Origin of the sequence: Bacillus sp. ISL-18 (assembly GCF_018613415.1) — a bacterium.
Classification (GTDB): Bacteria; Bacillota; Bacilli; order Bacillales; family Cytobacillaceae; genus Neobacillus.
On the sequence record NZ_JAGGQG010000002.1, the window covers coordinates 978,790 to 1,036,460 of the forward strand.

At 38.9% G+C, this 57,671-nt stretch carries 42 protein-coding genes and 1 pseudogene (1 of these 43 running past the window's edge); 35 read left to right on the forward strand and 8 right to left on the reverse strand.

All coding sequences use genetic code 11. The features are described from left to right. Positions 1 to 58 precede the first annotated feature (58 nt). The 3 genes from gabR to modA all read left to right on the forward strand — a co-directional run bounded on the left by gabR (position 59) and on the right by modA (position 2,889). Positions 59 to 1,468 carry a MocR-like transcriptional regulator GabR gene (gene gabR, locus J7E81_RS04790; protein ID WP_215040967.1) on the forward strand — a complete coding sequence of 470 codons (1,410 nt, stop codon included), beginning with the start codon at positions 59 to 61 and terminating at the stop codon, positions 1,466 to 1,468. A 203-nt stretch (positions 1,469 to 1,671) separates the two neighbouring features. Beyond that, positions 1,672 to 1,854, forward strand: a complete 183-nt coding sequence (locus J7E81_RS04795) for a Fur-regulated basic protein FbpA (protein WP_215040968.1) — start codon at positions 1,672 to 1,674, stop codon at positions 1,852 to 1,854. 222 nt (positions 1,855 to 2,076) lie between these two features. Further along, positions 2,077 to 2,889, forward strand: a complete 813-nt coding sequence (gene modA / locus J7E81_RS04800) for a molybdate ABC transporter substrate-binding protein (RefSeq protein WP_251028424.1) — start codon at positions 2,077 to 2,079, stop codon at positions 2,887 to 2,889. A gap of 78 nt (positions 2,890 to 2,967) precedes the next feature. On the opposite strand, the gene J7E81_RS04805 is transcribed toward modA, so the two are convergent. Continuing rightward, positions 2,968 to 3,513 (reverse strand): TetR/AcrR family transcriptional regulator, encoded by a 546-nt coding sequence (locus J7E81_RS04805; protein ID WP_215040970.1) that lies wholly within the window; start codon positions 3,511 to 3,513, stop codon positions 2,968 to 2,970. Positions 3,514 to 3,755: 242 nt separating this feature from the next. On the opposite strand from J7E81_RS04805, the gene J7E81_RS04810 reads away from it, so the two are divergent. The 4 genes from J7E81_RS04810 to arsC all read left to right on the forward strand — a co-directional run bounded on the left by J7E81_RS04810 (position 3,756) and on the right by arsC (position 9,019). Then, a complete protein-coding gene (locus J7E81_RS04810) occupies positions 3,756 to 6,848 on the forward strand; it encodes an MMPL family transporter (protein WP_215040971.1) in 3,093 nt (1,030 codons plus the stop codon). A gap of 293 nt (positions 6,849 to 7,141) precedes the next feature. After that, positions 7,142 to 7,489 (forward strand): ArsR/SmtB family transcription factor, encoded by a 348-nt coding sequence (locus J7E81_RS04815; protein WP_215040972.1) that lies wholly within the window; start codon positions 7,142 to 7,144, stop codon positions 7,487 to 7,489. Between the two features lie 25 nt (positions 7,490 to 7,514). Next, positions 7,515 to 8,570 (forward strand): ACR3 family arsenite efflux transporter, encoded by a 1,056-nt coding sequence (arsB, locus tag J7E81_RS04820; RefSeq protein WP_215040973.1) that lies wholly within the window; start codon positions 7,515 to 7,517, stop codon positions 8,568 to 8,570. 26 nt (positions 8,571 to 8,596) lie between these two features. Further along, entirely contained in the window at positions 8,597 to 9,019 is a 423-nt protein-coding gene (arsC, locus tag J7E81_RS04825) for an arsenate reductase (thioredoxin) (protein WP_215040974.1), read from the forward strand. A gap of 513 nt (positions 9,020 to 9,532) precedes the next feature. Here the strand turns inward: arsC and J7E81_RS04830 are convergent. From J7E81_RS04830 to J7E81_RS04840, 3 genes are all read right to left on the reverse strand, one after another. Next, positions 9,533 to 10,015, reverse strand: coding sequence for an ArsI/CadI family heavy metal resistance metalloenzyme (locus J7E81_RS04830; RefSeq protein WP_215040975.1), 483 nt, complete (start codon positions 10,013 to 10,015; stop codon positions 9,533 to 9,535). A 73-nt stretch (positions 10,016 to 10,088) separates the two neighbouring features. Continuing rightward, positions 10,089 to 10,277 carry a hypothetical protein gene (locus J7E81_RS04835; RefSeq protein WP_215040976.1) on the reverse strand — a complete coding sequence of 63 codons (189 nt, stop codon included), beginning with the start codon at positions 10,275 to 10,277 and terminating at the stop codon, positions 10,089 to 10,091. 185 nt (positions 10,278 to 10,462) lie between these two features. Further along, a complete protein-coding gene (locus tag J7E81_RS04840; RefSeq protein ID WP_215040977.1) occupies positions 10,463 to 10,909 on the reverse strand; it encodes a MarR family winged helix-turn-helix transcriptional regulator in 447 nt (148 codons plus the stop codon). A 120-nt stretch (positions 10,910 to 11,029) separates the two neighbouring features. On the opposite strand from J7E81_RS04840, the gene J7E81_RS04845 reads away from it, so the two are divergent. Together J7E81_RS04845 and J7E81_RS04850 are read left to right on the forward strand one after the other, a co-directional pair. Next, entirely contained in the window at positions 11,030 to 11,539 is a 510-nt protein-coding gene (locus J7E81_RS04845) for an arsinothricin resistance N-acetyltransferase ArsN1 family A (RefSeq protein ID WP_215040978.1), read from the forward strand. 151 nt (positions 11,540 to 11,690) lie between these two features. Next, positions 11,691 to 12,167, forward strand: coding sequence for a DUF3237 domain-containing protein (locus J7E81_RS04850; protein WP_215040979.1), 477 nt, complete (start codon positions 11,691 to 11,693; stop codon positions 12,165 to 12,167). Between the two features lie 119 nt (positions 12,168 to 12,286). Here J7E81_RS04850 and J7E81_RS04855 read toward each other — a convergent pair whose 3' ends face one another. The 3 genes from J7E81_RS04855 to J7E81_RS04865 are packed head-to-tail and all read right to left on the reverse strand — an operon-like array spanning position 12,287 to position 15,608. Continuing rightward, a complete protein-coding gene (locus J7E81_RS04855) occupies positions 12,287 to 13,624 on the reverse strand; it encodes an MFS transporter (RefSeq protein ID WP_215040980.1) in 1,338 nt (445 codons plus the stop codon). 50 nt (positions 13,625 to 13,674) lie between these two features. After that, positions 13,675 to 14,670, reverse strand: a complete 996-nt coding sequence (locus J7E81_RS04860) for an amidohydrolase family protein (RefSeq protein WP_215040981.1) — start codon at positions 14,668 to 14,670, stop codon at positions 13,675 to 13,677. Positions 14,671 to 14,696: 26 nt separating this feature from the next. Beyond that, positions 14,697 to 15,608, reverse strand: a complete 912-nt coding sequence (locus J7E81_RS04865) for a VOC family protein (RefSeq protein ID WP_215040982.1) — start codon at positions 15,606 to 15,608, stop codon at positions 14,697 to 14,699. A 210-nt stretch (positions 15,609 to 15,818) separates the two neighbouring features. Here J7E81_RS04865 and J7E81_RS04870 point away from each other — a divergent pair, with 210 nt between their 5' ends. From J7E81_RS04870 to J7E81_RS04895, 7 genes and pseudogenes are all read left to right on the forward strand, one after another. Further along, positions 15,819 to 16,760, forward strand: a complete 942-nt coding sequence (locus J7E81_RS04870) for a LysR family transcriptional regulator (protein WP_215040983.1) — start codon at positions 15,819 to 15,821, stop codon at positions 16,758 to 16,760. Positions 16,761 to 17,660: 900 nt separating this feature from the next. Continuing rightward, positions 17,661 to 19,685: pseudogene (locus J7E81_RS04875) on the forward strand (pectate lyase family protein); the annotation flags it as partial. After that, positions 19,677 to 20,519 (forward strand): OmpL47-type beta-barrel domain-containing protein, encoded by an 843-nt coding sequence (locus tag J7E81_RS31270; RefSeq protein WP_374103989.1) that lies wholly within the window; start codon positions 19,677 to 19,679, stop codon positions 20,517 to 20,519. The pseudogene J7E81_RS04875 and the gene J7E81_RS31270, both read left to right, overlap by 9 nt. 281 nt (positions 20,520 to 20,800) lie before the next feature. Next, on the forward strand, positions 20,801 to 21,883 hold the full coding sequence (locus J7E81_RS30440; RefSeq protein ID WP_215040985.1) for an alpha/beta hydrolase: 1,083 nt from the start codon (positions 20,801 to 20,803) through the stop codon (positions 21,881 to 21,883). Positions 21,884 to 21,917: 34 nt separating this feature from the next. Beyond that, a complete protein-coding gene (locus tag J7E81_RS04885) occupies positions 21,918 to 23,072 on the forward strand; it encodes a pectinesterase family protein (RefSeq protein ID WP_215040986.1) in 1,155 nt (384 codons plus the stop codon). Between the two features lie 153 nt (positions 23,073 to 23,225). Further along, positions 23,226 to 28,223, forward strand: a complete 4,998-nt coding sequence (locus J7E81_RS04890; RefSeq protein WP_215040987.1) for a pectinesterase family protein — start codon at positions 23,226 to 23,228, stop codon at positions 28,221 to 28,223. A 149-nt stretch (positions 28,224 to 28,372) separates the two neighbouring features. Beyond that, positions 28,373 to 30,700, forward strand: a complete 2,328-nt coding sequence (locus J7E81_RS04895; RefSeq protein ID WP_215040988.1) for an OmpL47-type beta-barrel domain-containing protein — start codon at positions 28,373 to 28,375, stop codon at positions 30,698 to 30,700. Positions 30,701 to 31,151: 451 nt separating this feature from the next. Here J7E81_RS04895 and J7E81_RS04900 read toward each other — a convergent pair whose 3' ends face one another. Further along, positions 31,152 to 32,942 carry a glycosyl hydrolase family 28 protein gene (locus J7E81_RS04900; RefSeq protein ID WP_215040989.1) on the reverse strand — a complete coding sequence of 597 codons (1,791 nt, stop codon included), beginning with the start codon at positions 32,940 to 32,942 and terminating at the stop codon, positions 31,152 to 31,154. A 542-nt stretch (positions 32,943 to 33,484) separates the two neighbouring features. On the opposite strand from J7E81_RS04900, the gene J7E81_RS04905 reads away from it, so the two are divergent. From J7E81_RS04905 to J7E81_RS04995, 19 genes are all read left to right on the forward strand, one after another. Continuing rightward, positions 33,485 to 33,769, forward strand: coding sequence for a hypothetical protein (locus tag J7E81_RS04905; RefSeq protein WP_215040990.1), 285 nt, complete (start codon positions 33,485 to 33,487; stop codon positions 33,767 to 33,769). A gap of 201 nt (positions 33,770 to 33,970) precedes the next feature. Beyond that, positions 33,971 to 34,468 carry a TRAP transporter small permease gene (locus J7E81_RS04910; RefSeq protein ID WP_215040991.1) on the forward strand — a complete coding sequence of 166 codons (498 nt, stop codon included), beginning with the start codon at positions 33,971 to 33,973 and terminating at the stop codon, positions 34,466 to 34,468. A gap of 1 nt (position 34,469) precedes the next feature. Further along, complete coding sequence (locus J7E81_RS04915; RefSeq protein WP_215040992.1) at positions 34,470 to 35,765, forward strand: TRAP transporter large permease; 1,296 nt, start codon at positions 34,470 to 34,472, stop codon at positions 35,763 to 35,765. Between the two features lie 66 nt (positions 35,766 to 35,831). Further along, entirely contained in the window at positions 35,832 to 36,866 is a 1,035-nt protein-coding gene (locus J7E81_RS04920) for a TRAP transporter substrate-binding protein (protein ID WP_215040993.1), read from the forward strand. A gap of 156 nt (positions 36,867 to 37,022) precedes the next feature. Further along, positions 37,023 to 38,819: a sensor histidine kinase gene (locus tag J7E81_RS04925; RefSeq protein ID WP_215040994.1), complete on the forward strand. Its 1,797-nt coding sequence runs from the start codon at positions 37,023 to 37,025 to the stop codon at positions 38,817 to 38,819. A gap of 56 nt (positions 38,820 to 38,875) precedes the next feature. Further along, positions 38,876 to 39,622, forward strand: a complete 747-nt coding sequence (locus tag J7E81_RS04930) for a response regulator transcription factor (protein ID WP_215040995.1) — start codon at positions 38,876 to 38,878, stop codon at positions 39,620 to 39,622. Positions 39,623 to 39,721: 99 nt separating this feature from the next. Further along, positions 39,722 to 40,045 (forward strand): cupin domain-containing protein, encoded by a 324-nt coding sequence (locus tag J7E81_RS04935; RefSeq protein WP_251028425.1) that lies wholly within the window; start codon positions 39,722 to 39,724, stop codon positions 40,043 to 40,045. 216 nt (positions 40,046 to 40,261) lie between these two features. After that, complete coding sequence (locus J7E81_RS04940) at positions 40,262 to 43,204, forward strand: fibronectin type III domain-containing protein (protein ID WP_215040996.1); 2,943 nt, start codon at positions 40,262 to 40,264, stop codon at positions 43,202 to 43,204. Between the two features lie 283 nt (positions 43,205 to 43,487). After that, positions 43,488 to 44,999 carry a pectinesterase family protein gene (locus J7E81_RS04945; RefSeq protein ID WP_251028426.1) on the forward strand — a complete coding sequence of 504 codons (1,512 nt, stop codon included), beginning with the start codon at positions 43,488 to 43,490 and terminating at the stop codon, positions 44,997 to 44,999. 126 nt (positions 45,000 to 45,125) lie between these two features. Beyond that, positions 45,126 to 47,729, forward strand: coding sequence for a right-handed parallel beta-helix repeat-containing protein (locus tag J7E81_RS04950; protein WP_215040997.1), 2,604 nt, complete (start codon positions 45,126 to 45,128; stop codon positions 47,727 to 47,729). A gap of 177 nt (positions 47,730 to 47,906) precedes the next feature. Further along, positions 47,907 to 48,854 carry a carbohydrate ABC transporter permease gene (locus J7E81_RS04955; RefSeq protein ID WP_215040998.1) on the forward strand — a complete coding sequence of 316 codons (948 nt, stop codon included), beginning with the start codon at positions 47,907 to 47,909 and terminating at the stop codon, positions 48,852 to 48,854. A 1-nt stretch (position 48,855) separates the two neighbouring features. Next, positions 48,856 to 49,689 carry a carbohydrate ABC transporter permease gene (locus tag J7E81_RS04960; RefSeq protein ID WP_215040999.1) on the forward strand — a complete coding sequence of 278 codons (834 nt, stop codon included), beginning with the start codon at positions 48,856 to 48,858 and terminating at the stop codon, positions 49,687 to 49,689. A gap of 126 nt (positions 49,690 to 49,815) precedes the next feature. After that, the gene (locus J7E81_RS04965; RefSeq protein WP_215041000.1) at positions 49,816 to 51,159 is read left to right on the forward strand and encodes an ABC transporter substrate-binding protein; all 1,344 of its coding nucleotides are present in this window, start codon (positions 49,816 to 49,818) and stop codon (positions 51,157 to 51,159) included. A gap of 70 nt (positions 51,160 to 51,229) precedes the next feature. Beyond that, positions 51,230 to 52,399 (forward strand): oligogalacturonate lyase family protein, encoded by a 1,170-nt coding sequence (locus J7E81_RS04970; protein WP_215041001.1) that lies wholly within the window; start codon positions 51,230 to 51,232, stop codon positions 52,397 to 52,399. Continuing rightward, complete coding sequence (locus J7E81_RS04975) at positions 52,400 to 52,723, forward strand: cupin domain-containing protein (RefSeq protein WP_215041002.1); 324 nt, start codon at positions 52,400 to 52,402, stop codon at positions 52,721 to 52,723. 27 nt (positions 52,724 to 52,750) lie between these two features. Continuing rightward, positions 52,751 to 53,866 (forward strand): glycoside hydrolase family 88/105 protein, encoded by a 1,116-nt coding sequence (locus tag J7E81_RS04980; RefSeq protein WP_215041003.1) that lies wholly within the window; start codon positions 52,751 to 52,753, stop codon positions 53,864 to 53,866. 21 nt (positions 53,867 to 53,887) lie between these two features. After that, on the forward strand, positions 53,888 to 55,198 hold the full coding sequence (locus J7E81_RS04985; RefSeq protein WP_308162137.1) for a pectate lyase family protein: 1,311 nt from the start codon (positions 53,888 to 53,890) through the stop codon (positions 55,196 to 55,198). A gap of 177 nt (positions 55,199 to 55,375) precedes the next feature. After that, complete coding sequence (locus J7E81_RS04990) at positions 55,376 to 57,175, forward strand: sensor histidine kinase (protein WP_215041004.1); 1,800 nt, start codon at positions 55,376 to 55,378, stop codon at positions 57,173 to 57,175. Beyond that, on the forward strand, positions 57,168 to 57,671 hold the 5' end (the start) of the coding sequence (locus tag J7E81_RS04995; RefSeq protein ID WP_215041005.1) for a response regulator. 1,077 nt of this gene lie beyond the right edge of the window; 504 of the gene's 1,581 nt are visible here — the first part of the coding sequence; its start codon is at positions 57,168 to 57,170; its stop codon lies beyond the right edge, outside the window. The genes J7E81_RS04990 and J7E81_RS04995 overlap by 8 nt, the downstream gene beginning before the upstream one ends.

Below are 57,671 nucleotides of genomic sequence, written 5' to 3' on the forward strand. Positions count from 1 at the left end.
GGTATAATGAAAAGTACCATAATCGAAAAAAAATAGGTACCAGATGGGGAGTAATAATATGTTCATACTGATCGATAAACAGAGTGATTCGAGTTATATTTACCAACAAATATACGAAGGGATCAAAGAAAATATTTTAACAGGAAAGCTAAAATCAAATGAAAAGCTTCCTTCAAAAAGGTCATTAGCCGAACAATTAAATGTTAGTGTTAATTCCGTCAGCTTTGGCTATGAACAGCTGCTTGCTGAGGGGTATATTTATACGATTGAACGAAGCGGATACTTTGTTGAAAATATTACTGAGTTTATTGAACAAGAGAAACACTCGAAACAAAAGCTGCCAAGTGAACTAAAGGAGGAACCTGTCGACAGAGATGAGTGGCTTTCACTGTCCCATATGGCATCAGATACTTCTTTATTTCCTTTTAAAGAATGGCTGAAGTGTCAAGAAAAAGCAATTAAATCGTATAAAAGAGAGCTCTCGGAATTGTCTTATTCCCAGGGGCCATATGTTGTGAGAGAGACAATTTGCCGCATGATTGCTTTGACTCGGGGAGTCAATTGTGAGCCGGAGCAAATCATCATCGGCGCAGGAACACAGCTATTGGTAGGTCAATTGATGGAAATGAAAAGTATAGGAACAGTTGTTGCAATCGAAAACCCGGGGTATGCCCGCTTTTACCAGCTTTTGAAAAAGATGAATTTAATTGTTCACCCTGTTTCATTGGATGACCAAGGAATTAATATGACCGAGATTGAGTCAGTAAAGGCAAATGTGGTGTTTGTCACCCCGTCCCACCAATTCCCTACAGGTAAAATTATGCCAATCTCCCGACGAATTGAGCTATTAAACTGGGCAGCTCAACGCGAAAACAGATACATTGTTGAAGACGACTATGATAGCGAATTTAAATATGGAACAGACAATATTCCATCCTTGCAAAGTTTAGACCGGAACCAAAGAGTCATCTACATGGGGACTTTTTCAAAAACAGTACTGCCAGGCCTGCGGATTAGTTATATGGTTTTGCCACCTGAGTTTATAAGGGAATACAGGGAGCATTATTCCAACTCGATTCAATACAGTAACTCTCTTATGTTATTCACGTTGCAGTTTTTCATTGAAAGCGGTGAATATGCAAGACACGTTAAACGGATGAACCATCAGTATGATACACGCAGAAAATTGTTAATCACTGAGCTTCGACAGCGTTTTCAAGAGGAGATTGAGATTGAAGATGTTTCGGCAGGCCTTCATTTTCTTGCCCATTTTTATACGGAGAAAGGATATCAAGAAATAGATGATAGCGCCTTACGGTTAAAGCTTGAAATCTATTCGATGCGCAGGTTTATGTTAGAAAAGAGCGTTACTAACGAAAACGGAATTAGTTTAGTTTTAGGATTTGCTAATCTTAGAGAAGAAAATGTAGCTGGAGCTGTGGAGAGATTGTATAATGTTTTTCATTGAATGTTGCTCTTTGAAATGAGTAGGCTATGCCATGGATAATTACATTAAATGTTCATGATGACAGCACCAGCGATATTTTTTTAATTCCTACTTTACAGATAGGAATTATAAGTTTATAATACAATTAATCTAATAAATTAATCGGATTAAATAGTAAGTGTGGATTTAAAGGGGATTTTTGTAAAATCAAAGGAGTGTTTATGATGAGAAATAACGATGAAAAAAAGCGAAAAAAACTTATCAATAAACTAATATTTTTTAACGTTTATACCAAAGAAGATCAACAACTTTATAATCTGCCACTTTCGAAATTAGAATATGAGTATAGGAGATTTAAATTACAAAACCATCCACATGGTGAGTTTGGCTCCATAAAATGGGTTTAAAATAAATTTGCTTGCAATAAAAAGGCTGCTGAAAAATTTCAGCAGCCTTTCCTTGACAGAAGATAGATTAAAATTACTGGATAGCCGATCATAATTCGTTTATGTATGGAAAATTATATTAAGCCTGTATTTTAGTTTGACGGAGATGTTTATTCTATTCTTTTTAATTATAACTAATTATAATAAGTTATATCTGATTATAATTAGTTTGGCAGGGAGAGTTTGATGAAAAAATTTAATCTTTTATTTTTCACATTGATGCTATTTGTATTAGCCTTATCTGGATGTTCAACAAAAGAACAAACTAAAAAACCAGAAGAACAGAAACTAACAGCTTCTGAAAAGAAAGTGGAATTGACGGTTTCGGCTGCTGCAAGTTTACAGGAGGCCTTAACTGATATTAAAGCAGACTTTGAGAAGGAACATCCAAATGTAACACTAAACTTTAACTTTGGAGCATCAGGTGCACTGCAACAGCAAATTTCCCAAGGAGCGCCTGTCGACCTGTTCTTTTCTGCTGCTGAGGACAAATTTCAAAAATTAGTACAAGAAGGCCTTATTGAAAAGAAAAGCGGAATAAATTTAGTTGGGAACGATCTTGTCCTAGTAGTACCAAAAGATTCAAAGAAAGGAATGAAAACATTCGAAGACCTAACAAAAGCTGATAAGGTATCAATTGGTACCCCTGAGTCCGTTCCAGCTGGACAATATGGTAAGGAAACATTAGAAAAATTAAATGTTTGGAAATCAGTTGAAGGAAATGTAGTATATGGAAAAGATGTTCGCCAAGTGCTTACATATGTCGAGACGGACAATGTTGACGCAGGAATTGTCTACAAGACGGATGCTTTGACTTCTCAAAAAGTTAAAATTGTTGCAACTGCGATGGAAAACACACACGATCCGATTATTTATCCAGTAGGGGTAATTAAGAATAGTACCCATCCAAAAGAAGCCCAGCTATTCTACGACTATCTTCAAAACGATCAATCGATGAAGACGTTAGAAAAGTATGGATTTAAGGATCTAAAATAATTGGTTACCTATTAGATTGTTATAAGGCCGTTGAGACTGATCTCGGCGGTTTTTTGATTTCTTTAAATATTTTATTGATTAAATCATGTACATCGTTTCTAAGATGCGTATGACTTCTTCAGAAGGAAGTTTCATATCATCATTTATCCATTTTCGAACGATTTCAATCGTTCCTCCTGTTATATACGTAAAAAAATATTCTAATTGAGTCTCATTAGCATGGGGAAACCGCTTTTTTTGTTCTTCCATTGTTCTTACATAGGCAGATTTCAAAATGGTATTTAGCACATTCGAGCCATTTTCTTCATTAAAAATAATTTTACAAAGCTCTATATTTTCAAGTATCAATTTAAAAATATCACTCAGTATATTCTTGATGGATTCATCTCCTGAGATATTAATGGTACTCATCATTTTCTCTGCCATTTCTTCCTCGATCCTTCTCATTAAATCAACCGGATCATTGTAATACGAATAAAAAGTTCCTCGATTAATATCAGCTTCTTTGCAAATATCGGTAACGGTAATTTTATTCAAGTTTTTTTCTTGAAGCAGCTTTAAAAAAGCATTGATGATTACTTTTTTACTATACAATGTTCTTCGGTTTCCTTTTATACCAACCATGTAATGCTCCTCCTAATGATCAATCAAATTTCTTTTCGTGCTGTTTTATTTGAACAAAACAAAATGAATTTGTCTATTTAATAACATGGATATTTAAATTTGCTTATTGTTACTTGTCATTAGATTTAATATACTTTGCTTACGCCATTAAATCAACAAGGTGTTTGAATAATAACTAGTTGTCTTAGTGAGATGTAGGGGTAAATCAATTTCTTATAGACAATCATCAGGGAGGATACAAGGTGAGAAAGATCATTAAAGGCCGTTGGGCTATATTCATCATATGGTTAATTGCAACGATCGTGCTTACGGTGTTTCAGCCAGACATCAATGCCATTTTGCGACAAAAAGGGCAGCAAGGGGCCAATAGCGAAAGCCCTTCAGTCATCGCTGATCATATCTTAAAAAAGATCGATACAGCTAAAGGAACAAACGACCTTATCGTATTTTACGATAAAGATAAAATTTCAAACGATGAAATGAACAAGATCGGTGATGCGGTCAAGGTCATTAGCGACAGCAGCTCCGAACTAGGTATTACTAATATGATCGATCCTTTTAGTATGCCTGATGCCAAAAGCTCTTTAGTTTCTGAAGATGGCACAACTCTTATGGTCAGCTTTAAGCTTGATAAGAAATCAAAAGAAGTGGATGATATTAAAAAAGAACTGGATAGCAAACTCAGTAAAGTACCTGTGGAATACTACCTAAGCGGTGAGGACTTCATCAATAATGATTATTTGAAAGCATCTCAGGGTGGGGTCGAGAAAAGTGCTGCACTGACAGTTATTTTTATCTTAGTCGTATTAATCATCGCGTTTAGATCTGTTGTTACTCCTTTGATATCGTTATTGGCTGTAGCTTTTTCCTATCTATGTTCGATGGGAATTGCCGCTCAGTTAATTGATAAAGCCGGATTTCCGATTACAAGTCTTACGCAAATGCTCCTAATCCTGATTCTGTTTGGGATTGGTACGGATTACAACATTCTTCTTTTTAATCGCTTTAGGGAGGAGCTTTCCCATGGCCACTCTATTGATTATGCGATTGTCACCACCTATAAAACGGCAGGTAAAACGATTGCCTATAGTATACTCACGGTATTTATTGCTTTCCTTGCTCTCGTTTTTGCTGAATCACCAATTTACAAATCCGGTGTGGTCGTGGTAATCGGAGTAACAATACTATTATTGGAAATTTTGACATTAACACCTTTCATTATGAAAGTTTTAGGCCAAAAACTATTCTGGCCTTCCAAAAATGTATTGGGTCATAAGGAAAATAAGTTTTGGGGGAAGACTTCTTCCTATGCAACCAAGCATCCACTTTTACCCGTTCTTATTATTCTGTTGATCATTGGGCCGATGGTGTATTTTCATGAGGAAAAGCTTAACTTTGATACGATTGGAGAACTTGGAAATAAGTATCCTTCTTCTAAAGGCTTTAATTTAGTTGCGGATCATTTTGGTAAAGGTCAGGCCATGCCTGCAACGGTTGTTATTGAAAATAATAAAGCCCTTGATAATAATGAATCACTTGCGGTAGTGGATAACTTAACGGAAAGACTTAAGAGTATGAAAGGGGTTAAGCTGGTTTCTTCAGTCACACAACCTCAGGGTAAGCAAATTGATCATTTTTACGTCGACAGTCAAATGGGGTCCGTTACGGATGGAATTACAAAAACGCAGAATGGTGTCGATCAAATCAATGATGGATTAAAGCTGGCGCAAGAAAAGCTTGGCTCAGCAGACTTTTCTAAGGTTAATCAAATGGTTGATGGGACGGCCAAGCTTCAAGATGGAATGACTGCTTTAACCAATGGATTAAAGCAAATCCAAGCAGGTATTAATGGTGGAGCCAATCAATCACAAACGATCAGCAATGGCTTAGCCACGATCGAAACCAATCTCACAAAGATGAGTAGTGGAGTGGCAGTATTAGCTGATAATTATGGAAAAATGCAGGCTGGTTATAAAGAAATGGGTACTCATTACCAAGGTGCGGCTCAAGCACTTCTTGGTGTAAAAAGTGCTCTCTCACAAATGCAATTAATGGTGGCTGCTTTAGGAAATAGTTATGCAGATTCAGAGAGTGATGCGAATTACCAGGCATTAAAGCAAACGATCAATCAGGTATCATCGTCTTTAAGTCAAATTACTCCTGAAGGAATACAAGCCTTAAATCAAAATTATAATGCCGTAACGGCTGGTTTTGCGACCGCCAATTATAATCTTGCCACCATGGGCAGCGGCTTATCGCAAATGGCAGATGGTTTGAAAAAACTTGAAAGCGGCCTTGGGAAAGCATCAGCTGGAATAGGCACCATTGTTACGAATATGAAAAATGTTTCCGATGGGCTTGGCCAGATGAAATCAGGACAGGAGCAGCTTGTAGCAGGCCTTAATGGTTTCAGTAGCTTTGGACAAAAGCTATCGGATGTGAACAACGGGTTAAAGCAAATTTCTGACGGACTAGGCCAGACGAATGGATTCTTAACGCAATTTAAATCCAATAAAACATTCTTTATTCCGAAAGAAGCGTTAACGGACAAAAACTTTAAGAAATCATTAGATGCGTTCATGTCCAATGATCGAAAAATAACTAAAATGACAATTGTTTTGAAAGCTGATCCTTATTCCAAGGAAGCGTTAAGTACAATCAGTAAAATTAATTCAACCGTTTCGAATGGACTTAAGGGAACAGGCCTTTCAAATGCAAAGTTTGGTGTATCAGGACCAAGTGCTACTACAAACGATATGAACAATATTCTGAGCCGGGATTTAAATAAAACAACAGCGATCGTCATTATCGGAGTATTACTCGTGCTGTTCTTTGTGATCAGATCTTTCTGGATACCGGTTTTCATAACTGGCTCTCTTTTAGGAGCATACTATTCAGCCATGTTCGTGATCAATTATATTTTCATAGATTTATTTGGGTATGAAGGGATATCTTCTTTTGTTCCATTTTTCTCATTCATTATCATTGTTGCCTTAGGAGTGGATTACAGTATATTCCTCATGATGCGCTTTAAGGAATATCCGCAATTGTCGCCAAAAGAGGCGATCGTATTGGCTTCAAGGCAGACAGGCGGGGTCATCATTTCTGCAGTCATCATCCTTGGCGGCACGTTTGCGACACTAATGCCTTCCGGAATACTGCTATTGTTTGAATTGGCAATAGCGGTCATTACAGGCCTCATAGTACTTTGCTTTATCCTGCTGCCTGTCTTTTTGCCAGCGATGATCGCACTTCCAGATGCACTTAGAAGTTTATTTTCTAGAAAAAAGGTGAATGACGTAAGTTTAGGAAAAAGTGATATAAGTGTGAGCTAAACTACAAAAGATTTTGAACTGCAGCGCCAATTGTTAGTCAGTCCTAACAGTTGGAGGTGCAGTTTTTTTATATTTACAGTAACTTTACAATACTAAGCTTGAATGCATGGACAATTCACATTAATATATAAGCAAATAATTATATATTAATTTCCATGACATGTTAAAATAAATCTGCATGTTTTGCTGTTATTTATCTACCTAATTTAGAAAAACACTAAAAGAGATAAAATCATGTACTGTATATAAGTAAATTACTATTTACTTATATACTTGAAGGAGAGGTGTTTTTTATGTCGAAATCAATCGTAGATTTGGAGAGTTCTGCAAACATTTTAAAATTATTAGGGGATAAAACAAGATTAACCATTGTTGCGATTTTGAAACAACGTGAATGCTGTGTTTGTGAGTTTCTTGAAGTGTTCGAAATGAGTCAGCCTTCCATTAGTCAGCATCTTCGAAAATTAAAAGATGCCGGTATGGTTAGGGAAGAACGAAGAGGTCAGTGGATTTACTATTCTCTAAATCAACAAAGCGAGTTATACGGATTAATTGAGGACATTTTGGAACATGTACCTGTACAAACAGAGAAAATTAAAATGATTGAAAAAAGCAATCCCACCCTTCGATGTGGATGTTAGTTTTATTAAATTTAGGAGTGAGAACATGAGTAAGACAGAAAAGAAACGTTTATCGTTCTTGGATCGATACCTAACGCTTTGGATTTTTCTTGCTATGGCAATCGGTATTGGTTTAGGATTTGTCTTTCCGAGATTTGTCGATAGTATGAACAGTTTGCAGGTGGGAACTACTTCGATTCCACTTGCTATTGGCTTAATTTTAATGATGTATTCTCCCTTAGCAAAAGTTCGTTATGAGGAAATAGGGCGAGTATTTAAAAATGTAAAAGTATTGATATTATCCCTTGTACAAAACTGGATCATTGGACCCATTCTTATGTTTTTATTAGCCATTATATTTCTTCCTGATAAACCGGAGTATATGGTTGGTCTTATTATGATTGGTTTAGCTCGTTGTATAGCGATGGTCATTGTCTGGAATGATCTTGCTAAGGGAGATACGGAATATGCCGCAGGTTTAGTGGCATTTAATTCTATATTTCAAATGCTTTTCTTCTCCGTCTATGCGTATGTGTTTGTAACCATTATCCCTAAATGGATAGGAATCCAAGGGGCAGTGGTAAACATTACGATGATCGAAGTGGGGAAATCGGTTTTCATCTATCTTGGAATACCTTTCATAGCTGGTATGGTTACTCGGTTTACGTTGGTAAGGGCTAAAGGCAGACAATGGTATGAAAAAGTGTTTATACCTAAAATCAGTCCCCTTACATTAATTGCGTTACTATTTACGATTATCATCATGTTCTCCTTAAAAGGGGACGCTATCGTGAGCTTGCCATTAGATGTAGTTCGTATCGCCATTCCTTTATTAATTTACTTTGTCATCATGTTCTTTGTTTCCTTTTTTATGGGAAGGAAGATTGGAGCGAACTATCCTGTAACTACAACACTTGCTTTTACTGCTGGAAGTAATAACTTTGAATTAGCGATTGCTGTAGCTGTTGGTGTATTTGGAATCCATTCTGGTGCAGCTTTTGCAGCTGTTATCGGACCACTTGTAGAAGTACCCGTAATGATCGCATTAGTAAACGTGGCCTTATGGTTCAAAAGAAAATATTTTAACGAACAAGCAGCTTAAAACTAATCATAAAGGTGGAAATCAACATGGATAACAAAAAAACAATTTACTTCTTATGTACAGGGAACTCTTGCCGTAGTCAAATGGCAGAAGGTTGGGGGAAAAAGCATTTAAGTGATGAGTGGGAAGTGAAAAGTGCTGGGCTTGAAGCTCATGGATTAAACCCTAATGCCGTAAAAGCCATGAAAGAAGCAGGAATCGATATCTCAACCCAAACATCTGATGTGATTGACCCTGAAATTTTAAACCATGCTGATTTGGTTGTTACGCTTTGCGGACATGCTGCAGAACACTGCCCAGTTACACCTCCACATGTAAAACGAGTGCACTGGGGATTTGATGATCCTGCTAAAGCAGAAGGAACGGAAGAAGAAAAATGGGCATTCTTTCAACGCGTCCGTGATGAAATCGGTGATCGTATTAAGCGATTTGCTGATACAGGTGAGTAAGGCGAATGACTAGCCAGGAATTAATTCTTTTTTTCGTTTAATTTAATAAGCAATTTTTTTTATGTAAATTTAGAGATTCGATTAAAATAAAGAGGTAAAACAAGGGGAGGAAAGGGACATGAAAATCACTGACGAAGCTCGTGATGAATTTAAAAAAATGTTCAAAGAAGAGAATGCAACGAACATTCGTATCTTTTTTGATGGCTTTGGCTGAGGGCAGCCAAGGATAGGACTGGCTCTGGATGAGCCAGAAGCAGACGATATTATCGTCACTTTAAATGAAATAAAAGTGGCAATTGACCCTATTATTGAACCGAACACGGAAGACCTTCTCCTTGATCGCAGTGGAAATGGTCATGGGATTTCTATGATCGGTAATACGGGAAGATGCTGTTAGAAAAGACTTTTACTGGTCTTTTTTTAATTGATCTGTTAGCTCTTGGTCATACATATAATCACTAGAAAAAAGGGTCTCTACCTAAAATGAGACCCTTTGTAGATCATTATAGTATTTCAAGAGCAGCATTTAGTTGTATTTTTGTCCTGAGTAGTTGTTGAACAACACTCCATTTTTTTACCTTTTTGTTCCGGCGTGCAACAAGAAGAAGCATTTTCACTGTTAGCTTCAACATCTGCTTTTGTATAGAAAAACTCCCACTCGTTTCCATCAGGGTCAAGAACCCAAAATTTATCTTGGAGGGCATAGCAGCATGTGGTGTTTAATTCTTCAGATTTTGTACGAATACCGTTTGCTTCGAGTCTATTCTTATGTGCACTAACCTCATCCGTGCTTTCAACCTGAATTCCAAAATGTCCTACTTGATTTCCACTTACTTCATCTCGAAGATTAAGGGTAAAGTTTAATCCTGGTGTTTGAAGAAGAAACTTTGCATAATCTGGTTTTACTTTAACTGGCTCAGCTCCAAAAACGGTACTGTAGAATTCGATGGATTTTTCTAGGTTAGTAACATTAAGACCAACATGCGCGTATTTCATTTCAATTTCCTCCTAATAATGTATTTTGATAAAATATCAATAATATGAACCGAATTTATCATTAAGCAACAGTTTAATAAGCGCAACAGCAGCAATTTGGTTGTACTCTTGATAACTTTCGACCTTCACTCCATTTCTTTAAGGCTTTTTCAAACAATGATTCCTTTTGAAAATTCTCAAATTTCCAAGCATTTCGGGCTGTCATTTCAATTTCCTCTTGACGCAATTTCATAGCTTGATATACTCCATACTCGTTAAACACGATGAATCCCTCCCATTAATTAAAGAACGATAAGATTTAAAACAAAACAAGTAAGCTTGAAAAGCTGGTAAAGTGGAATAGTAAATGGTTCAATGTAAAAATTTATTGATTAAAAAGTAATCCTACCTTTTAATTATTTGCAATTTGCAAGTAATTATTTTTATAAAAAGAGCAAGTATTCTTGCTCAAATTATTGGTTTACAGCAGACAGTAGATTTTGACATTGCTTCATTAAGTAATGTGACCGATTTAATTACCATTTCTTGTTCAAATTCGCTCATATATGAAAATACTTCGTTTAAATATTGATGCATTTCCGCATCAATTTTAGCAGCAACATAATTTCCTTGTGTAGTTAAAGTAAGTAATGAAACACGTCTATCATCAGGAAGAGGCGTTTTTTTAACCAGCTCCATCTTGACTAGAGTTTGAATTTGGCGACTAAAAGTAGTTATATTGATCCCCAGAGTATCAGCAACCTGTTGCATCGAAGGTTTATAATTTCGGAGAATTTCATAAAGGATATGACTCTGTACAAGGGATATTTCAGTCTCACCTATCTGACAACAGTTTTTATTTAAAAGGCCAAATCTCCTAGTCATAACTTGGAACAATTCTCTAATGTTTTCCATTATTTTCACCTCTGATTTATTTATATTATAATTATTTGCAAATTGCAACTAATATTTCTTTTAAAATGGTAAAATTTTTATATAATGGTTATAAGAAAATAAAATCTAGGAGGTAAAGAAATGAAAAATGATGATGAGTATAAAACAAGGCTTGCTTCAATAAATGACCTAAAATCGATTTTACACATTTATAATCAAGGGATTGAGGATAGGGTTGCAACGTTGGAGGAAGACCAAAAAGATATTGGATACATGACAGAATGGTTTAACATCCATAACGGACGTTTTACGGTTATCGTAATCGAAAATAACAATGAAATAGTTGGATGGACTTCATTAAATCCATATTCCAATCGTTGCGCCTATGTTGGTGTTGCCGATTTATCCATTTATATTAGAAGGGATTATAGAGGAAGAGGAGTTGGATCCTTTTTGTTAAAGGAAATCGAGTGTACTGCCATTCGAAATCAATTTAATAAAATTGTTCTATTTACATTACCTTTCAATCACTTGGGGCAGGGTCTTTATAGAAAAAATGGATACAGGGAAGTTGGGGTATTTAAGAACCAAGGTAAATTAGATGGGCGCTTTGTTGATGTAATGATTATGGAAAAAATCCTTATTCCTTAATTAAATTTCATTCGTTTAGGAAGATAGCAAAAGTCAGAAATCCAATGTAATTTAAAGTGTTTCCTTTTATTTAAATAAAAATTTTTTAAACATACACACTACGGATCTATTTCTCGATATATAAATAATACCATAGATGGGGTGTAATTAGATGGAAGATTTTGGTATTGCAGAGTTAGGATTAGAAGAAGTATTCAGCATTAATATTGTCGTTGATAAACCTATTGTTGTAGGTGAAGATCATATTGTTGGCAGACGGCAATTAATTCCGATTTTATCTGGCGAAGTACACGGGAACGGTTTTAAAGGAACGGTTTTGCCAGGTGGTGTGGATAGCCAAATTATTCGTCCAGATGGTAAGTGTGAACTTTCAGCTAGATATGCCATTCAATTAGAGGATGGCACTGCCATTTATATTGAAAACAATGGAATACGTACAGTACCGAAAGAGTATGTAGAAGATGTAAAGGCTGGTAAGTTTGTTGACGCTAGCGTCTATTATTTCCGGACTACTCCAACTTTTGAAACATATAGTGACAATTATAAATGGATGATGAATTGCATTTTTGTGTGTTATGCTACTAGATTGCCAGAGAATGTACTATTAAAGTTCTTTCAGGTTACCTGATAAATTTTGCGTAAATATCATTTGAAAAAGCTAGAAGGTTCACTAGGGAGAGTGAACCTTCTAGCTTTTTTCAGGAGTTTTTAGAATTTTTGTTAAAATAATTTAATGGTACCTTCGGTTTAAGTAAATTGTTCAGTTTGATCTTCATGGATCGTTAACGAGCTTAATTTATTATTTGTCAGATAAATAACAAACGCGGCAATTGCCCCAGGTATTGCAAAGGCAATAAAATTAAATTGAATGGATGTGCCTGAAGAGAGTAATATCCCTCCAACCGTTGGACCAACAATGGCACCAATACGTCCAATTCCAAGTGCCCAGCCTAATCCAGTAGAGCGCATCGAAATAGGGTAGTATTGTGATACATAGGAGTTAGCTATATTTTGTGTGCCAATCGTCGCCGCACCCGCAAGCGCTACCAATAGATACAATAAAAACATATTATGCGCATATCCCAAGCACATAATGGTTAGTGCAGCAAGACTATAGAATAGAATGAGGATTCGTTTTGCGCCCCAGGTATCTGCTAACCATCCCATAACGAAAGCACCAATGGTAGCACCAATATTTAATGCCAGTAGGAAGCTTAAACTTGAACCAAGCGGAAATCCAGCTGTCGTCATTAATTTTGGAAGCCATGTGTTTAAACCATAAACCATTAAAAGGGACATAAAAAACGCAATCCAAAATAGAATGGTAGATATCCCTCTGCGTTCTTTAAATAAGGTAAAGACAGGGAAGGAAGATTTAGTAGAACTATTGATCGTGAGTTGTTCACCATAATCCGGGCTGTAAAGTGGATTTAGTTTTCCAAGAATCTCCTTTGTTTTTGTAATTTCTTTTCTTGCCAGATGTGACCCGATTGTGTCGGGTAAGTAACGTATCATAAAGGGAATAAATAAGAGTGGCAGGCCGGCGAAGAAAAAAACAGATTGCCAGCCAAAGTTAGGTACTAAGACAATGCTAAGGGTAGCAGCAATCATTCCCCCGATTGAATATCCAGCCATCATTATGGACACCATTCGGCTGCGAAGAGCTTTAGGTGAATATTCACTAATAAGTGCAATGACATTTGGCATTACGCCGCCAAGCCCCAAACCGGTAATAAACCGACATAGCCCGAAGGCTCCTGGACTGGTAGTTAAAGCTGTGAGGATCATAAATATACTAAAAATGCACACACAGATCAAGATGACTTTTTTTCTGCCTAATTTATCAGCAAGCGTCCCAAAAATCATCGCACCAAACATCATTCCGAATAAGGCATAACTACCAAGAACGCCCGCCTCAATAGGTGAAATATTCCAATTTTTCATAAGAACAGGTACAACGGCCCCATAAACGGTTAAGTCAAAGCCATCAAAAATCATTAAAAATGAACACCATAAAAGTATCATCAGATGATACTTATTAAACTTTGCCTGGTCGATTAACTGTTGCGTATTCGTAATCTTCATAATTTCCCCCCTATATATTCCTTCCCGCACGACTCCTTAACACTATTACTCTACTTTTCTAAAAAGCGTAAAGCGTTTCCTCCTAACATAGCCATTTTTATTTCTGGACTCACATCTTCAAGTTCTAAAATTGCTCTTCCAGGAGGGGTTTCTCTGATGATAAAGGGGTCATCTGAGCCCATTAATAGATTTTCATAGCCAATCAAATCAATTAGATATTTCGTATTGACCTTGTCATAAACTAATACATCATAATAAAATTTATTGGCATAAAAACTAGGCGGATTTTCTGTTTTTCTTAATGCCGACCATGAGTTCCAGCCAGTATCTACTCGTGGGAGAATATAAGGGAATGCCCCGCCTCCATGCGCCAGGCAAATTTTAATCGCTGGAAACTTATCAAAAATTCCGGACCACACCAATCTAGTTGCCGTGAGCGCTAATTCCATTGGCATTCCTACCGTAATGCTAAGGTTATCGTTCATTGTGCGTTCCTTTCCTATCATTTCATAGGGATGGATAAATAGTGGAACGTTCCATTGTGATGCTTTCTCAAAAAAGGGTAAAAAACTAGGGTCATCTAACCCTTTACCATTCACATTAGAGCCTATTTCAAGGCCGCTTAACTTAAGCTGTCGGATACACCTCTCCATTTCAAGGATGGCAGCGTCAACATCTTGAAGTGGAACGGTTCCAAGCCCTAAAAAGTGGTTGGGATGCTCTCTAATAACATTTGCAATAAAGTTATTCTGCCATCTAGCAAATTCGACAGCCCCTTGTATAGGTGCCCAGTAACATAGAGTTACTGGGATAGGGGATAGAACCTGTAGATCGATTCCTTCTGCCTGCATTTTTTCGATTCGCTTAGACGGATCCCAAGTTTCTTTTGATATTTTTCTAAAAACGTTTCCTTGAACCATTATATTGGCTGTATCTTCAACCAATTTCTTGATCCATGGCCATCGATCACCTTCAAATGAATTTGAAAAATCTGGAATATCGAATGGGATAATATGAGTGTGAAAGTCAATTCGCTTTTCGGTCATTGTTTTTGCTCTCCAATTCCGGGGTTTTATCCGATTTTACCGATTGAACCAAACCTTGGATCTGGAGTCCCTCCCCACATATCTAATGTTTCAAGAGTCGGTTGCAGAACCCTTGGCTGGCGTGGAGCTCCTTCAGGAAACTCTTCCATTCCTTGGCTGTATTCTAATGTTAATCCATCAGGATCTAAGTAATATAAAAATAGACTGCCAGATGGGGCGTGTCGGCCTGGACCGAATACGATTGGTACATTATTTTCTACTAACCGTTTTTGACTAATTCCTAAGTCATCGATTGCCTCGATTTGGAAGGAAATATGATTAAGCTTTCGCTCTTTTCCACGATTAATCGCGAACGAATGATGTAATGGATTTGGAAAGGCCCTCAACCATGCCCAGCCAATTTGGTCGCCAGAAACGTCCGATATTTTGAAGTTTAATGTTTCTGTTAAAAACTTATATAGGTCATCAAAGTCTTGATCTTCAACCTCTAGGACAGCGTGGCCTAACTGAGTAATATTCACTGGTTTGGAGTTGATTGGTTTGGAGGTAAACGGAAATTCAAATTGCTCAATATCAGAAAATAATTCAAATGTGACCCCGGATGTAGGCTCGGTAAAGCGAATCGTACGACTTTGATGGAGTGATTCTACTTCTAAATCATCGACCTCCTGCCAGTTTACTCCCGCTTTAGTAATCCGATCAATGGCAATGTCGAGCTGGTTTTCGTCTTCCACCTCAAAGGCAACTCGTTTTAATCCAGGATGTTGAGAGGGATAAAGAACTAGATTATGATGGTCATTGCTGCATCTAAAATAGGCGATTTTATTTGGGATTAATTCTACCAGTTCAAGACCAACAATATCTCGGTAAAATTGAGCTGATTTGTTCACATCGGTAACGTTTAATGCTACATATCCTAATTTTTTATAACGAATCATACAAAACTCTCCTTCTCTATAAATATATTTTTTTTTAAAATCTACCTAAATTTTGACCTCCTTATTTATTTTAATAAAACGCTTACATCCTAAAATGGGAAGTGACATAAGCCTTGTAAATATAGTGTAAATGAAATCGAGTAGTGTAAACAATTCCAATTTTCTGTATAATTAATTCCAAACGGGAATAAATCAGGAAGGAAGGTTCACTTGAATATTGAGCAATTAAAATATGTTATGGCCATTGTCAAACATCAACATCTTACGAATGCTTCCTATGAGGTTTCAATTTCACAGTCTTCTTTATCCAAATACCTTATTAAGTTGGAAAAAGAACTAGGCGGGGTACAATTATTCGATCGTACGACTAGAACGGTTAAACTCACTGCCGCTGGTCAGGAGTTTGCTAAATATGCCAATCGCATTTTGGATGAATATGATCATCTGTTGAATGAAATGAGAACGTTTACACATGGCGAAAGAGGAGTACTTTCGGTAGGAACCATACCTGTATATAGCAGCAGGGGACTGATTAGTCTTTTTGCATCTTTCCAGAAAAAGTATCCAGAAATACAATTAGATATCACGGAAAAAATGAGCAGTGAACTGATTGGTCTTCTAAAAAAAGCTGAGCTAGATATGGCCTTTATTGCCCTGCCTGAAAACTTTGAGAAGCTAGAGGCGTTCTCGGCCTATCCCATGATAAAGGATGAAGTGGTTTTGATTACCCAAAAGGGTCACCCTTATGCAAGTCGTAAAGCTATAAGTCTATCAGAGGTTAAGAATGAACCGTTTATCTTGATGAATCAAGCAAGTACTCTTTTTCAAATTTGTATAGATGCCTGTAAAAAGGCTGGATTTACACCAGATATTACTCATGAAAGCAGTCAAATAGATATTATTGTGGGGCTCGTTGCGGAAGGATTAGGTGTCTCATTAATAACATCTAAGGAAGCTGAATATTTTTCAACGGCTAATATCTCATTAATCAGGCTGGAGAAATCAATCACCCATACCACCGCACTTGTTGTTAGTAATCGAATGAAAAGGTCAAACGCTATGAAGGCTTTTCTAAACCATGCCCAGGATTGGGATGGAAAAACTTCGGAAGATGCTCCTCTAAATAGTGATCGGAAAGGAAATATCTCATAAATAAAAAACCTATATCTTTTTATTGGTGTATCTGTTGATCCTCATCCTACTGTCCCATTTCTTACGCTAAACGGTAATTTTAGTTAATTTTGGATATTATTTAGAAAGATCGTTACTAAATAAATTTAATGTTAGAAGAAAGCAGAATAAATAGTAAAAAGCTAACAAGTTATGGACGAATTGTCCAGTTGTTAGCTTTTTTACATGCCAATTTCCACATTTTTTATGAAATTACTTACGTCTTTTAGCACATCGTGTACGTATTCTTTTAAAAATCCATCACCTAAAATTAATTTCTTACACGAACTGTCAATGGATCCCAAGCACACAAAATATTAAACGGTTCAAACAAACTGAACAAAAGATCACTAGTGTTGAAATGTTGAGCGATTTACGGCATCACAGACCGGCAAAAAGGGGATATGAGCTTACGAGACTTTTAAATAATTTTTTTTACTAAAAATATTAAACAAAAAGCGTAAATTATTATATATTCTTGTCAAAAGATTCTGATTATAATAAATGCTGGAAACAAGTTTTTCACCATCTTGTTCGATTTCCTTAACATGCTAGAAAGTAAAAAACTTCTTGGCTTTCTTTCGCATGTAATCGGTAAATGTGCGTTGTTTTCTAAAAAGAAGAAGCCGTTTATCAAAGTAATTTCGCATTACGGATTATTAAAAGGGGTATTGAGGTTAGATGCATTATCTCTTTCAATAATAAAGGATTTTCGTTGTAGGGGGTGAAAGGGGACGTTGCGGTAAATATATGATACTCATTTAAAAATTAGATAGTTTGCCGCATAAAACTAGATGTAAATTGGAAGCGGTTACAAATTATCTAGGACAAATTGACTAGGAGGCACAGATGGCTGGAAAAAAAGTATTAAGAATTTATTTTATGTGTTCGCTTGTTCTTTCGTTACTAGCAGGTGGATTGGGTGGTTTTGCAAACACCATGGTACATGCTGCTAGCCCTTCAATAATCAATAGTGGAGGCTGGTATGAAACTGCATATATAGAGTGGGCGCCTGTAGGTAATGCAGTTGGTTATAACGTGTATGTTAAACCTGCGAGTGCACCAGAATCTCAATATAAACGAATTGATAATGAATTAATTCGAAGCTACGGATCGTTTTGGAGGGCTGATGCTGTAGGGCTTGCAGCTGGAGATTATATCATGAAAGTTGTAGCAGTACTGTCAGATAATTCAATAGTAAATATTGTTTCTAATATCCTGTCCGTAAAGGCACATGACAGAACTGGATTTGCTTTTGCATCCAACTCAACATATGGTACAGGTTCAGGTGCTTATAATGAGGATGGAACACTTAAAGCTGGTGCTCAAGTTATATATGTAACATCTAAGAATGCATTAACGGTAACTCATGATGTGATAACCAGCAGTTCAGGAGCTGTAACAACAGGAGTAGGTATTGGTAATATTCTGAACCTAAGACAAAAAGGCTATGATAAAACACCGCTTGCAATCAGATTTATTGGAAAAATTACAGATGCTGACATGTATGGCCAGCTTAACAGCAGCGGATATCTTCAAGTAAAAGGTAAATCCAATTATTCGGAGATGAATATTACATTAGAAGGTATCGGGGAAGATACTTATGCTTTTGGATGGGGAATCCTGCTTAGATATGTCGGTAATGTTGAAGTAAGGAACTTAGGAATGGCGTTATTCCCTGATGATGGCATTTCAATGGATACTGGCAATGTTAATGTGTGGCTTCATAATAATGATATTTTCTATGGAACTGCAGGAGGAGATGCCGACCAGGCAAAAGGTGACGGTTCCACTGACCTGAAAGGTGGATCCACTTATATTACACTCTCCTACAATCACTACTGGGATTCCGGAAAAAGTTCTCTTCTTGGTTTGAATGAATCATCAGAATTCTTTGTAACCTTCCACCATAACTGGTTTGATCATTCAGACTCTCGTCATCCACGTATAAGAACAGGAACTGTTCATTTATACAATAACTTCTTTGATGGAATCTCTAAATATGGTGTTGGTGCAACAACAGGAAGTTCATCCTTTGTAGAATCAAACTATTTTAGAAATACCAAATATCCAATGATGAGTTCCTTGCAAGGTACTGATGCTTTAGGGGAAGGTACATTCTCGGGCGAAGATGGAGGAATGATTAAAGCTTACAACAATACCATTGTTGATGCTGCTAGTATGATCTATGCTAATTCCGATGCAGGAACAACTAAAGCTAATGCATCATCATTTGATGCTTACTTAGCTTCGTCAAGAAGTGAAACCGTTCCAAGCTCATATAAAACCTTAGCAGGAGGAACAACTTATAATAACTTTGATACTCGGATCGATTTGGGCGTAACTGCATCTGATATTGATGATGTAAGCTCTGTTGAACAAATTGTTACCGCTGAAGCTGGTCGCCTAAATAATGGAGACTTTACGTGGGAATTTGATGATGCGGTTGATGATAAATCGTATAGCATTAATTCAGGACTGATGACTAAAATAAAAAATTACAAAACCCAACTTGTATCAGTAGGCGGTGCTTCAACTCCTTCAGATCAAACCGACCCAACCGACCCAACGAATCCAACTGTAGGAAATGTTCATAACTTTACCACAGATGGAAAAGAAAGCAACTTCTACACGATTCAAGGGAACCTTTCAACAAGTAAGGGAACAGTGGTGTTTAATGGTCTAACCCTAACTCAAGCTTTAAAAATGGAGAGTTCGACCAGCATTGGCTTTACGACTACTATAGATTCAACCTTAACGTTAGTTTTTAATACAGGAGACACATCAAAAGTCAACATAGATGGAACAAGTTATGCAATGAAAGATGGTATTGTAACTATGGCTCTTCCACCTGGCTCACATACCATTAGAAAAGCTGATGTTGCAAATCTATTTTATATGGAAGTAGCTATTAAGGGTGAAACAGAATCAACAGATACCGTTGCTCCTACAGCCACGATCAGCTATAGTGCTGTCAATCCGACTAACAAAGATGTGATTGTGACTGTTATACCAAGTGAGCCTGTTACGGTAACGAACAATAATGGGCTAGGTCAGTACACTTTTAGCCAAAATGGAAGCTTTACCTTTACGTTTGAAGACGCGGCGGGGAATGCAGGAAGTGTTGTCGCTACCGTCAATAACATTGATAAGACCGCACCCGTAACCACCGACGATGCGCCGAATGGCTGGGTCAATAAAGATGTAACGGTGAACTTTATGGCCAAGGATATGGATTCAGATGTTGCAGCAACTTACTACACGATTGATAACGGGGCTCCGCAAACGGGCAAATCGGTTACCATTACTTCGGAAGGCATTCATAGCCTTACATACTGGAGTGTTGATAACGCCGGTAATGTAGAGGAGAAGAAAACGGTTTCGATCTATTTGGATAAAACCGCACCTTCGCTTCAGGTCGATTTGGATCAATCGATACTCAGGACTGCCAACAATAAACCTGTTTCAGTAACGGCGGTCGTTGATTCAAGTGACAGTTTGTCGGGGATTGATTCCGTTGTGCTGTCCTCGATTATTCCAAGTGAACTTGATGACGCTTCCGAACAATTGGTGGGAGATGCTACTTACGGTACGCTAGATAAGACGTTTACATTGCTCGCTAAAAAAGCGAAAAAGGCTGAACTTACCTATAGCATAACGTATACAGCAATGGATAAGGCAGGAAACCAGACAGTCTCTACTGTTATTGTACGAGTACCCCACGATCAATCAGGGAGATAAAAGAACATAAGATTCGAATGTTTTTAGGACAAATCAAAAGGGGGTGTCCCAACAGTAGATAATTTCTACTGAGGGCTACCCCCACATCGAAAAGGTTCGAATTTGGCTGAATTTTAAGATTTAAAAAAATAGAGTTGTAGAGTTTTCAAAAGTTTTGAAAACTCACTTATAGAGAGCGTATTAACTCAGGAGATTCTCTGCATCCGAATGATGCTGGTTACCAAGCAATGGCTAACGCCATCTATTTAAAGATGTTGAAACAATAAAAAGGGGGAGTCCTAGTGGCAAGCTTAAAGGGGTTTAAAAAAACAGGACTTGTACTAGCAGGGGCTTTGCTAGTAACTGCAACTGCTTTTCATTCATCTGACCAGGCAAAAGCAGATTCGAATATTAAGGACAAGTATCCGGACAGTGAAATTTCGCAAACTGAAATCCAGCTTTGGACTGGGGATGCACCTGGGTATAATGGTGTACAATTGACGCAGAAAATTACGGAAAGAAGCAAGGACCCGCAAATCCACGATCGCGCGATTACCGGTGTTCTAAATCCAAGTATCATCCCGTTTTTTCCGAGCAAAGGAAAATCAAATGGAGCAGCTGTTTTGGTAATGCCAGGTGGTGCATATGACCATTTAACCTTCGACAAAGAAGGATATGATGTTGCACAGTGGCTTAACTCAGTCGGTGTGACCGCTTTTGTATTGAAAAATCGATTGCCAGCTGAAGGATGGCGGAATGGATATAATGTACCGCTTGAAGATGCCCAAAGGGCAATAAGAATGATTAGGGGAAATGCAGACCAATGGGGCATTGATCCAACTAAAGTTGGAGTAGCAGGATTCTCCGCTGGCGGGCATTTGGCAACCACATTGGGTGAAAAATATTCAGCTCAAGTTTACAGTCCTGTGGACAGTGCCGACCAGCTAAGTGCAAGACCGGATTTCATGATTCTCGGCTATCCTGTTGCCTCCATGCAGGATGGAATCACGAATGTACCGTCCAGGCAAAAGTTGCTTGGCAGTACTCCAAGCCAGGATTTGATTGATCAGTTTTCTAGCGAATTGCATGTGAATGCTAATACGCCTCCAACCTTTATCGTGCAGGCAAGTAACGATACTTCCGCGCCAACTCAGGCTACAACTGCATTTTATAACGCACTAAAACAAGCGAAAGTGGAAACCGAAATGCATGAGTTCCGTACAGGCGGTCACGGTTTCGGCATACGTTCTGCGAGTGGTGCACTGGAATTATGGACTGTTCTTGCAGATGAATGGTTAGCTGCTAAAGGATATATTCCAAACTTGTCAGCCGAAGACATCATACCTACTGTTCAGGATTCAATAAAAGATTTGCGAAATCAATAAGATGTTTATCTAAACTTGAGGGAGAGAAAAGGAAATGAAAATCGGAAAAAAATTAGCCCCTTTTGTGGGTACCATTATACTGGCCCAAACGTTAGCCCTTCCATCTGTTTTTGCTGCACCTGTAACGACAACAGGACCAGCTTATCCAATTGGACCAGATGTTACACATGTCGAAGGAAAAGTATTGGTTGTCGCCAAGGACGGAGACGGTGACTTTACTAATGTTCAGGATGCTGTCGATGCTATACAGCCGGAAGGGCAATCTCGCGTCACCATTCTGATTAAACCTGGTGTGTACCGTGGTGCCGTTTTGGTTCCATCTAGTAAACCAAATATTTCCTTTGTTGGTTCCACTGGTGATCCGAAAGATGTTGTCATCGTTGAAAACCATGCACATGATACCTTGCAGCCAAACGGACTCATTTATGATACGGATGGCAGTGCAACTCTAACTGTTGCAGGTGACAATTTCCAAGCACGGAACATTACAATCCAGAATGACTTTGACCCAAAAACTACGACTTTAAAAAATAAACAGGCAGTTGCCGTAAAGACCGTTTCAGACCAAGTCATATACCAAAATGACCGTTTCATCAGCACACAGGACACCCTGTTCGCGAGTTCGTACAGTGATCCTGTTCCGGCATGGTCTCCAATAAAAACGAGAGCTGTGAACCCTCCGGGCGTTCCACAACCATCACTTAAAGCTAGACAGTACTATGTTGACGATTACATTGAGGGCACAACCGACTTCATTTTCGGTTCTGCCACTGCAGTATTCGATCACTGTACGATTAACGTTAAGGCGAAAAGCTATATAACAGCAGCTGATACCGAAATGACCCGGGAACACGGATTTTTGATTACAAACAGCAAAGTTGAAGCCGATCCTAGTCTGCCTGCAGGAAGCGTTTATCTTGGTCGCCCATGGAGACATACAGGAACAATCAACCCTGTAGCGCAAACAACATTCCGTAATACCGAATTGCCTGCAGCAATCAATGCACAACAATGGCATGACTGGTCAAGCCCCTATTTTAGATGGCAAGACGCTCGCTATTCTGTATACCAAAACTACGGTCCAGGTGCACAAAATATTGACCCGCAAGTTACCATACTGACTGATGAACAAGCACAAAACTATACACCTCAAGCATACTTCGGTAAATGGATGCCAAGAACTGAATAAATATTTTTATTTAGCACAAAAAACACTGGATGCTAGAACACAAAATGAATTGACCTGGGAACTGACACATGAGTAGGAGTAAGAAATTTACTTTATTAATTGATTAGTAATCTAGTTATCTAAGAAGCTTCCATAGTTGAGAGGGGTTCAAGAATGAAAATTAAGTCTAAGAAAGCGATTAGCACCTTACTCACTTTCATAATGCTTTTCACCTCGGCACTTAACAACGTTGTTGCATTTGCAAGTGAAACATCTAACGAACGGAAAATTGACATTTGGGATTTTGGAGGAATTCAAACTTCAGGAGATTTATACAACAATATTATTACAGCGGATGTTCTTGACAGTAAACCTACCATTAAATCCGGTACATTTGTAACCACTGCATTTGGAGATTTAACCTTAGCCAATCCGGTTACAAGTGACAGGTCCTACTATTATGAGTCAGATGGCACTACCGTAGGTGTAAATTCCTCTGGTTTCTGGGGAACTCAAAAGTATAGTTATGATGACGGCTATAATGCAAACGGAGTTTATTACGCTAATGGTACGGGTGGTGCCGGGAGGAGGTTTTTGACCCTTGATAATGTTGTAGCTGGGGATAAAATTACGGTTTATGGTGGAACGAGCAATGGAGATGAAACCCTTCACTTGGTTCACGCAGACGTAAGTGTAAGCGGTACAACTGTAACCGTAAAACCGGATGCTACACAAGTTCAGGATAGTACAGCCGCTTTTACTACATCTGCACAGAAGGTTGAATTCACAGCACATTATTCCGGATCCTATCAAATTTATGTTTCAGCTGATAAAGGTGGAAAGCCTTATTTCCAAAGAGTGATGAGGACTCCTGGAGTTAAGGTAAGTGGATCTGTGAATTTAAATGGCAGTGATATTTCCGCAGGGTATGCACTTAATTTTACGAATCAGAAAACAGGCGATACTACAACCGTAAATGTTAAGACAGACAATACCTTTGATGCCGTTCTACCAACGGGCTATGATTTTATAGTTAGTTTAAAGAATATAGCCAGTTACAGAATTTCCGATGAAACCAAGGTCGTAAGCACATCAACTTCTGATATTATGGCAGGAAAAAGTGCTAGCTTTGATGTTGTTGCAAACAAGCTTGTCACGATAAGTGGTAATATTAATGGCTTTGACAGCAGTTATGATGTAAGTAAATTACAAATCAAATTTACTCCTCCAGCGGGAAGCCTTACCGCACCGGTTACAGCTATCGTTGATACAAAAAATAAGACATTTACTGCGGATGTTCAGGATGGAGTATCGTATACAGCCATTATTTCAGGTGTCAACGATTATGAAATTGTGGATGGCGGCAGTATAAATGTAAGCGCCGACACCGTTCAAGATATTACAGTTGCTAAAAAATCAGTACACACTGCAAAAGGTTTATTCCAGGGATTATCCTCCACAGCTAAAATTTCAAGTATTACATTTACAAATGTGGATGATGGATACATTTATGACGGGACTGTTTCAAATGGCGGTTACACAGTAAGCCTTAGAGATGGTGCGTATAACGTTACAGCTGTTTGTTCCGAGGATTATAGCACGAGTTCTCACGTTGTTATTAATGGGCAGGATACCACAAAGGATATTCTGTTTGTTAACAACACTGCACCGGAGCCCCTTGCCTGGGTTCCAAATTTGTATGTTGGCGACAGCTCGAAAACCAATAATTTCAGAACAGTTAAGGATGCTCTTGATGCAGCAGCCCGAATGAACCCAACAGATGAAGCTCATAGAATAACCATTCATATCGCGCCGGGTGTATATAGGGCACAGCTTGTCATAAAAACTCCATATATTACACTTGTAAATTCTAATCCACATCCAACCAGCGATCCAAGTACGCAGGTTAAACTTACTTGGTATTACGGAATTGGGTATAAATATTACAGCATGGGGTCTGACGGCTTCTATCAAGCAGAAAATGCATTTGATAAGTATTCCAAGAATATTGCCAGTAAATGGGGAGGCACTGTCTATCTCACCAGTACGGGAACAGACTTCAAAGCTCAAAACATCGTATTTGAAAATTCCTTCAACAAATACATGACAGATGAGGAATTAGCAGATGGTGTAGAGCTTGCCAATATACCAACCGCAAGCCCAATAAATGTAGACAGAAAGTCTTTTACAGATGTCACTTCAAAAGCAGCGACAGAAAGAGCTGCAGCTATGATTATCGAGGGAAACCGAGCAGAGTTTGTTAATTGTAGTTTCCTTGGAAGCCAGGACACACTTTACACCGGTAGCAGCGCAACGAATAACAGTTATTTTAAAAACTCTTCTTTTATCGAAGGTAACACAGACTATATATTTGGTGACGGAAATTCAGTATTTGATAATTGTATATTGAATTTCGCTGGTTATAGTGACCAGGCTGTAGGTGGTTATATTACAGCAGCAAGGGATACAGCAGCCTATGGATACTTATTTAGGAACAGTACGGTAACAGCTGGCAGTAAAAATATGCAGGCTTCAGGTTTCTTCGGAAGACCTTGGGGTGCAGGAGCAAGAGTAACCTTTTTGAATACCAAGCTTCAGAGTGATTCGATCATAAATCCTAAAGGCTGGACCGATATGAGCGGCCCACCTGAAAATGCGCATTATGCAGAATACCATACAACTTATAATCATTCAGCAGTAGATACATCTCAAAGAAGAGCACCTGTTATAACGGATGCACAAGCTGCCGCAATCAATGTTGCCGATTATTTTGGAGGGTGGACACCATCATCTTTTACGGCTGACAGTGATACAGCTCCAACATTTAAGATTGATCCTTTCTTCACAACAGATGATGATATCAATCTACCTTATGTCGGAAATACCATTAGCTTAGGTTATGAGTTTAATAATTCAAATGATAATGTAAACGACAGTTCTTTAATTCAGTGGTACAGAGTAAGTCCGGATGGAACAGAGACGTTGATTAATGCAACAACAGCGTATATTTCAAAAACTTACAAAATTACGAGTGCTGATGCAGGCTATTCTATCAAGGCTGTTGTTACACCGGAAACCGTGAATGGTATGAAGGGCACACAGAGGTCTATTAAACTTGACAACCTGGTTAGAGTTGGCACATCCGGTGGTGGAGGAAATGAGATTCCGGATGGTCAGCGTGTAAATATTTATATAGCTGGTGATTCAACGGTTAAGACATACGGTCCAACCTCAGACACAGGTGGCTGGGGAGAATATTTACAAAGCTTTTTCAATTCGGATAAGGTGAATGTTGTTAACTATGCAAACGGTGGAAGAAGCTCAAGAAGCTTTATCAATGAGGGAAGTCTTGATAAAATTGATTCTACTATTAAATCAGGAGACTATTTGCTGATTCAATTTGGACATAATGATGAAGCAAATCAATCAGGATATCTTTTAGATAGATTTGTTTCTATGGGAGAACCGGATGCAAATGGGATTTATCCTTCCATTCCGGGTGTTAAAGAGGCAACACCGGCAAGTCTTTCCCAACAGTATGGCCCAGAATTTTATCCATATACAAGCGGTACCTTTAAGTGGTATCTGCAGCAGTTTATTGATGTAGCAAAAAATGCAGGTGCAACACCTATTTTAGTTACTCCTGTCTCAAGACAATATTTTAATCCGGATGGTACCATAAAACCTCATCATGATGCAACGGATACCACAACAGGAACGGTTACAACTTCCAATAATGCTTATGTAAGAGCCGTTGAACAGCTAGGTACGGAGCAGGGCGTTAAAGTGATTGATCTGTTTGATTTAACAAAAGATTCCTTTGAAAAAGCATACAAGAATGACCATGCAGCCAGTAATGGAAGCTCTCCTTTAGCAAAGGTAATCATGAATCCTGCCGATTCAACTCACAATAATAAAATTGGCGGTTTTTATAACGGCGGTTTACTTGCCAAGCAAATACAGGGCCTTGGATATAACATCTCTAACTATGTTATTCCACCTGTTAGAGTAGGCGGTATAGACAATAAGAACAGCGTACAATTTGAAGTGGACGCACACAGTAAAGTAAATGTATATACCCCAGATGCAAGTGGTATTTATACAAGTCAGCTAAATACTTATTGGACGGGTGAGACGCAGGATCTTATTGATCGTCTTTCTGCAGCACCTGTGGACCATACCGCTCCAGTCACAACCTCCAATGCTCCAACAGATTGGTCGAAAGACGACGTAACTGTGAAACTGGACGCTTCCGATAACGAAAGTGGTGTTGCCGAAACCTTCTATTCAATCGATGGGTCTGATTATGTGAATGGAACAACCTTTACAATCAGTTCCGAGGGAGATCATACAGTATCCTTCTATTCTATTGATCTGGCAGGAAATATTGAACAGGCTCATAATCAACATGTTCTGATTGATAAGACGGCACCTGTTACAACGGCTGCTGTTACCCCAACTCAACCGGACGGTCTGAAAGGGTGGTATAAACATGATGTAAGCCTAAGTCTTAACGTTTCTGACAAACTATCGGGTGCGGCCAAAACGGAGTATAGCTTGGACGGTGGAATCACTTGGAAAACATACACTGAGCCGATCGCAATCAATAAAGATGGAAAATATGATGTTAGCTATCGTTCATTGGATCATGCCGAAAATATGGAAAAGAAGCAAAGCATTTCTATTAATCTAGATGCCACTTCTCCTACTATCAATATGAGTGGCGTTTCGAATGATAGTTACAACGATTCAGTAGATATCAAACCGGTCATGGAGCTCAAAGATAATTTGTCCGGAATTGACACAGCAAAAACAACAATAACATTGGATGGAAACACAGTAGAAAATGGGAAGACAATTTCTCTTTATACTCTCCCGCTTGGTCAGCACGAGTATAGCGTAAGAGCCTACGATTTGGCTGGGAATATGGAAAGGCAAGTTATTACGTTCCAAACTTCTACAAGCATCCAATCGTTACAGGAATTGATTACACGCTTTACGGAAGATGGATGGATAGATAATAACGGCATAGCTAAAAGCCTGGAGAGTAAGCTGGACGCGGAAAATTTGGCTGCATTTTTGAATGAAGTTCAGGCTCAAAGTGGCAAGCATATTTCTGTACAATATGCAGATTATCTCATCCGAGATGCTGAATACTTGTCCAATAAATAAATCATGATTGAAAAGTTTTGCTTAACAGACTGTTCTCCCCCCTTAAATATGAGGGGGGAGCCTTTCTAAAGTGGGTATTGGTTAATAAATTTACTAGTTTAATATATTGATGATTTAAAGTAGCTTCAATAGTTGAAAGGGGTTCAAGAATGAAAATTAAGTCAAAGAAAGCAATTAGTACATTACTGACTTTCATCATGCTTATATCGCTAGCACTTAACAATGCTGTCGCATTTGCCAGTGATACATCCAACGACGGGACAGTAACAGCAAAAACTACTAACGGAACTCCAACGATTTGGATTGTTGGGGATTCGACCGTAAGCTCTTTTACAGATAATTACTTTTATCCAAGGTATGGATGGGGGACTCAGGTTGGAAATTATCTCGATAGTTCCTTCAACATACAAAATCTTGCCTTGTCGGGAAGAAGTTCAAAAAGCTATACAACTGACCCTGAGTATCAGACGATTCTAAGCGGAATGAAGAGCGGAGATTATTTATTAGTCGGGTTTGGCCATAATGATGAAAAACCAGAGCAGGAAAGATATACAAATCCGAACGGAAGTTATTTGGATCCAGGATCATTTGCTAATTCCTTGTATGAAAATTATATTAAACCGGCTCAGGCGGCGGGAACTCAAGTAATCCTTTGTACTCCTATTGTTAGAAGAACGGATACAGGTGTATGGAGCAATGCCAATCTTCACATTACAGACACAGTCGGAGAGTATCTAGGTGGAGATTATCCACAAGCGATTAGGGATTTGGGAAAAACGCTTAATATTCCGGTAGTTGATATGACTAATTTAACTAAAAATCTATATGATGAACTGGGTCCAAGTGAAACTCTGTATCTCCATGCGTGGACCTCTTCAAAACCGGAAAGTGTGGATAATACACATACGAATATCTGGGGCGGAAGGTATAATGCATACCTTTTAACAAAGGCAATTAAAGATTTAGGTGTAAGCGGACTTGCGGAACATGTGATAAATGCTGCAGCGCCAACGAAAGCAGATACGCTAGTTTCTAATCCTAATTACCAGGAACCGCAATATATCGGTGAATTGCCGCAAAGTACTTTATGGGCAGATGATGGTATTTGGAAAGGTACGGTTTTTGGTGATATTGGCGGTAATCCAAGCACTGCAAATCAAACCCTTGAAAAAGATAGTGATGGAAATATGCATATTGCAGTAGCAAATAATAAGGGGAAAATAACTAGTACAACTGATGGCATTGCCATGTACTACTTTAAAGTACCTGCAAACAGTACATTTACTCTAACAGCAAAAGCTAAAATTAATGGCTTTGATCTAAATGATCAAGTATCTTTTGGCTTGATGGCCAGGGACGATATGTATATTGATCAAAATTTAAAATCCACCCTTGGTGATTATGTTGCCGCAGCACCTTTAAAGCTGACTAAGGCAGCGACAGGAGGATTTTGGAATAGTTTCGCAAGAAAGAGTGGTGTACTTACCCAAGGTGGAACAGCTGCTAACCCAATATCTGTAGGAGACACCGTAAATCTTTCTATTACAAGCAATTCAGACGGCTATGCAACTAAATTTGGAAATGAAGAAGCTATCACTGGAGGGTTTGATTTTAAACTTACAAGCATCGATCCAGATTACGTTTACGTAGGTATGTTTGTAGCACGTAATGCGGATATAACCTTTAGCGATATTAAACTGGTAGTTGACGGTATTGAAGTGACCTCAGCTGATACAACAGCACCTGTGGACCATACCGCTCCAGTCACAACCTCCAATGCTCCAACAGATTGGTCGAAAGACGACGTAACTGTGAAACTGGACGCTTCCGATAACGAAAGTGGTGTTGCCGAAACCTTCTATTCAATTGATGGCTCTAATTATGTGAATGGAACATCCTTTACAATAAGCTCCGAGGGCAATCATACAGTATCCTTCTATTCTATTGATCAAGCAGGAAATATTGAAGAAAAGCAAGATATTTCTATTAAACTAGATTTCACTGCTCCTACTATCGATATAACTGGTGTGGTGAATGATGGTTACAACGATTCCGTTGATATCAATCCGCTCATAGAGTTCAAAGATCATTTGTCTGGAATTGACTACACAAAAACAACAATAGAATTGGATGGAAACACTGTAGAAAATGGGAAGACAATTCCTCTTTATACGCTGCCGCTTGGTCAGCACGAGTATACCGTAACAGCATACGATTTGGCTGGCAATAAGGTAAGCCAAGTTGTTACGTTCAAAACTTCTACAAGCATCCAATCCTTAAAGGAATTGATTACAATCTTTACGGAAGCCGGATGGATAGATAGTAACGGCACAGCTAATAGTTTGGAGAGCAAGCTGGACGCGGAGAATTTGGCTGCATTTTTAAATGAAGTTCAGGCTCAAAGTGACAAGCATATTTCTGTACAATACGCAGATACTCTCATCCGAGATGCTGAATACTTGTTGTCCAATAAATAAATCATTATCGAAAAGTTTAGCTCAACAGAAATATTTTTCTCCCTCTTCTTTATGAAGGGGGAGCTTTTCTAGTAGCATTAAAAGAAAAAGCATATAAAACGAAACCTAAAGGCACGTCACATGGCAGTATGCATCGGGTATAAGATTGTTCATAAAACGAAAGTCGTTCTACTTCAGGAGTGTTCTTTTGAAGAGGAGTAGTCTAAAAAGAAATCCTTTATATGGTGGCCCCGGAAGTTAAAGTTCGATAATAGAATTATTTTTTTAAAATACAAAAAAAACTTGCATGGTCTGCAAGTTTTTTTACGGATAAAATGAACTTGTACTGGGTCCTTCACAGTTTCGGATTACATCTTTTTTGTATGATTTATTATTTAATGTTTTTCTAGAAAGGGAGACTCAGAACAGATGCTCTAGAAAAAGCAACGGAGTGGATTGTTCCATGGAAATATTATTTATTGGACGAATCAATAATTTTAAGATTTTCGTATATGCTGCCAGGCTGGAACATATCCCCGTCGTTTATGTTTACATTTTCTAGCGTAATATTCTTTACATATTGGAAATACAAAGCTTTATCAGCATGCACTGTAACGTTTTTCATGACTAAACCATCAACAGGGCTTTCTTCTAGTCCTTGGAAGAAGGAAGCTTCTTGGGCACCTTCACAGGTGATATTTTCAATTGTAATATTTTTAATTGAAGGTGTTGTTTCATCAATGGTCCCTGTGTATGGAAGCGGAACTCCGTTCGATGTATAGTTAGAGTTAATATTAAATGCATCGCCTTCAATATTCTGCATGATGATATTGTCAAATGTAAGATTTTCAATGGTACCACCACGTCCACGAAGGGTTTTCATCCGGATACCAATGTCGGTTCCGTCAAAGATGTCGTCTCTCGCGATAACGTTTCTCACGTCACCGGACATCTCACTACCGATTGTTACGCCGCCATGTCCATGTTTCATAATGTTATTTCTGATTTCGATATTTTGGCTTGGTCTGCCAATTTGGCGACCTTCAGCATCTTTACCGGATTTAATCGCGATCGCATCATCACCAACATTAAATGTCGAACCAAAAATCTTTAACCCATCAACAGAGTCTGGGTCGACACCATCTGTATTTGGTGCATCAACTGGGACAGCTGGATTTTCAACGTGTACACTATCAATAACCACATTGTTGCTGTATAAAGGCTGGATAGTCCAAGATGGTGAATTCGTAATTTTTAGACCTTGAAGGAGTACATTTTCGGAATCCTTAAATTGAACCAATCTTGGGCGGGCAGTTTGAGTTGCTGGATTGGTAGCTTTTGGATTATCCCACCATAATCCCATATTAAAGTATACCGTTGTTTTAGCATCCGTGTTCGGGTCATATTTTCCATTGTTATAATCATATGTCCCAGCAAGGTTTACTTTTTTATAAGGATAACCGAATTCATCGACTCCGTTCGAAGGCATTGCTTTAATTGGTCCTGCATTTCCATCGACTGTTCCTTCACCGATGACTTTAAGATTTTTAGCACCTTGGGAGGCAATCAAGCTTTGATAAGAGTGGAATGTAGTACCTTCCCAACGGTCTTCAATAACGGGATAGTCAGAAACGTCACGACTTCCAAGCAGGGTTGCATCCTTTTGAATCTCAAATGTCATATTGCTTTTTAAAGTTAGAGGAGCAGAATAATATGTACCCGCTGGAAGTACGACAAGGCTGTTTGGACTAGTAGAAGCGGCATCAATGGCCGCTTGAATGGCCGCTGTATCTTTTGTAACACCGTCACCCTTTGCTCCAAAATCTTTAACATTGAAAACTTTACCTAATACATCAGTTCTCACATTTACATGCGCGCTTTTGTTTGAATGATTACCTGCAGCATCTCTTGCTACAACTTTAAAACTATACATGGTATTTGGTTTTAAGTCTTTTATGGTAAAGTTGGTCATGGCGATACCATATTCATTTGGTGTTGAGCTTCCAACTAACTTACCATCTGCATAGATATCATAGGCTGATATGCCAGTGTTATCAGTAGATTTATCCCAGATAAGGCTTACAGATTTATATGTTGTTGCATAGGCATTAAGATTAAAAGGAGCTGTTGGTGCCTCTTTATCAACCGAGATTTGTTGTGCAGAAACTGGTGTAGCCAATGTGGATGCATATGGAAAAAACGTAGAGCAACCTAGAGCAAGACTTAGTGCTACAGTTGAATAAGCTTTTTTCTTTAATTTCATAAAACGGCCTCCAATTTTTAATTTACTTCATTTAGTGGAATATCAGAATAATATACTTCTCAAAGCACCTTTCTTATACGACACCGTCCTTTCAAATTGTTAACGTGTGCATTTTTAAAAAAATAGAAATGTAAACGTTAACATTTTCTTCCCTCAGATTCTACTAACTATTTAATCTATTTTCAATAGTTTTCTGAAAAATAAAATAAAACGAGTCAAATTACCTATTCATACTTAGATGTCTACTGATGTAGGATATTTTTGCAAGATGAGGAAAGATACAACAGAGTAATATAATCCAACAAAAACGACTAATATTCACGAAATACTAGATAACATAAAACTTGAATTTTTTGCTCGATGGGAATAATTGACAAGTTATGTATCTCTTTAGTTTAACTGAAGTAAAAAACATAACCTTTGAAATAATGTTGGATAATAAAACGAACGGATGCTCGAACGTAACAAAGGGTTCATGCTGAGGCCTTTTTCTTGTGCGTGCCTTAAACACTGTGACACATAAACAAAAAAGGAGATATGAAATGGTTCACTTTCTCTATTATGTTACACCTTTCATAACGGCGTTTATTGTATTTGGCACCTTTTTTCTATATAAGAAGCCAACTATTTTGAGAAACAAAACCAACTATTATCATGCTTTGGCAGAATTAGAAAAAGATCCCCAAAATGAGGAATTAAAATTAATAGCCAGGGAATTTGGCCGGAAATTTTATGGATCTGCAAGAATCACTGGAATTGCGACAACGTTTGACGAGACAATCATAAATTGTGAAATTATCGTATCATGCGAAAACGATGAAAAGTAAAATGGGGGAAAATCGATAACCCCCGTTTTTTTTTTTTTAAGTGAGTATTTTTCGAAAATTCACTCACCTACCTAAAAAAAGTATAAAAAAATCTAAAATCAGCACGGTTTTCTATCGGAATGAAAACATTTACAATAAGATTAAGAAAGCACTTACAAAACAGAAAAGTTAAAAAAAACAAAAAAGGGGGAGGGTTTACTTGTGAAAGTGCTGAAACGATTTTTTTTACTGATAGATACTCTTTTTGAAAAAGTGGCTTTAGGCTCACTTATCGCCATGATTATTATCGTAACTCTTCAAGTTTTTACTCGAAAGTTGTTTAATTATGTTATTTCTTGGTCCGAAGAAGTAACGCTATTATTGCTTTGCTGGTTTTCTTTTATGGGAATTGCCATTGGCATTCGTGAGAAATTGCATTTGTCGATTGAATCCTTTACCTCAAAACTACCTCCAGCGGTTATTAAGGTGATTGATAAAGTGGTGCTGCTTGCGACGATCGCTTTTGGTTTCTATTTATTGAAATACGGCTGGGACTTTACCGTTTTAATGAAGGACTCCACGCTACCGGCAACCAAATTATCGAACAGCTGGGCATACGCGGTTATGCCGATTACAGGATTCATGATGATCATTTATGCTTTCTTGCAGTTAATAGGCATTGACACGAAGCGACATAAGATTGAAGGGAGTGGGCACTAACATGGATACATCAATGGTCGCTATCATTATTCTACTGGCAAGCTTTGTTCTTATGCTGGTATTCCGGTTTCCGGTAGCCCTTTCCTTAGCAGGTTCTACCGTTATCACCATGCTGTATTTGAACATTCCACTTGAAGTGGTTGGACAACGAATGATTCAAGGAGTTAACTCTTTCGCATTGCTAACGATACCATTCTTCATTTTGGCAGGGCAATTGATGAATGAGGGTGGTTTGGCCGTTCGTTTAATTAACCTCGCTATGCTAGCGGTAGGCCGGGTCCGCGGCGGCTTGGCTATGGTCAACGTCCTTGCCTGCCTGCTGTTTGGAAATATCTCAGGATCTGCTGCGGCGGACGTATCGTCGATTGGATCTGTTATGATTCCAATGATGAAGAAAAAAGGATACAGTAAGGAGTTTGCCACAGGTTTAACAACCGCAGCTGCTATTCAGGGTGTTGTAGTTCCGCCAAGTCACAACTTGATTTTATATTCTCTGGCTTCGGGCGGTGTATCGATTGCCACCTTATTTATGGCGGGGGTGGTACCAGGAATTCTAATCTGTATTGCTCTTATGATTGCAAGCCGTATCATGGCTATCCGTCAAGGGTTCACTCAAACTCAGGTCGTTGACAAAAAGGATGTTCCAAAGGTAATCAAGGAGGGAATCATCTCCATCATGCCGGTTGTGATTATTCTGGGTGGGATTTTCTCAGGCTGGTTTACGGCATCCGAATCAGGTGCTATAGCTGTATTATATGCAGTTATTGTCACATTCTTCTACTTTAAGGAAATTCCGTTCAGTCGGATGGGGGGCATCCTGCTTCGGACATTCCGGACGGTTTCCATGGTCTTGTTCTTAATTGCAGCTTCCAATGCTTTAAGTTATTTACTGGCATACCTGCAAATCCCATCAATGGTGACAAATTCTTTGTTAACCATCTCTGATAATCCGATTATTATTTTATTGATTATTAATGTTTTGCTTCTCCTCCTTGGATGCGGGATGGATATGGCACCGCTAATCTTAATCATGACGCCAATCTTACTCCCAGTTGTCCAATCACTAGGCATGGATCCTGTCCATTTTGGAATCATTTTAATGTTGAACTTGGGGATTGGACTTTTGACCCCTCCAGTTGGAACCGTTCTATTCATAGGATGTGCGCTCAGCGACGTCCCAATCATGAAAGGTGCCAAGGCAATGGCGCCGTTTGGATTGATACTCGTTGCAGCTTTGATCGTTTTAACCTATATACCGTCTATCACTTTATGGCTACCTCATTTAATAGGTAACTAAACAGTTGGTTTTAAAGAAATATCAAATAAATTAGATCAAATTTTTTAATTGGGGAAGGGGATCATGATGAAAAAATCAAAAAAACGTTTTTCCTTTGTAATGAGTGCAATCCTTGGGTCAAGTTTAATTCTTGGAGCATGCGGAGGCGGGAATACTGCTAAAACAACTGCAGAAAAAGGGTCAAAATCGGAAGGGAAAACATTGTCTTTCCGTTTAGCAGATACACACCCAGACAATTATCCTACTGTATTGGGAGATAAGAAATTTGCTGAGCTTGTTAACGAAAAATCAGATGGCCGTATTAAAATTACCGTATTTCCAAATAGTCAGCTTGGCGATGAGAAATCGGTCATTGAACAAGTTCAATTAGGAGCAGTTGAATTCACGCGTGTTAGTACCGGACCTTTGGCTGAATTTAGTAAGCCACTGGGTGTATTCAGTCTCCCATATATTTTTGACAATTCCGAACACGAATGGAATTTCTTGAATAGTGAAAAAGGCCAACAATTGTTAAAAGACTTAGAATCTTCCAAAATGGTTGGACTTGCCTATTATGATTCCGGTGCCCGCAGCTTCTATTCTACTAAACCGATAAAGAGTGTCGAGGATCTAAAAGGACAAAAAATCCGTGTACAACAGAATCAGATAAATATAGACCTGATGGAAGCACTTGGTGCCAATGCAACTCCAATGGCGTACGGGGAAGTTTTTAGTTCCCTTCAGACAGGTGTAATCGATGCAGCGGAAAACAACACACCAAGTTACGTTTCCGCCAACCACTATCAAGTAGCAAAGAATTTGGTACTTGACGGCCACCAGCGTGTGCCGGAAGCTTTACTTGCAAGTAAAGCTGTTTGGGATAAATTAAGCGACAAGGATAAAAAGATTATCCAAGAAGCCGCTAAAGAATCAGTAGAAACAGAACGTAAAGAGTGGGAAAATATGGAGAAGGACTCTGAGAAGAAAATTAAAGACGCTGGGGTAACCATTGTTGAGGTAAAGGATCTTAAACCTTGGCAGAAAAAAGTTAAACCTGTAATCGATAAATATCGTTCTGAATATGGCGACATTCTAGATGCAATCGATCAGGCAAGAAAATAAATTATTTTGGAACAAAAGAAAAAATAATAAGAAGGACTATGCTTAGAATGATATCATAAAAGCATGGTCTTTCTTTTTATCATATATATAGGAACAAGGTGAATTATGCAAAGGTTTGTAAGACATGCTTTTGAGCGATTAATGAACGTGGTGCTTATGAAAGATAAGTCACTCGTTCGTAAGTTGTTTATTTTTTCTGCACTGCTTGTTGTTGTCCCAATTGGCTTTATTGGATTTTTTTTCTACCAGAAATCTGTTGAGGTGCTTGAGAATGAAGCACGTTCATACAGCTGGCAAATCATCAGACAGGTAAACACGCATATCGAATATTATGTGGGTGATTTTGAGATTGATATATTAAAAATTTTAAACAACCAGACGCTCGATGGGTTTCTTCAAATGAATACCCAAGAGGAATTTGTGTCGAGTGGAATGGAAGCCAATGTCAAGAGCATGTTGAAAAATGCTGCCTACTCAAGATCGGATATAGCCAATATCACCATATCCGTAAATAATGTAGCTACTGTCGATGCACTAGATGTCCGCTACAATCGTTTTCAACCGGTAGAGTCCTTCCAACCGGATTTCTTTCAAAAAATCTTACCGGATACGGCTGAACCTGTTATTTTCACGCGAACACTTTCGGATGGTGAAGACAAGGTCCATGTTATATCCATTGCAAGAAGGTTGTTTAGCCCGAAGACTCTGAAACCAATCGGTTATATCGTGATGGATGTAAACTTTAAGCGATTTAAGGAAATTGCGAGCCAGGTAAATATAGGCCATTCTGGATTTATGTATATCATTGATTCACGGGGGAATTACGTCTATAATCCGAATTTTTCTAAATTGGGAAAAAAGGCTTCTCTTCAAAATATGAAAGAGATTCTTTACGGGGAAAGTGGATCTTTTCTCACAAGCGGAGCGGACAAAGATTTACTCACTTATACCCATTCTGGGTTTCTTGGATGGACTGTCATTACATCCATTCCCTATAATGAACTTATCAAGAGTTCGGTTTATATCAGAAACACCATTTTTATTACGATTCTCTTTACCTTGTTGATTGCCTCCATTCTTGGAGTAGGTTTATCAAGCAGTATCATTAAGCCGATAAGACGGCTGCAAGGGATGATGAAGCGAGTGGAAAAAGGTGATTTTAGCGGACAAGTGAAGGTAGTATCCAAAGATGAGATTGGTGAACTGACCCAGGGGTTCAATAAAATGCTGGACCGTTTAAAAGAACTTGTAAATGAGGTTTATTTTTCTAAAATCCGGGAAACGGAAATGCTGTTCCGCCAAAAAGAAATTGAACTAAAAGCACTTCAGGCACAAATCAATCCACATTTTTTGTTTAATTCCCTCGAAACGATTCGTGGAATGGCGTTAGAAAATGGTGAAGACAATATATCAGATATATCCACATCATTGGCAAAGTTATTACGTTATAATATAAATAATAACTCTCAAACCGTTTTGTTGGAGGAAGAAATTCATCATACGAATGTTTACCTTCGAATTCAGAAATACCGTTTTGATGAAAAATTGGAGTACGAATTCTTAATACCAGAATGGGCGAAAAAGCAAACAATTGCCAAATTCTCCATTCAGCCGATTGTTGAAAACTCGTTTAAGCATGGGATTGAACCTTCCGGCGGCAAATCTAAAATCAGTATAACGGCGATACAGATATCGGTTGATGCTTATATCATTAAAATTCAGGACAATGGAATAGGAATTTCTCCGGAGAAGTTGGAAGAAATTCGACGAAATTTAAGACAGAAGGATGTAATGGAAGGGGGGCCAGGAATCGGTATGGTGAATGTACATCGAAGAATTGTAAACCTTTTCGGAGAGGAATATGGTATTAGCGTACAAAGCAGTCCAGGAAGCGGAGCCGTTATTATTATTCGCCTGCCGTTAATCATGCACATTGGGCAAGCTGGTTCATAACAAAAGATATTTCTCCGAGATTTTCTAAAAAATGATTACTTTTGGGAAGTGATAGCATGTATACGATACTTCTGGTCGATGATGAGAAATGGGTTCGAACTGCACTTCGACATACGATCGCTAAGACAGGGCTCTCCTTTAATGTAATTGGTGAATGCTCCAATGGATTGGAAGCTATGGATTTTTTAAAGGAACAAGCTGTTGATTTGGTAATGACAGATGTGCGGATGTCCGTGATGGATGGGTTGTCCTTTGTGACCACATTGGCAAACGGTGAACATCAGACAGATTGTATTATGATCAGCGGCTACGATGATTTTAAGTATGTACAACATGGCCTTCGTTCAGGTGTATTTGACTACCTGCTTAAGCCTGTAGATTTGGATGAGATGAAGGAATGCTTGGAAAACTGGGTGAACCATCGCCTGAACAATGAGCATTCAGCAAAAAACTCGGTAAAAGAGGCAGACCCATCAGAATTATCCACGGTTGAGAGAGTCATTAAATACGTCCACAGTAAAGTTCCGGGTGAAGTCACTTTAACAGAAGCTGCAAACTACGTCAATTTGAATCCAAGTTATCTAAGTAAGCTTTTTAAAGACAAAACAGAGCAAAACTTTGTAGACTTCGTTCTTAAAATCCGTATGAATGAAGCAAGGCACCTGCTTGTATCGACCTCCTTAAGAGTTAGTGAAATAGCTGACAGGCTGGGATATTCCGATATAACCTATTTTAGTAATTTGTTTAAGCGTAAAACTGGTGTAACTCCATCTGAATACCGAAAGAGTGTACGTACGAATTAAAAAATGGGAGAAGGAATTTACGGGGCGTGTAACCATTATTAGAATAAAACTGTGTGGATTTTAGTTGTTTTATAGATTAACTGATAAGAGGTGATTGACTTGTTTTTCTTTGGAAAGAATGAGCAAATTGTGGATGCGGGAGAAGGTGCTAAAAGGAAACTTTTAGGAAGAGGCGGCAGCCTCATGATGGCAGAAGTAAGTTTTCAGAAGGATGCAATTGGTGCCATTCATTCTCACCCCCATGAACAGGTTTGTTATATTGTTCAAGGAAGTTTTGAGTTTCGTTTGGATGGAAAGATTCAACGAGTGGAAAAAGGGGACAGCATTTACGTCCCCTCAAATACCTTGCACGGGGTAAGGGCCCTTGAAGATAATTCGATTATATTGGACGTTTTTACACCGCAGCGGGAAGATTTTGTTTGATGTTTGATATTAAAACTTTATCCCTTGATAGGGATGGAGTTTTTTTATTTAAAAGGAGGAAGGTTGATTGAGTCTACTAAACAAAATGAAAAAACACATAAAGATTTTATGTAAAAATCTAAAAATATTTTATTAACTAAGAAAACGTTTCCATCTATAATGGAATATTAAGAAGGGAGGAAGCTTTTAGAAAACAGATGAAAGGTGGAAACATAGTTGAAGAGAGTTAAAATTAGTATATCTTTAATTCTAGTTACTTTACTGGTATTCAGCCAACTGGGTGCAACAGCTTTTGCAAATAAACAATTCACTTCAAGTGCACCTGCATCGCCTATAAACTTACAGATTCCAAATCTAGCTTATGACGAAGACAGCATAACCCTTGTATGGGAAAAGCCAGAGGATTACAGTGATATCGTAGATTTCAATGTTTATATGAATGGCAAGAAAATTGGCAGCGCTTTAAAGGATAACAGCGGCCCAGCAAAAGCTTATATCGATAATTTCTATAAAAATATTGATAAAGATAATTTCCACGTTGATATTCTCATTCATAATTTCACCGTTGAAAATCTTAAACCAAATAAATCTTATGAATTCTATGTAACCTCCGTAAATCCAGATGGTGTCGAATCGGCTCCATCTAACAAAATTACCGGAAAAACAACAGCTATACCAGAGATTTTTAATATTGTTGATTTTGGTGCCACACCAAATGATGACACAAAGGATACAAAAGCCATTCAGGCAGCCATTGATGCGGCTACACCTGGAGCGAAAGTGTTAATTCCAGAAGGTAAATTTATTTCTGGAGAAATATGGCTTAAATCGGATATGACACTTCAGGTTGATGGGTATTTACTAGGTTCTCCTGATGCAGAAGATTACAGCCGGAATTTCTGGGTATACGACTATTCAACAGACGAACGTTCCTATTCTCTCATCAATGCCCATACCTATGATTACGGAAGCCTAAAGAATATTCGCATCGTAGGAAAAGGAACAATCGATGGGAATGGATGGAAGTTGGATCCCAATTCCCCAACAATTGATGAAGCAGGGAATGAGCTTCCACGCTTATTGTCAGGCAGTAACGCAAAGGTAACTGGGAATGTCACAGTTCAAGATGGCCGTATGAGTCCATTAGATCTAGCATCTGATTCTACATATGGGAAATTGGCAGCAGCTCAATCATATGCGGCACAGGTTGATGGTATGAATCCAAAGTCAGCTTATTCTACACGCTCAAATCTAATTACGGTACGTGGCGTGGACGGAATGTATTATGAAGGAATTACGCAGCTTAATCCTGCCTTCCATGGGATTGTTAACCTTCATAGTAAGAACATTGTTGTAAATGGAACAACAGCCAAAACATATGATGCCAACAATGCGGACGGGTTTGAATTTGGTGATTCGCAAAACATCATGGTTTTCAATAACTTTGTGGATACCGGAGATGACGCGATTAACTTTGCTGCAGGCATGGGACAGGCAGCAGCGAAAGAGGAACCTACTGGAGAGGCTTGGATTTTCAATAACTATATCCGTGAAGGCCACGGCGGGGTTGTCACAGGAAGCCATACGGGCAGCTGGTTCGAGAACTTTTTGGTGGAAGATAATATTATGTATAAAACGGACGTAGGACTGCGTGCCAAAACGAACACACCAATGGGCGGAGGAGCAAGGGCTATCCTTTTCAGGGATAATGCGTTAGAAGGAATTGATGGGGATGGACCATTTGTATTCACTTCTTCTTATGAAGATGCTAATGCCGCGATTCTTTATGAGCCGGCACAGCAAATTTCTCAATTTAAGGACATCCGGATTGAGAATACCACTGTTCGCAATCAAGGGGGCAGTAAGAAACAAGCCATCCTGGTAAAAGGAAATAACGATGTAGGGGAAGTCTATCACGAAAATATCACCTTTGAAAATGTTAAATTTGATCATGTATTTTCCGCTAATCTGGATTACGCCAAAGATTTCAAATTTAAAAATGTTTCGTTTACAAACGTCAAAGATAATGGTGGAAACCCATGGAGAATTACCAATTCTACAGGACTTGTCTTTGAAAATACAACAGGAGCTCCTGATGATGCAGCACAAAAACCTCAATGGTCAGAAAATGCAGCTGCACAAGCTGTATCGTCAGAGGATGGAAAGAGTGTTACCTTAACATGGATCGGAGCTTCTGACAATGTTGGAGTTTCAGGGTATACCATTTATAAGGATGGAAAGAAAATGGACACAGGATACACAACAACTAAAAACACAAGGTTTACCGTTAACGGTTTAACACCTGGCAAAGAGTACACATTCAAAGTGGAAGCGACGGATGCAATGGGTAATCGTACTTCTGATGGTCCTGAAAAGAAAATAACCACAAAGGGAGAAGCAGATGTAACGGCACCAGTACTTCCAGGTGATACTAAGATTAAAGAACCAACCACGACCATACCTGCAAATGAAACGTTCAGCGGCAAAGAAGTAGAAGTTGTATACCCTGGATTCACTTGGGCGTCGCTTGACTGGGAATCAGCAAGTGATGATACCGGTATTGCCGGCTATAATGTGTACGCAAATGGAGAATTCCATGGCTTTGCTGAATCCAGCAACTATACGTTAACCGAACTTCAGCCAGGTACCAAATATGTAGTAGAAGTGGAGGCAGTCGATCTTGCAGGCAATAAAACAAAATACGGCTCCCCTTTGAATCTCGTAACAGCTGATCCGTATGCTATTGGGGCTCCATCTTTTACAGGCGGGCTAAAAGCTCAGATTGGGATGGATGGTACAAGTGTGTCCCTCTCTTGGAACAAGGCAGCCGCCATTAACCAAAAGATCATCGGATACCGTGTGTATGTAAACGGAAAAGCCATTAAGCCTGATGGGGCAGTATTTACACCAATTAATGCGGAAATGACAACCGCTGAAACACATTATACGGTTACTGGCCTTAAACAAGGTAAACTGTATACCTTTAAAGTGGAAGCTGTAGGACAGGGAATCAAATATTCAAAAAGAGAAAGACTATCTGATGTCATTCCAAACGGTCTTGATAAAGTTATAGGATATCGCTGGAGTGGTTTTGGTCCAAGCGAAACCGTTCATTTAATACCCGGGAAGGCTATTAGCGAACAGGCCAAATCAAAGTAAGAATATAATAATAGAAGAAACAGGGTGGGATTTTAAAATCCCCCCTGTTTTTAATGGTGATATCACAAGTTTACGTCTTTATAAAAAAGAATAAGTAAATATGACTATTAATCAAGTTGTTACAACCAAAACTATTTTACTAATTTCTAAAACAGTTAAAAATATAAAACGGTTTTCTAAAGATTTTGTATTCTCAAAAAAATATTGCACTTGCATAATAACACTTAGACTTTACGAAAGGAAGGTAATAGAATTGGTCGTTTTTAAAAAGGGAAACAAAAAAATGATGCTCTCTTCAGTGACATTAGTAACAATACTAAGTGGTTTTCATCCAGATTTCAGTTTTGCTGAGTCAGCTGTGGGATCACCAAACTATACGGAAACCTCCGTGGCTGCTTCTGCAACCGAGATTACAGTTGTCGATACGTCTCAATTAATTAGCGGACTTCATATTAAAAAGTTAAAAATGTTAGGCATTACAGGGGGAGAGATGGAAACAGAATCTCCCGACATTTATCCGCCAGGTAATAAAGTAAAAATGAAAGAGGTAGATTTCATAGGCGGTAACCTGATTGCAGTAACGTTTGACAAAAAGCTAGAATCAATAAACCTTAATGACATCTCTTTTTTAAAAAATGGAGAGCATCTTGATGTAAAAAGAGCAGCAATTGCTGAAAATAAGGATGGTCATACGGTCATCTTCTTTGAATCTGCCACCCCCATCAATTCAGAATCCATCAACATGGAAGACAAAATGATAGCCTCAGTCGTTAATGAAGACTCCACAGATATCAATGGAAATACTTTAAAAATCGAAGACCACAGAAAGATCAAAGATATTACACCAAAGTTGAATGAAATACCCAATTTATTGACCGTATCCAAGGATGGCCTAGCAGATTATACTACCGTCCAGGGTGCAATTGATGCGATTCCTGCGAATAATGCCGAAAGAGTGGAAGTTTTTATCGAAAATGGTGTGTATAAGGAGCTTGTTACCATTCCTAAGGATAAGCCTTTTATTGACCTTAAAGGTGAAAGCGTTTCCGGGACCGTCATTACTTATGATAACTATTCAGGTAAGGAAAAGCCAGGCGGTGGTACCTATGGAACAACCGGCAGTGCCAGCGTCTACATTTATGGAGATGATTTTACCGCCGAAAACCTTACCTTTGAAAATTCATTTGATGAGCAAAGTGTGAATGTTAGTAATAAGCAGGCTGTAGCTGTTTATGCAAGAGGTGAACGCCAAACCTTCAAAAATTCCCGGTTTATTGGGAATCAGGATACATTGTATGTAAATGGCGGAACACAATATTTCTACCAATCTTATATCGAGGGTGATGTTGATTTCATCTTTGGGCGCTCAAGTGCCGTCTTTGAAGAATGTGACATTTTTTCTCTTGACCGCGGCTCGTCAACGAATAACGGATTTGTAACCGCTGCCAGTACGTTGATCACGGAGCCGTATGGATTCTTATTTCTTGATTCGAAGCTGTTAAGCAATGCTCCGACAGGTACCGTCTATTTGGGGCGGCCTTGGCATCCTAGTGGAGACCCCAATGCCATCGGAAGTGTAGTTTTTATGAATAGTTATCTCGGACCACATATCATAGCGCAAGGCTGGACTGATATGTCAGGTTTTTCATACAAAGACGCGAGATTTTATGAATACAAAAATGATGGCCCAGGAGCAGTAATAAATCAAGATCGCAGGCAGCTGTCTGACGAAGAAGCCAAGCAGTACACGATTGAAAATGTCCTGAAAGGTTGGAATCCTAAAGGCAACTTGTAAAAAAATGGAATATAAGAAGGAGTATGATGAGAAAAAAGCTAAAAGAAAAAATTCTATTAAAATAGCAAAAATGAATTCTGTGTAACTTCAAAATACTGTTATGAAAGTGAATGGGGAGTGAGAAATTTGAAGGCGTTAGCAAAAATACGAAGTGTTTTACTTGGTTTGCTTTTCGTTTGCAGCAGCATTCCAGCAGCATATGCAGAAGAAACAGGCGGTAATCAGGAAGCAGCGCAAACTGAGGGAGTAGTGTGGCAAAGCGTTACATTTGGCCAGTCAACAGATTTGAACTTTGCCGCGAATGTTTTGCCTGAAAAAATTGGTACAAACTATGCAGCACCAGAAAAGCCCGGCACCATTGAGGGAAAAATTATGTTAGAGAGCAGGGGAGGAAAGCTGGCTCCTGGACACGACGGGATGACCTTCTACTATACAAAGCTCGATCCCAATCTAGATAACTTCGTCTTGGAAGCTGACATGACGATCGAACAGTTCGGTCCGGAAACAGGGGCTAGACCAAATGGTCAGGAAAGTGCAGGGATTATGGTCAGGGACACGATCGGTGCACCGCGGCAAGACCCGATGATCCTTGGTTATGAAGAAGTTCCAGCTGCTTCTAATGTTTTTGGAGTCGGTATGATGCGTAATGGTGTAGCTCCAATCTACAGGACAGGTGTCCTATATCCATGGGGGAATCTCGGAAGTCAATTAAAAGCCTCTCCTTTTACAACTGATTCACAGTATAAACTTCCTGTTGGAACACCTGTTAAGGTAAGGCTGGAGCGGACTGACACAGAATTTATCATGTCTGCTACCTATACCCATTTGGCTGAAGAAAAAACATTTGAACAAAAAATCAAAGGAGCCGATCTTGTTCAAGTGATGGACAAGGATCATATGTATGTTGGATTTTATGCAGCCAGAAATGCCAAAATGACGATTCAGAATGCAAAACTAACTCTTAGCGAAGCCCATACTGTGCCCACACCGCCAACGGAGCCTGTACTAGATAAACCAAGTATGAGCTTACTTTCGGCGCCAGAATCTGGTTCACAACAGTATGAACTGAAAGCACTTACCAATTATAGCGGCACAATATCAGTAGTAAAAGATGGGGAAGAAGTAGTGAGCGGGGCAGCGGTTCATAAGGATCAGGCATATTCATTTAGTACAGTATTGGATAGCCCAACCACCGATTTTATTGTGACCTATACGCCAAGTGAAGGACCATCCACTTCATCCATCACCAAGAACCTTTCCGTAACAAAGAAAATTTATACGAACGGGGCAGGATTGTATGTTTCACCAAAAGGGACTAGTTCTGCCAAAGGAACAATCGATGATCCAGTAGATTTGGAAACGGCCATTAAATTCGCCATACCTGGTGAAACGATTTACATGCGTGAGGGTATCTATACCCCTTCTTCGATCATTACTATTAAGAAGGAATATAGCGGTTCCAAAGAAAAAATGAAAACATTAACGGCTTATAATGGTGAAAAAGTAGTGATTGATGGGCAAGGGAAACTTAGTAATGTCCTGCAATTAAATGGAGATTACTGGCACTTGTTTGGCATCCGGATCACGAAGGCATCTTCAAGTGGGATGCGAGTAAGCGGTGACCATAATATTGTGGAACAAATGCTGTTCAACTATAACCTAGATACAGGTCTGCAAATTAGCGGCAGTGGTTCCAATCCAGATTTATGGCCGAAGTATAATTTAATCTTAAATTGTGAATCACATGATAACCGTGACCTTTCCGACGAAAATGCAGACGGATTTTCCGCCAAGCTGGGTGTCGGTGTCGGAAATGTCTTCAGAGGAAACATCGCCCATCATAATATCGATGATGGCTGGGATTTGTACAACCGAACGAATGAAGGCGCAAATATGCCAATAACCCTAGAAGGAAACATTGCCTACTCAAACGGTAAACTAAGCAATGGCTATAACAAAGATGGCAACGCTGGTAATGGTTTTAAGCTGGGCGGGGAAGGATTGCCGGTTGCTCATATTGTTCGAAACAATATTGCTTTTGACAATAATATGGATGGTTTTACGGACAATTTTAATCCAGGTAAAATGGTTGTGGAAAATAACACAGCTTTTAATAATAAAAGGTTTAACTATGTGTTTCGGATCAATCCATACTTCACGGCTCAAGAGCAGGGGACTTTTAAAAACAACCTTTCCTATCGAACTGCTTCCGGTGCAGTAAAGGATTTTATTTCAGGTAATAATGATAGCACGAATTTCTTCTATGACGGAGCCAAAACATCCAACAGCGAGGGGACCGTTGTTACTTCTAAAGACTTTGCCAGTTTTGAGATACCAGACCAGTTTGATAGAGATATAGATGGAAACATCCTTTATGGCAGCTTTCTTCGTATCTCTCCTGATAGTTTCCTAAATAGTACTGGTATCAATAAAGGCTATGTTGGCGCACTGCCGGCAGATCCTGTGTCAATTAGACTGGATGGCCCTGACACTCTAAGAGAAGGGGAATCAGCAAAGGCAGTTGTCGTTGCCAGATTCTTTAATGGCTCTGAAAAAGTTTTATCCTCTGGAATTCAGTTCAAGAGTGGAGATAACTCCATTGCTGCAGTAGACCGGGGAGGCAATCTTCAAGCCGGGGAGAAAGGGAAAACTTCTGTTACCGCTTTTTACCATGGCTTGGAGGCAAAGCTTGAAATCCATGTAAAACAAATGCCCCCAGGGTTAAAATAACCGAATAATAGAAAAGAAGGCAGCTGTTCGCAGTTGCCTTTATTTTGTTGTGCATATTTAAATAATATATAAAAAAATATGAACATCTAAAAAAATCAAACAAACAGCTAAAGATATTGAATTCTCCGTGTAAGCGTTTTCTGTTAAGATAAAAAACAAGAAAGGAGGATCCATTCAATGAATCTAAGACAAGAGCTGGAAGTACCAGTAGTTTCTACTGAGAAAAAGAAACCAATCAAAAAATATAAACTAGAAAAATGGATACCTTATTTGTTTATTTTGCCATCAACACTCATGATTGTAACCTTTTTGTTCTATCCGATTGGGACGGTATTCTACTACAGTCTCCAAAATTATGATATATCCGCTCCCTTTTATAACGGTTTTGCCGGGATAGACAATTTCAAGAAGATTTTTTCGGAGGATAAATTATTTCTTCCAAGTTTGTTAACCTCTTTTAAATGGGTGGTTTCTCAGGTAGGCTTACAGTTGGTCTTTGGCTTAATTGCAGCACTCCTTCTTAATCAAAAATTTAAGTTTAGAGGGATAATAAGAGCGGCTGCCTTTATTCCATGGGCCATCTCGGGTGTGTTAGCCTCTGTAATGTGGTCCCTAATGTTTAATGAACATATGGGGGTTATCAATGATCTTTTCATGAGGCTGGGGATTATCAGTGAAAGCAAGGCATGGCTGGCTGATGGCACGACTGCTTTTATATCGGTCGTTATTGCTGAGTTATGGAGAGGTGTTCCTTTCTTTGCCATTACCTTACTCGCCTCACTTCAAAGTATCCCAGAAGAACTTTATGAAGCGGCAAAAGTGGATGGTGCAAGCAGAGTGAAATCGCTCTTATATGTGACACTGCCTTCATTGAAAAATACAATTGTCCTGACAACGTTACTCCGTGTGATTTGGGAGTTTAATAACGTCGACCTTCTTTTCAACCTTACTGGCGGAGGGCCGGCACACAGTACCACAACCTTGACGATGTACATTGCTGAACAGGCAGTACACGGATCAAATTTTGGATATGGCTCAGCACTAACCGTTGTTGCTTTTGGTATATTACTAATCTTTGCAATGATCTATTTAAGGATTACACGATATGATAGGGAGGGGAATTAACATGAAAAACACAAAAAGGGTTGACCGGCTGCTGACATTTAATCTGCCGCTACTGGTTATGCTCGCTTTTACTCTCTTTCCGTTATACTGGACCATTAATACGGCTTTTAAGCACGAAGGAGATATCGTCAAGCGGCCGATTGGATATATTCCTGCGTCGCCGACAATCGATAACTTCGTTACAGCATGGACAAATGTAGGGTTTTCAACCTACTTTAAAAATAGTTTAATAGTTGGTGTATGTACGGTTTTTATCGTATTAATTCTATCAACTTTATCAGGTTATGCCTTAAGCAGGTACAAGTTTAAGGGGAAGCGTGCATTCCTTCTTTTGCTCTTATGTACACAGTTTATTCCAAGGTCCATGTTAATTATACCTTTGTTTATTATCTTCAAACATATGGGGTTAATCAGTAACCCGCTTTCCTTAATTATTACTTATGCGGCTGTTGAAATTCCATTTACGACCGTTTTAATGAATGGTTTCATATCAAACGTCCCTCGAGAACTTGAAGAAGCGGCGATGGTAGATGGCTGTAACAAGCTGCAGGCAATTCGTTATGTTATTTTCCCGCTCTTGGTTCCAGGGATCGTAGCAACGAGTGTATTTACCTTCATTTATACCTGGAATGAATTCCTAATTGCCCTGATGCTGACAAACCAGCAGGGCAAGTTTACACTTCCAGTCGGCCTCAGCTATATGATGGGTGAATTTAATATCAACTATGGCGCTCTAGCGGCCGGAAGTGTAATCGCCTTAATTCCGGCAGTTCTAATGTTTGCCTATGCACAAAAACATTTGGTAAATGGCATGGGTGGAGCTGTCAAAGGATAACTTACTGTTTGATTAAAAGACTGTGTTAAAGATCATCCGTTGCCTTGCAGATTGAAGCGGAAAACAACAGCAACTTTAATACAGCCTATATAACAACATAAACCAAAAGGATTGAGGGGGATTTTTGTGTACAAAAAGTTTTGGAAAACAATTGCCGCTACATCAATGGCAGCGTCAATACTGCTTGCAGGCTGCGCTTCCGATTCCGGCAGCAGTAAAGAAGCAAGCACAAAGGAAAAGAAAACAGATCCAAATGAAAAAATCACGTTAACGTTTTGGGATGAAAATGCCGGACCGCAGCGTACACCAATCTGGGAAGAATTGATTAAACGATTTGAAGAGAAAAATCCTAACATTGATGTTGAATATGTCGGGCTTCCAAAAGACTCAGCAAAAGCAAAGTACGATGCATCCATCGCTGCCGAGGATACTCCTGATGTGGGAAGTGTGCAGACTAGCTGGCTCCCAGAATTTGCATTGAGAGAGGCATTGCTGCCATTAGATTCCTATTATAAAAAATGGGAGGATAAAGACAAGATTAATAAAGGAGCAATTGACTTTAACAAAGAAATCGTTGTTGACCACAAATTATACGGCATTCCATATACACAAAACCTTGATATTCTTTGGGTCCGTTCTGACTGGTTCAAGGAAAAAGGGACAAAAATTCCTGAAACCTGGGATGATTTCTTCACTGCTGTTGAACAGCAAACAGACAAAGCCAACAACCGCTATGGTTATACCATCCGCGGAGGAGCTGGCGGATCGTTCCAATTACAGCGTTTAATGTATGCATACTCAGGTAAAGAGGACTACATTAAAAATGGCAAAAGTACAATCAATAGCAAAGAACATGTTGAGTTTCTGAAGAAGTATTTTGCCTTGTATAAAAAGGATACACCGCAAAGTGATATCACAAACGGATACAAAGAAATGATTGCTGGATTCGATACTGGTGCAGTTGCTATGGTTCAGCATAACATTGGTTCTTTCGGCGAACATAAAGAGGCATTAAAACCAGATCAGTTCCAAGCGATTCCACTTCCAAAAACGGCTGATGGCAAATATGTAGCAGAAGGCGGTAACACCATCGGAATCAGTGTATTCAAAACCACAAAACACCCAGAAGCAGCATGGAAATTGGCAGCATTCCTGAATTCAAAGGACAGCCAATCGTACTGGAACCAGCAGGTTGGTCAGATTCCTACGAACTCTGATGTATTAACTGAACAATGGGTAAAGGATTCTCCACACATTCAAACAGCATTCAAAGTTTATGATGATCCCAATACCATTCTTTACAAGCCGCCATTCTATCTGCCTGAATACCGATCCATTCTTGATACAGTAGTGGATCCAGGAACACAGGCGGTCATGAGCGGAAAAATGACGGTAGAAGAATTCCTTGATCAGTGGGCAAAAGCGATTGAAGACGCTCAAAAGAAATACGATGAGCATTTCAAAAAATAAACATTAAAAATAAAGCCGTCTAGAAGCTACTTTCGAGACGGCTTTATCTCTTCTTTAGGAGGCGGATGGGTTGATAGGAAAAGAATTTCCCTCTGAGATAAAAGAATACGTGGATGAGAAGACGGGAGCCACTGTTTTACAATTAACATCCGATGGCTCAAACAACTATCATTTTTATTTTACAGACAATGCTTTCACAGAAGGAGACGAAGAGATTTTCTTCCTCTCTGACCGATCTTCGAAGGTGCCGTGGATTTATAATCTTTTTAAGATGAATTTGAATACAGGAAGGTTGATTCAATTAACGGATGAAATGGATGGGATTACCCCTGGCAGCCATACAAAAACGCCAGATAGCGAGATTATCGTATATGTAACGGGAAATCTGATTAAAAAGCTTAATACAAGAACATCGGAGATAACGGTTGTTTATGAAGAAAGAAACGATGTTCATCTGGGCCATCCACATATCTCCCCAGATAAAAAGTATATTGGTCTGGCCAGGAATGAACGAGTTCGAATCCCCCGGGGAGCCAACTACAAAGGATTTAAAGAAACCATGTACGCAACTAAAAGGGGTTGGATTACCCTGATTAGTCTCGATGAATCAAAGGTAATGGATGTCTTTGAAGATACACATTGGCTCGGGCATTTTCAATTTTGCCCGATCGACAGCAGTCTTGGCATGTTCTGTCACGAAGGTCCGTGGAACCTTGTCCACCAAAGGATTTGGCTTATTGATATGACGAGCAGAAGTGTACAGCCTGTCTACCGCCAAGGGGAAGATGATTGTATCGGTCACGAATTTTGGACAACGGATGGGAAAATCTTTTTTGACAATCGTCGAAGAGGTCATGATGGGACGATTACAGTTGAGAAAACCCAAGCGACGATAGAAAAAGTGGAAACAGACCAAGTTCCGTTCATCGGACTGGCTGACAAAGACGCTACGATCCTCCGTACAGTGGATTTACCTTATTACTGCAACCATTATCACAGCAATAAGGATAATACCCTTTTAGTTGGAGATGAGGTAGAGGACCTTGTGTTAATCAACATTGAAGGTGAAGAGGCTTCAATTGAAACACTCTGCACCCATATGACTAGCTGGAATACGCAGCAAACTCATTGCCATCCCACCTTTAGCTGGAATAATGAAAAAATCTTATTCACTTCTGACCGTGAAGGTCGGACGAACCTTTACTTGGTAGATATGAAAAAACGTAAAGGGGGAGCGTAAATGTTTGTAAAAGGAAATACGATTCAAGCTGTTTTTGCAGGTGAAGGAGCAGGGCGCAAGCTTCTGGCCCTGGGCGGAAGCATGATGATGACAGAGATCGCGTTTCAAAAGGGATCCATTGGTGAAATTCACTCCCATGTCCATGAACAGATTAGTTATATTGTTCAAGGCAGTTTTGATTTTACTTTGGATGGGAAGGTACAACGCGTGGAAAAAGGGGATAGCATCTATATTCCTTCAAACACCTTGCACGGTGTAAAGGCCCTCGAGGACGAATCTATTATTTTAGATATCTTTACACCGAAGCGAGACGATTTTCTTTAATAATTGGAAATAACAGGAGGTACATTCATGAATTATTCAGAAGCCAAAACCACAAATGTAACGGCAGAAATTGCATTAACGATGGCCGAAAAAGCATCCAGAACATTGATGAGAACTTTTACACCGGAAGAACTGCCACCGGCAAATGTCTGGCACTATCATCAGGGTGTTTACCTTTACGGGATGCAGCGTGTTTGGGAGAAGACACAAAATCAAGAGTATTTTGATTATCTTAAAAGCTATATTGATAATCTCCTAGATGAAGAAGGCAATTTCCTATTCGAACGAGACCAGCTGGATTCTATTCAAGTAGGAATATTGTTATATCCATTGTTAAATGAGACGAAGGATCTGCGTTATAAGAAAGCTGCCGATAAACTAAGAAATTTATACCATACCTTGAACAGAACAAAAGAAGGAGGTTTCTGGCATAAAGACAAATATCCATATCAAATGTGGCTGGATGGTTTGTTTATGGCTGGACCTTTTGCTTTGATGTACCAGAATGCCTTTAACGAACAAGGATTGGACGACATGGTCCTATTCCAAGAAAAGCTAATGCGCAAAAATATGAAAGATGAAAATGCAGGACTTCTTTACCATGCCTACGATGAAAGCAGAAAGATGCCTTGGGCAAATCCTGAGACAGGCTGCTCACCTGAGTTTTGGGGACGTTCAGTTGGCTGGTACGGCACTGCTTTGATTGATATCCTCGATCTTCTTTCAAAGGACCATAGCGGAAGAGGAGACTTGATAAAGTCCCTGCAAGGTCTTATTAAAAGCCTTGTCAGCTATCAGGACCAAAAAACCGGATTATGGTATCAAATCGTAGACAAGGGAAGTCAAAAGGATAACTGGCTTGAATCTTCCTGCTCCAGCCTGTTCATTTATACCATTGCCAGAGCGGTTGAACAGGGATATGTGGGTAAAGAATACCTTGAAGCAGCAATCAAGGGATATCAAGGATTATTAAATGAGATGATTGAGGTCGATGGTGATTCATTGACGATGAAAGGAATCTGTATCGGAACTTCTGCAGGAGAGTATGACTATTACGTGTCTCGTCCAGTTTCAGAAAATGACCTTCATGGTGTGGGTGCATTTATTTTAGCCAGCATGGCTTTAGTAAATAATATTAAATAATAGATTAAAGGAGTGTTCTGGGTGAAAAAAACATTTAGCAGTCTATTAGCAGTGTCTTTGTTGGCAATGGGGATTTCATCGGTTTCTGCGTCATCGCCTGACTTGGGAAGGGAGGTTCTTGCACCGAACGATGGCTGGGCCGCCTATGGAATGGGAACAACAGGCGGAGCAAAAGCTGATGCCAGCCATGTATTTACCGTAACAAATAAAGCCGAGCTTTTGAAGGCCCTTGGCGGCGGCAAGGATAACACCTCTAAAATTATTTATGTTAAAGGTACGATTGACTTTAATGTAGATTCGAATAATAAGCCGGTTGGTCCTGAGTTTTATGCAGATCCAGCATATGATTATAATGCCTACCTTGAAGCCTATAAACCTGATGTATGGGGACATGAAAAAGAAGTGTCCGGTCCGCTCGAGGATGCACGTGCCCGCTCTGCTCAGAACCAAAAACAGCAGATAGTTGTCAATATTGGGTCCAATACATCGATAATTGGACTGGGCGATGATGCTAAAATTATCGGCGGCAGCTTTATTATGAGCGGGGTGGAAAATATCATTATCCGCAATATCGAATTTCAAGCCCCTGTTGATTTCTTCCCACAATGGGATCCGACAGACGGCGAGTTTGGTGAATGGAACTCCGAGTACGATAATGTAACGGTAACAAATAACTCGCACAATGTCTGGATTGACCATAACAAGTTAACAGATGGAGAGCACCATGATGAAGATTTTGGGAAAGTTTTCGGAAGAACCTACCAGCAGCATGACGGCTTGCTTGATGTAACGAATGGCGCTGATTATGTAACCATTTCTTACAATGTGTTAGAGGACCATGACAAGACCTCACTTATCGGTTCCAGTGATAGTAAAAAGAGCGACGAGGGACACTTAAAGGTCACGATTCACCATAATTATTACAAAAACCTCACACAGAGACTGCCGAGGGTCCGTTATGGCCAAGTACATGTGTACAACAATTACTATGAGTTTAATAAAGACTCAGATTACGAGTTTGATTATGCTCTAGGTGTTGGCGTAAACTCAAAAATTTATGCAGAGAACAATTATTTTAATTTTGATTATGATATGGATCCTGGAGAAATTATCAAGGATTGGAAGGGGACATCGATTTATGAAAGTGGATCTTTTGTAAATGGAAAAAGCTCCGCGAATGAAGTCGACTTAGTCGGTGCCTTTAATCAATCACATACAATACAGCTAAATGAAAACGTTGGCTGGGAACCAACCTTGTTTACGAAAATCCAGCCAACACAGGCAGTCCCAGCGCTGGTAAAAGCTAAGGCGGGCACCGGTAAACTAGATTAGGCTATAAAGAAACCCATAAATTCTTTTATGGGTTTCACCTGTTTGGTGATAGGAGTTTCGGAAAGTTGGGAAAAACCTATTTACCGGTTTAGAAAAATGCTGTATTTTTAATATTATGAATAGTGGAAAAGGAATGGAGAGGAAGTTTCATGTTTGTAAACGCTTCCTGATGTGCCTATGAGAAATAAATTCATCGTCTTTATTAAAAAGTATTTTTTATTTTCATTACGATCCACGATCATCTCGTTATTTCTGCCGGTGATGATATTCTTTATCGCGTTCACAGGGTGGATTTCCTATCAGCTGGCTGTGACTCAGCTGGAGGAAAATGCTTATAAAAGTGTTGATGATACAGTATTCCAAACCAAGTCCTATTTAGAAAACAGGCTATATGATGTTTTTGAGCAGCTGGTTGCTTTTTCAAATCAACCGAGAACACTGGATTTGATAGATTCGGAATCTTCTGAATTAAGGCCGGATGATTACATTAAAATAAACAATTCACTAAAAGTGATTCATTTGAATTTTAATACGATTATAGAATCTATTCTCGTAGAAATGCATAATGGAAAGTTTACATTATTCCGCAGTGATTTCCGGATGAAATTCAATCATTTTCCTTATGAGCAATACGAAGAACTATATCATGGAAGCAAGGAAGGGTTCTATTGGCAAAACGACCACACTGATGATATTTTTGCGAGTAAATCGGAAGTGGTTAGTGTTTTTAAGTTGATTGGACATGACAACTCAAAAGCAAATGGGATCTTGCTCTTTAATTTAAGAAAAGATTTTTTTGAAAACGTTCTAAATAAATCCTTAATTGGGGAACATGGCTATCTTACCCTTGTCAGTCGGGACGGAGTCTTAAATTCAAAAACAGTCGGAAAGGAATACCGTTTAAATTCAAACGAATTAAGCTATTTGCAGTCATTACAGGAAGAAAAAGGCCGATATGAGTTTCAAAATACCGCTGGAAAGAACATGACAATTATCTACGATACAATCGGTGTGAATAAGTGGAAAGTGGCGGCTGTTTTCCCGACGGATGAGATTTTAGAGAAGGTCAATTATATTAAAGTTGTAACCGTTATTGTTATTTTAATGCTAACCGCTATAGCTATTTTAATTGCAAACTTTATGGCTAAATACATTACCAATCCAGTCTCTGCCCTAATTTCACAAACGAAGCAAATCAATGAAAATAATTTAAATATTACATTTTCTCATAAAGGTCCTAGAGAAATTGGAATTTTAAAAACAGCATTGGACGATTTATTAGTGAAAATTAACACGCTCTTGGCTCAAATTAGACTTGAACAAGATGAAAAGCGGCAGCTTGAGTTCTCGATTATGCATGCCCAAATCAATCCTCATTTTCTATATAATACCCTGTACTCGATTAAGGGCTTATCCGACATGGGAATGAATAAAGAAGCCAGCAGTATGATTACAGCACTGTCCCATTTTTTCAGGATTAGTATCAGCAGAGGGAAAGAAATTATCAGTTTAGAGGAAGAAATTGCACATATCCAAAATTACCTGATCATCCAGGAAATGAGATATGGTGATGATTTTTCATATGAAATTACGATGGATCCCAATTTATTAACCTGCAGAATAGTTAAACTGACCTTGCAGCCCCTGATAGAAAATGCCATCTATCACGGAGTCAAGCAAAAAAGGGGAAAGGGGAAGATTACGATAAAGGGATATGAAATAAACGATATGGTATGCCTCGAGGTAATTGACAATGGCTCTGGAATTGACAATGAAAGACTTATTGGCATTAAGGAAGAGCTAGAGAAAAAAAGGAGTGATTCCCCGACAATCGGAATTGGTTTAAGAAGTGTCCATGAACGAATCAAACTGCATTTTGGGGAAATCTATGGGTTATCAATTGAGAGTGAATCAGGAGTTGGAACAAAGACCCTAGTAAGAATCCCAAAAACACGGGGGGATTTAACTAATGTATAAGGTAGCAATTGTTGATGACGATCGAATTATCCGAAAAGGGTTATCCAGTGTAATCCCCTGGACGGAACATGGATTTGAATTGGTTGGAGTAGGTGCCGATGGTGAACAAGGTCTGGAAATTATAAAAGAACATGATCCACATATTGTCATCTCCGATATCCAAATGCCCTTTATGGATGGGCTCGAGATGACTAAGGCAATCAAAGAACATAATCCCAAAACAAAAGTAATCTTGTTAACGGGCTATGAGGATTTTAAATACGCACATGAGGCTATTAAATTAAAAGCCTATGATTATCTGCTTAAACCAGTAGAAACTAGTGAATTGATTGAAAAACTGAAACAAGCCTCGTCAGAATTAGAGCTTGAACTGCAGAAGGAAAATCATATCAACGAGAGTCAACTTTATATTCAGCAACAGTTTCTTAAGAGGCTGAGCCTTAGCGACTTAACGAATGAAGAAATAGTGAAAGAGTTAAGTATAGTAGGTATGGAG

Excerpts from the sequence above, each read along its gene's own strand:
- gabR (WP_215040967.1), top strand. The coding sequence starts at position 59 with ATGTTCATACTGATCGATAAACAGAGTGATTCGAGTTATATTTACCAA.
- J7E81_RS04990 (WP_215041004.1), top strand. The coding sequence starts at position 55,376 with ATGAGAAATAAATTCATCGTCTTTATTAAAAAGTATTTTTTATTTTCA.
- J7E81_RS04915 (WP_215040992.1), top strand. The coding sequence starts at position 34,470 with ATGGATACATCAATGGTCGCTATCATTATTCTACTGGCAAGCTTTGTT.
- J7E81_RS04925 (WP_215040994.1), top strand. The coding sequence starts at position 37,023 with ATGAAAGATAAGTCACTCGTTCGTAAGTTGTTTATTTTTTCTGCACTG.
- J7E81_RS04900 (WP_215040989.1), bottom strand. The coding sequence starts at position 32,942 with ATGAAATTAAAGAAAAAAGCTTATTCAACTGTAGCACTAAGTCTTGCT.
- arsC (WP_215040974.1), top strand. The coding sequence starts at position 8,597 with ATGGATAACAAAAAAACAATTTACTTCTTATGTACAGGGAACTCTTGC.
- J7E81_RS04860 (WP_215040981.1), bottom strand. The coding sequence starts at position 14,670 with ATGACCGAAAAGCGAATTGACTTTCACACTCATATTATCCCATTCGAT.
- J7E81_RS04840 (WP_215040977.1), bottom strand. The coding sequence starts at position 10,909 with ATGGAAAACATTAGAGAATTGTTCCAAGTTATGACTAGGAGATTTGGC.
- J7E81_RS04905 (WP_215040990.1), top strand. The coding sequence starts at position 33,485 with ATGGTTCACTTTCTCTATTATGTTACACCTTTCATAACGGCGTTTATT.
- J7E81_RS04960 (WP_215040999.1), top strand. The coding sequence starts at position 48,856 with ATGAAAAACACAAAAAGGGTTGACCGGCTGCTGACATTTAATCTGCCG.
- J7E81_RS04805 (WP_215040970.1), bottom strand. The coding sequence starts at position 3,513 with ATGGTTGGTATAAAAGGAAACCGAAGAACATTGTATAGTAAAAAAGTA.
- J7E81_RS04975 (WP_215041002.1), top strand. The coding sequence starts at position 52,400 with ATGTTTGTAAAAGGAAATACGATTCAAGCTGTTTTTGCAGGTGAAGGA.
- J7E81_RS04815 (WP_215040972.1), top strand. The coding sequence starts at position 7,142 with ATGTCGAAATCAATCGTAGATTTGGAGAGTTCTGCAAACATTTTAAAA.
- J7E81_RS04885 (WP_215040986.1), top strand. The coding sequence starts at position 21,918 with ATGAAAATCGGAAAAAAATTAGCCCCTTTTGTGGGTACCATTATACTG.
- J7E81_RS04855 (WP_215040980.1), bottom strand. The coding sequence starts at position 13,624 with ATGAAGATTACGAATACGCAACAGTTAATCGACCAGGCAAAGTTTAAT.
- J7E81_RS04955 (WP_215040998.1), top strand. The coding sequence starts at position 47,907 with ATGAATCTAAGACAAGAGCTGGAAGTACCAGTAGTTTCTACTGAGAAA.
- J7E81_RS04890 (WP_215040987.1), top strand. The coding sequence starts at position 23,226 with ATGAAAATTAAGTCTAAGAAAGCGATTAGCACCTTACTCACTTTCATA.
- J7E81_RS04795 (WP_215040968.1), top strand. The coding sequence starts at position 1,672 with ATGAGAAATAACGATGAAAAAAAGCGAAAAAAACTTATCAATAAACTA.
- J7E81_RS04920 (WP_215040993.1), top strand. The coding sequence starts at position 35,832 with ATGAAAAAATCAAAAAAACGTTTTTCCTTTGTAATGAGTGCAATCCTT.
- J7E81_RS04830 (WP_215040975.1), bottom strand. The coding sequence starts at position 10,015 with ATGAAATACGCGCATGTTGGTCTTAATGTTACTAACCTAGAAAAATCC.
- J7E81_RS04930 (WP_215040995.1), top strand. The coding sequence starts at position 38,876 with ATGTATACGATACTTCTGGTCGATGATGAGAAATGGGTTCGAACTGCA.
- J7E81_RS31270 (WP_374103989.1), top strand. The coding sequence starts at position 19,677 with ATGGAAGTAGCTATTAAGGGTGAAACAGAATCAACAGATACCGTTGCT.
- J7E81_RS04850 (WP_215040979.1), top strand. The coding sequence starts at position 11,691 with ATGGAAGATTTTGGTATTGCAGAGTTAGGATTAGAAGAAGTATTCAGC.
- J7E81_RS04895 (WP_215040988.1), top strand. The coding sequence starts at position 28,373 with ATGAAAATTAAGTCAAAGAAAGCAATTAGTACATTACTGACTTTCATC.
- J7E81_RS04865 (WP_215040982.1), bottom strand. The coding sequence starts at position 15,608 with ATGATTCGTTATAAAAAATTAGGATATGTAGCATTAAACGTTACCGAT.
- J7E81_RS04945 (WP_251028426.1), top strand. The coding sequence starts at position 43,488 with ATGATGCTCTCTTCAGTGACATTAGTAACAATACTAAGTGGTTTTCAT.
- arsB (WP_215040973.1), top strand. The coding sequence starts at position 7,515 with ATGAGTAAGACAGAAAAGAAACGTTTATCGTTCTTGGATCGATACCTA.
- J7E81_RS04845 (WP_215040978.1), top strand. The coding sequence starts at position 11,030 with ATGAAAAATGATGATGAGTATAAAACAAGGCTTGCTTCAATAAATGAC.
- J7E81_RS04980 (WP_215041003.1), top strand. The coding sequence starts at position 52,751 with ATGAATTATTCAGAAGCCAAAACCACAAATGTAACGGCAGAAATTGCA.